Raw genomic sequence first — 57,671 nt, 5'->3', positions numbered from 1 at the left:
CCTGTCGCTAGACTGCCGATCAGAGAAATGCGCGGCTCGACGACGCCGCGCGCAGTCACCAGACAGCCGGTATCGAAGTCGAGCGCGACGCCGCCCGCTGCATCTTCCCGCGCGAGCCCGCGCTGCACGAGCATGCGGATCAATGGATCGCTCGTGTCGCGAGTCGATGTGCTAAAGCTCGTCGCATTGATGACCCAGTCGCATTCGATCGAGTCGAAGCCGCCATCCTTGCATGCGCGCCGCATATGGAGCGGGCCGTCGTTGCGCGGACGATGAAGTCCCGCGAATCCATCGAAGATCGACAGTTGTCCTGACGCGAGCCGCTCGACGATCTGCTCGGCGTTGCGCAGCGGAAAGGTCGCGCGGCGCGCCATCCATAGCGAGCGAAAGTCGCGCAGAAAACGCTGTCGTTCTGTGTCGCCGAGCGCGCGCCACAGGTTCTCGATGCACTCGTTGGTCGACGCCGCCACCGCTTGCCAGAGCCGCGGGCCCGAGCGTGCGCGCACGAGCTCGTCGGAGAGCGCGGCGAGCGCATCGGCGTCGCGCGGACCGAGGATGTCGGCGGGATCGTACGCGCCGCCTGCCGCGACAAGCGCACTGTGCAGCATCGCGCCGACATCTTCGAGCGTGGCGCCGCTGCGGCCTTCCAGCACGCGATCGAGCGCCGCGGGGCACAACGCGGCGAGCGACAACGAAGGATTGTGCGGGCTTTTCACCGAAGGCAGGCGTCCATTGCGCGACACGCCGACGATGCGTCCGCGATGACCGCCGCGGGCGAGCGCGACGATCGCATCCACGGCGCTCAGGCTCGTGCCGACGATGCAGACGCTGTCATAGCAGCCGATCCTCGATGTGAGTTCGCTGACGGGATAGGGCGAGTTGAAATAGCGCGCGTCGCCGTGCAGATCGGCGAATGCAACCGACGGCAGATTGCCGTTGCACAAGACCGCGCGCTGAGCGACATAGCCGTTGCCCGAATCCGTGACAATACGCACGGCCGTTCCGTGCGCCGGCGCTTCGACATCGTAGACGCGTGCGCGCACATGTTCGAGCGCCACACCGAGCGCGCGCGCTTTGCGCTGGCAGCGTCGATAGACATCGCGCAGATAAGCGCCGAACAGCGGGCGTGGATAAACGTCCTTGGGATCGATCTCGCTCACGCCGAAGCTGGCGAGATAGCGCACCGAGCGCGAGCGCAGCCAGCGCACGAAGTCATCCCGCTCGTTCGCGATGGCCGACATCGCACTGGCCGGGATGTTGAGCAGATTGCTGTTCGCATCGGCCTGATAAGCCTGGCCGGGGCCGATGCTTTCGGCGGGCTCGAAGATCAGTACGCGCAGCTTGAGCGTCGGATTCGGCTCCAGCGCATGCAGCAACTGATACAGAAACGACGTGGCGACCGAGCCGCCGCCGACGACGGCGACCGTCGAAATGGATGCATTCATCACGGGCTCCACGCAGCGCGGCATCGCGCCGCGCCATAAAGTGCATCAGATTTGCGTGACGAACTTGATGTTCAGGTATCCGTCGAAGGTTTCCGCGCCGCCTTCGCTGCCGAAGCCGCTGTCCTTGATGCCGCCGAACGGCGTTTCCGGCAGCGCCATGCCCGAATGATTGATATTGACCATGCCCGCTTCGAGCTCGGTCGCGAGCCGATGCGCTGCTTTGGCGTTTTCCGTGAACGCGTACGACGCAAGTCCGAAGGGCAGGCTATTCGCACGACGGATGGCTTCGTCGAGCGTCTTGAAGCGCGCGAGCGGCGCGATGGGACCGAAGGGTTCGTGCGTCATCAGCTTCGCGTCGTCCTCCAGTCCTGTGATGAGCGTCGGCGCAAAGAAGCTGCCGCCCAGATCGGGCGCGTAGCCGCCGGTCAGCACGCTGCCACCGCGCGCTTTGGCATCCGCGACGAAGCTCTCCATTTCTGTCACGCGCCGGTCGTGCGCGAGCGGTCCCATCACGGTATCCGTTTCTATGCCGGCGCCGACCTTGACTCTTTCGAAGGCGGCGACCATGCGATCGCGGAAAGCATCGAAGATCGCGTCGTGCACGAACAGGCGAGTCGGCGCGACGCAGACCTGCCCGGCATTGCGCAACTTCGCCTTCATGGTGACGAGCACGGCCGCATCGAGATCTGCGTCCTCGCACACGATGACGGGCGCGTGGCCGCCCAGTTCCATTGTCATGCGCTTCATGTGCGCGCTCGCTGTGGCCGCGAGCTTCTTGCCTACCTCGACCGATCCTGTGAAGGAAATCTTGCGTACCACCGGGCTCGCGATCAGATGGCTGGACACTTCATGCGGCACGCCCCAGACGATGTTGAGCACGCCGGGCGGTAGGCCCGCGTCGTGGAACAGATGTGCAAGCGCGACGACGGCGCTCGGCGCATCTTCCGGCCCCTTGAGGATGATCGTGCAGCCCGCGCCGATCGCGGCGACGATCTTGCGGATGGCCTGATTGAACGGGAAATTCCACGGCGTAAAGGCGGCGCACACGCCGATCGGTTCGCGCAACACCATCTGCCGCACCGCGGGATCGCGCGAAGGAATCACGCGCCCGTAAATGCGGCGGCATTCTTCCGCGTGCCAGTCGGCATGGTCCGCGCAGCCGACCACTTCCATCTTCGCTTCCGCCAGCGGCTTGCCCTGATCGAGCGTGAGCGCGCGAGCAATGTCGTCGGCGCGTTCGCGAGCCAGCGCACCCACACGACGCAGAATCTCCGAGCGCAGCATCGGCGAACTCTTCTTCCACGATTCGAAGGCCTTTTGCGCCGATGCCACCGCGTGATCGAGGTCTTGTACGCTCGCGTGCGGCAGGCGTCCCAGGACTTGTCTCGTCGCGGGATTCACAACCTCCTCGAAACGGCGCGCGTCGCTCGGGCCGATGAACTCGCCATTGATGTAAAGGGACAGTTCGGGATACATGCGCGGCTCCTGATGTTGGGAAAGCTTTATGGTTTCGAGTCTCGTCCTTAAATATAGGATGACACTCCCAATAATCGACATGATCGCGCGCCTTTCGACGCACTGTCAAGGCAGGAGCATCGTCTGGAAGAAGCGTCCGGTCCTCGGGATTTCCCGCAAAGCCGGCAATTTCGCTTGCGGATTCAGAGACGAGGTGCCAGCATTCTCTCAAGGATATTTGCGACAAGTGTCCTAAATAATAAGACGGCAGCCTGGATCATTTCTGGAACGTTTGGAGACAACGATGAAATCCGCCATGCCCTTATCACCCGACGACGCGCTGTTCCGAAAGATCACGCGGCGCATCGTCCCGTTTCTCTTCGTGTGCTACGTGATCAATTTCATCGATCGTGTGAACATTGGTTTCGCGAAGTTGCAGTTCCTGCAGGACCTGAAGCTCAACGACGCGGTGTATGGCATGGCCGCAGGCATCTTCTTCGTGAGCTACATGGCTTTCGAGGTGCCGAGCAATCTGATGCTGGCGCGTATCGGCGTGCGCAAGACGCTCATGCGCATTATGTTTCTGTGGGGTTTGTTCACCGTCCTGCTGATGTTCACGAAGAACGCGACGATGCTCTACGTTCTGCGCTTCCTGCTCGGCGCGGCGGAGGCGGGGTTCTTCCCCGGCATCATTCTGTATTTGACGTACTGGTTTCCGGACGCGAGGCGCGGGCGAGTGACGAGTCTCTTCGTGATCGCCATTCCGCTTGCGGGCGTGATCGGCGGGCCGCTGTCGGGCGGCATCATGAGCCACTTCGATACTGTCATGGGATTGCGCGGCTGGCAGTGGCTCTTTCTGATCGAAGGCGTGCCCGCGATGGCACTGGGGATCATGGCACTGTTTTTCCTCGACGATCGTCCGAAAGATGCAAAGTGGCTCGCGCCTGCCGAGCAATCGCGCGTGATGGCCGAACTCGCGGCGGACAGCGCCAACGGCGCGAAGGAAGGCGCGCACGGCAGCATGCGCGACGCGCTGCGCAACCCGCGCATTTATCTGCTCGCGTTCATCTACTTCACGATCTTCATGGGGCTGAACGCCGTCAGCTTCTGGATTCCGAGCATCATCCGGCAAGTGGGTGTGCAGAACATCGGAACCATCGGGCTCATCAGCGGGGGCATCTCCGTGTGCACCGCGATCGGCACGCTGCTCGCCGGCTATAGCTCGGACCGGCATGGCGAACGCCGCTGGCACGTCGCGGGTTCCGGTTTCGCGGTGGCCGCTGCGTTTCTGCTGCTTCCGCTTGCTTCCGGCAGCGTGCCATTGACGGTGTGCTGCCTTGCCGTGGCGTCGGTCGGCCTGTATGCCAATCTCGCGACGTTCTGGACGATTCCGCCTGCCTATCTGCGCGGCGGCTCGGCTGCGGGGGGCATCGCGATGATCACCGCGCTCGGTGCGATCGGCGGCGTGCTGAGCCCGAACATCGTCGGCACGCTCAAGGAGGTCACGGGCAGTCTGTATAGCGGACTTGCCGTGATCGCGTCGATCCTCATCATCGGCATGTTTACGCTGCTGTGCGCTCTGCCTTCGCCACGTCGCGAAGCGGATCGCGCCGCGCGTCTTTCGGCAATGAAATAGTGCGATGAACATCCTGGATTCGATGATCTGGATCGACGGCGGCATCTTTAGGATGGGCAGCGACGCGCATCATCCCGAAGAAGCGCCGGTGCGACGCGTGCGCGTCGACGGATTCTGGATCGATCCGACGCCCGTGACCAATGCCGCGTTCGCCGCTTTCGTCGACGCGACCGGCTATGTCACCGTGGCCGAACGCCATCCCGATCCCGCGCTTTATCCGGGTGCCGACACCGGCGCGTTGATGCCCGGCTCGCTCACCTTCGAGCCGCCGCCCGGTCCGGTCGACCGCTCCGATCCATACGTCTGGTGGCGCTATACGCAAGGTGCGTCGTGGCGCAGCCCCTATGGCGGCGCGAGCGGCATTGACGGACTGAACGATCATCCCGTCGTCCATGTCTCTTTCGCAGACGCGGCCGCCTATGCGCAATGGGCCGGCAAGGCGTTGCCGACCGAAGCCGAGTGGGAATACGCAGCGCGCGGCGGACTGGATCAGGCGGCCTTCGCATGGGGCGATGACTTCACGCCCGACGGCCTGATCATGGCCAATACGTGGCAAGGCGAATTCCCGTGGCAGAACGTCGCGCTCGACGGCTATGAGCGCACCTCGCCGGTCGGCGCTTTCCCGCCCAACGGCTATGGACTGTTCGACATGGCGGGCAATGTCTGGGAGTGGACCCAGGACTGGTATGTCGATCAGCCGCGCGCGTCGTCGAAGCCTTGTTGTGTCGTCGGCAATCCTCGCGGGCCAGCCGCTGATTCGAGCTTCGATCCGACGCAACCCGATATCCCCATTCCTCGGAAGGTCGTGAAGGGCGGCTCGTTCCTGTGCGCGCCGTCGTACTGCGACCGTTACCGTCCGTCCGCGCGTCAGCCACAAATGATCGATACCGCGTCGTGCCACATCGGCTTTCGCTGTGTCGTGCGCGGCGCCGCGCCCCAGCAACTCAAGGAGAAATAGATGGCAGAACGCAAAGCCAAAGACCGCACGTCGCTTCCGTTGCCCGAGGATCCGTTCGACGGCGAGGTCGGCAAGACCTGGAAGGATTCGCAACAAAGCTTTCCGCAGCCGATCAAGCCGCCAGCCGGCGCGCCGAACGTGGTGTTGATCCTGCTCGACGACGTCGGCTTCGGACATCCCAGTACTTTCGGCGGCCCAGTCGCGATGCCCACGCTCGATCGCCTCGCCACACGCGGCCTTCGCTACAACCGTTTCCACACGACGGCGATGTGCACGCCTACGCGCGCCGCGCTCCTGACTGGGCGCAATCATCACAGCGTTGCGAATGGGGCGATCACCAATCTCGCGACGGGCTTCCCCGGCTACAACTCGATGTGGCCGCGCGATTCCGCATGCATCGCGGAAACGTTGCGCGCCAACGGCTACGCGACCGCCGCGCTCGGCAAGTGGCACAACACGCCCGAATGGGAGACCAGCCCCGTCGGACCGTTCGACCGCTGGCCGACGGGCCTCGGCTTCGAGTACTTCTACGGCTTTCTTGGCGCGGACGCGAACCAGTGGGATCCAGTGCTCGTGGAGAACACGCGCCCCGTCGTTCGGCGCGACAGCAAGAAGGACCTTCACCTGGACGAAGATCTAGCCGACCACGCGATCTCATGGATCAGGCTGCAACGCTCGGTGAATTCGGATCGACCGTTCTTTCTTTATCTTGCGCCCGGCACCGCGCATTCGCCGCTTCATGCGCCGAAGGAATGGATCGAGCGCTATCGCGGCGCGTTCGATCACGGCTGGGACGAGCAGCGCAAGCGCACCTTCGAACGGCAGCGCGCACTCGGCATCATTCCGGCCGACGCGCAACTCACGCCGCGCCCTGCCGAGATTCCCGCGTGGGACGAATCGAGCGACGACGAGAAGCGTCTCGGCGCGCGGCTCATGGAAGCGTTCGCGGGCGCGCTGTCGCACTGCGATCACCAGATCGGCCGAGTGATGGACGAACTGGCCGCGCAGGGCATCGACGACGACACGATGGTGATCTTCATCGCGGGCGATAACGGCCCGAGCGCGGAAGGCACGCTTAAAGGGCAGGTCAACAAGTGGGGCAATCTCAACGGCATGCCACAAACGCCCGCCGAACAGCTGGCGCGCATCGACGATATCGGCGGGCCGATGAGCTACCCGAACTATCCCGTCGGCTGGGCGTGGGCTGGTTCTGCGCCGATGCAATGGGTCAAGCAGATCGCCTCGCATTTCGGCGGTACTCGCAATGGCATGGTGATGTCATGGCCGAAGCGGATCACGGATCCCGGGAGCTTGCGCGAGCAGTTTCATCATTGCATCGATATCGTGCCGACGATTCTCGAAGCCGCCGGCATTCCGATGCCCGAATCGGTGAACGGCGTCGCGCAGAAACCGGCGGAAGGCGTGTCGATGTCGTACAGCTTCAAGGAGCGCGACGCGGCTTCAAGGCGCCGCACGCAGTACTTCGAACTGCTCGGCCATCGCGCGATCTATCACGAGGGCTGGGTCGCGGGTGCGCGTCATCGCGGACGTTTGCCGTGGCAAATCGGTGGCGGCAACGCGACCGGCGATTTCGATTCCGATCCGTGGGAGCTGTATCACGTCGATGTCGATTTCTCGCAGGCGCGCGACCTCGCGGCCGAGCATCCGGAAAAGCTGCACGAGTTGCGACAGCTCTGGTGGGCCGAAGCGGAGCAACATAACGTGTTGCCGCTCGATGACCGCTACGGCGAGCGGTATCACCAGGGGCCGGCGCTCGCGCGCGGGCGCACGCACTTCGTGTATCATCAAGGCGTGTACGGCATCCCCGAAGGCAGCGCGCCGAATCTGAAGGGACGCTCGCATCGCATCGAGGTCGATCTGACGATGCCGGAAGTGGGCGCTTCGGGCATGCTTGTGACGGCGGGCGGACGCTTCGGCGGATACGGGTTTTACGTGAAGGACGGGCGCCTTCACTACGTGCACAACGTATCGGGTCTGGAGCGGCATACGGTCGTCTCCGGTCGGCCTCTCAAGCCCGGACGACAGCGCGTTCGCATGACGTTCGGCATCGAACAGCCGAAGCTCGGCGCGGGAGGCGAGGTGCGTTTTTCGATCGACGGCGAAGACGCTGGCCACGGCGCGATCGCGCGCACGGTACCGATCCAATACTCGTACACCGAGACCTTCGATATCGGGCTGGATACCGGTACGCCTGTCGATGAAACCTATGCCTGTCCGTTCGAGTTTCTCGGCGAAATCCATAGCGTGACGATCGATGTTCTGAGCGATCTCGACGAGCATGATCGCAAGCAGGAAGCGCTGGCCGTGGAGAAAGCCCGGCACGAGAACGAATAACTTAGGTCATCGCAATGAAAGAGGGGGAACCGCGCGGTTCCCCCTCTTTTTTATTGTGCGCCCAGCATGGGCGTACTCCTGCGGGTGCAAGTCCCGTCATAAGCTGGTCACAGCAAATGAAGTGAAGCGCAACTGCATGAGGGCGACCGAGTGTGGGGAGGAAGCGTGGAGCGTAAATCGCGAGCCGATGGACAAGAACTGCATAGAAGGCGCTGCCGAGCAGGGCGAGCGGGCAATAAACCGCGAAGCTCTCGTGACCAAGGCGAAGTGGCGTAAATGCAGCGGTTGTGCGATGAAGGAGTGCGTTCTTACCTGGGGACGCCTCGCCTCATGCCTGAAAGGGTGACGGTGTCGAACCGGAGCGAGGTCTCAGCAGAGGTCATAGTAGCCACAGGACAGAAGCGCGGCACGACCATGTATCGGGAGCTGCGCGCCCTCGGCGCGGCCCATGATGTTGCGCGACAGGTGGCGGCCAACAGCCATCGCTGGTGGCGCAACAGCGGCAAGCTGCTCAACGGGGTGCTGACCATCGCATGGTTCGACCGTCTTGGCTTACCCCGCCTCTCATAACCTCAACCTCCCGAACCGCCCGGTGCGGACCCGCATGCCGGGTGGTGTGGCAGGGGCGTAGCCCGGTGGCTACCCCCTATGCCGATTCGCCTTGACCGGCTTCAGTTCGTCGCCCGCTTCTCTTCGTAATAGCCATCGGCGAGACGCGCCGCGAGCGTTTTGCGATCGACTTTGCCCACCGCCGTTTCCGGCAGGGATTCAACGAACACCACGTCGTGCGGCACATAGATGCGCGAAAGCCGCTTCCTAACGGCATCCTGCACATGCTCGGCGTTTGCAGTACCCGCGTCTTTCGGCACGACGAATGCAACCGGCACTTCGCCGAGATCCTTGTCCGCGCGTCCGACCACGCAGCAAGAGACGACATCGCCGTCCGCGACGATCACGCTTTCGATCAGCAACGGCGACAGATTCTCGCCGCCGCGAATGATGACGTCCTTGATGCGGCCAGTCACGTAGAGATAACCATCGTCGTCGAAGCGACCGAGGTCGCCCGTGCGCAGCCATCCATCGGTGACAGTGCGGGCGGTGGCATCGTTCGCGCCGAGATAGCCGGTCATCAGGTTCGGGCCCGCGATGCAGATTTCACCTTCGACGTTGGCCGCGCGGCTCATCGAGCCGTCGGCGGCGCGCAAGCCGACGGTCTGTCCGGGCAGTACCTTGCCGACCGAGCCGATGCGCCTTGCCGTCGGCGGATTCAGCGTGCTCGTGCACGTCGCTTCCGACAGGCCGTACGAGATAACCAGCGGGCAGCCGAGCTTCTCTTCCACCTCCCGATGCAGCGCTTCGGTGATCGGCGCCGAGCCGCAGCGCGCCATGCGCAGAGTCGCGAGCACGTTCGGATCGAAGTGCTGTGCGAGCATGCGCGAGTACATCGTCGGCACGCCGGTGATGATGGTCGGCTTGAAGCGCGTCATCAGTTCCGGCATGTCCTCCGCGCGAAAGCGCGGGCAGAACGCGATCATCGAACCTGCGAGCAACGGCGCGAACAACTGATTGTTGACGCCGTTGGTGTGATAGATCGGCATCACATGCAGCAGGCAGTCGTCGCTCGACAGCGCGCTTTGTTCGAGCACGCCGAGCGCGTTGTTCAGGAGCGCCGCCTGCGTGAGTTGCACGACTTTGGGCCGGCCCGTGCTGCCCGATGTGAAGAGCAGCAGCGCGGGACAATCGGGCGCGACATCGACGGGCGGAAAAGACGACGCCTCCGTCAGACGCACGAAGTCGAGCGTCGCCGTGTGTTCGGAAATAGAGAGCGATTCGATGAACGCAGCATGCTCCGGGTCATGCACGAGGAAACGCGCGCGCGTTTCGATCAGCCGTGCGCTGACTTCTTCGGGCGCCAGTTTGGGTTCGAACACGCAAGGACACAATCCGGCGCGGATTGCCGCAAGCAGCAGCACGACGGCATCGAGCGAGCGGGACATGATGATTGCGACGACATCGCCGGGGCGCGCATCGCGGCCCGACAGACTGGCCGCGACGGCGCCCGTCTCGTGTGCGAGTTCGGCGTACGTGAGCGTCTTTGCGCCGTCGGTCAGCGCGGGAAGGTCCTGCAGACCGCGCGCATGCCAGTACTGATCGAAGGCTTGCGCCAGGCTCGCCGGCCGGACGTCGAGATTCAATGCGGTGGATATCTTCACGGTCGTTACCTGAGCCGGATGGCTGCGTCGCGTTCGAATGTCCCTTGCGGGTCCAGCGCGGCGAGTGCCTCACGTTCGCGCGCGGTGGGCAGCGCGGTCGGGGTGGCATCGGTGGCCTCGAACGAAAATCCGGTCCGCTCGCGCACTTCATCGAGGCTCGATTCCGGATGCCACGATTGCAACGCGAGCCTGCCGTCGCGCTTCACGAACACCGCGATCGGCGTGACGACGCCATGCATGCCGCCCCACGATGTGACGAAATCGAGCTTTTCGACGAGCGTTCGCTTCGAATGCTCCGTGCGCCATGTGCAGGCGCGTTTGGCTGTCGGCAGCATCACCGCGCCGCCGCCGCCACCAGGCAGACGCACTTTCGGATGCGACCAGTCACCGATGCACGAGTTGTTCGCGTTGCCTTCGCCGTCGAGCTGTGCCGCGCCGAGAAAGGTAAGGTCCATGCGCCCGCGTGTGCAGAGATCGTAGAAATCTTCGTTGGCGAAGATCGATGCCGAACCTTCGGCTAGCAGCGGATCGGAACTCGAAATCGGAATCGATGAGGGCGACGGATCGACGCCGCCCGCGACGTTGATATAGACGAAGTCCCAGTCATATGCGCGCTTGGCGAGCAGACATGCGAGCATCGGCGGTGTCGAATTCACGCCGCTGAACGTGATCTCGTCCGGGCGGATGAAACGCGCGAGATTGGTGACGATGTATGAGAAGCCGCTCCAGTTTTCAGCCATGCTTATGTGCCTCCGCCGCTTTTGCTTCCGGCGCCGCATCGATATGACGGGCGAGTGCGTCCGCGCCGTCTTCCAGATACGCTTCGACCGCGGGATAGTCGATCGCATACGACGGCCAGCACGAGCCCGGCCATGCGCCGTTCTGCACAATCGCGTAGTTCTGCACCATGAAATACGGCACGACGGTGAGTTCGGGCTGATCGGCGAAGTTCTCGTCGGACTCTTCCTCGGCGACGACGAGCACGCTTTTCGATGCGCGGCTCATGATGCGGTCCCAGTGATACGTGCCCGCAATGCGCACGTTGCCGAGCCGGTCCACGCTCGATGCGTGAATCACGGCAAAGTCCGGCGCTATCGCAGGAATGACGTAGGTTTGCTGGCCGCTGCCGTAGGGATCGTCGATGCACTTCCAGTCGTTGACGCGCACCAGTTCGCTGCCGTGCACGCCGCCGCACGGCATGAAGGGCACGCCGAACGCGGCCGCGCGCAAACCGGCGGTGAGCGTTGCGCATGCATGCTCTTCGAGCTTCAAGTGGCCTTTTTCGATCGCGCGCCGGTACCACGGCGCGAGCCCGAAATTCCCTTCCATCGCGACGATGCCGCAGCGCGCCCGCGACGCGACGCCTGCGCGGCACAGAATATCGATGTCGTAACCGGGCGACTGCTTGACGATCTCGATGTCGCGTTTTTCCTGACGGATCAGTTCGCGCACGAACGCGAACGGCCCGCGATGCAGGAAACTGCCGCCCAGCCCGAGCGACGCGCCGTTCGGCACGAGCGCCACCAGTTCGGCGAGCGAGAGTTCCTTGTCCTTGCTGGCAAATCCCGAACTCATGTCGATGTCTCCTACGCCCTCTTCGACGAGGCGAGATACGCCTCGATGCGCTTGTGAATGCCGAGCACGGCAGCCGAGCGCACGAGCGCGGCGAGGTCCGTGTCGGCCTGCTCGGTGTCCAGCGCGCGGCGCAGCAGGGCGCGGCTTTCCGCGGGCAGGGCGTTCACGCGCGCTAACGCTTCCTCGATCACCGTGACGTGCTCTTCCGGACCCGCGATGCGTTCGATGAAACCGTTCGCGTTCGCGCGCTCGATATCGAAGGTCGCGGCCGTTTCGAGTATGCGCCGCGCTTCGAGCGTGCCGACGATGCGCGCAAAACGCGCCGAACCGAGCACCAGACCGAACTTCAGCCCGGGCATGCGGAAGGTCGAACCAGGCGCTGCGACGCGCAGGTTGCATGCCGCGATCAGATCGACGCCCGCGCCGAAATTGCGGCCATGCGCGAGCGCCACCGTGAAGCACGATGAACTCGCGATCTTGTTGAGCAAGATCTCGATGCGGATGAAGCGCAGCACGAGATCGCCTTCGCTCTGCGCTTCCACGCCGCTCATGTCGAATCCCGCGCTGAAGCAGCGGCCTTCGCCCTGAAGCGTGACGAGCGGCGTATGCGCGGCTTCGGCTTCGTCGAATGCCTGAATCAGTTCTTCGACGATACTCGCGGACAGCGCATTCAACTTGTCAGGGCGATTGAGCGTGATCGCCCAATGCGTCGATTGCTTGTCGATGACGATATCGCTCACGCCTCGACCTCCGACTTCTTCAGCAATTCGGCGTTGTGCTCGCCGAGACCCGGTGGCCGCATGCGGATTTCAGGCGTCTGTCCCGAGAATTTGACCGGCGATGCGAACGTCCTCGTCCGCACGCCGTTGGGCAATTCGAGCGGCTGCACCCATTCCATATGCTCGACTTGCGTGTCCACCAGCACTTGCGAATACGTGTTGATCGGCGCGCACGGCACACCGGCTTCCCGGAAGCACGCGATCCAGTGCTCCGCGTCATGGTTCGCGAAGATCGCTTCGAGCGTGTCGCGCAGTTCGACCTGATGTTGCGCGCGCAGCGTGGTGGTCGTATAACGCGCGTCGCCTTCGAGCTCGGGACGACCGACGACGCTGCACACCGATTTCCACAGCGCATTGTTGCCCGCCGCCATGCCGAAGTAGGTGTCGCGCGCCTTGAACGCCTGATAAGGCGCGTTGCGCGGATGCGCCGAGCCGAGCTTCTGCGGATCGCGTCCCGTGCCGAAATATTCGGAGGTCTGCAGCGCCGCGATGGCGAGCGTGGCGCCGAGCATCGGCACATCGATATGCGTGCCTTCGCCCGTTTGCGCGACGCCGCGCAGTGCGGACACCACCGAAAACGCCGCATAGAGGCCCGCCGAGAAATCCGCGAGCGGCACGCCGCACTTGACCGGCGCCCCGTCGGGTTCGCCCGTGATGCTCATGATGCCGCTCATGGCCTGAACGGTCAGATCGAAGCCGCCTTCCTGCGAGCGCGGACCCGTTTGCCCGTACGCGGAAATCGAGCAATAGACGATGCCCAGCTTCATCGCGCGGACGGCTTCGTAGCCGAGACCGAGACGATTCATCACGCCAGGACGATTGTTCTCGATGACCACGTCGGCGGTATTGATGAGCGCCTTGGCCTGCTCGATGTCATCGGGATTTTTCAGATCCAGCGTGACCGAGCGCTTGTTGCGATTGAGCGAAGCAAAGTTCTCGCTAAAGCCGTCGGTAATCGGAGGCCACGCGCGCAGCGTATCGCCGCCCTGGGGATGCTCGACCTTGATGACGTCCGCGCCCATGTCCGCGAGCAGCATGCCGCAATACGGCCCCGCAGCGACATTGCAGAACTCGATGACCCTGATTCCCTGAAGCGGCTGATTCATTCAATTCCTCCGGCAGTCTATTGGTACGCGGCGGCGCGTTGTGCGTCCGTCTGGTCCGGCGCGTTCGCCCGAACTCGCTTGCGACCATTGTGACGCGCTGCCACACGCATGTAAACCAAAAGTTGAAACTAACATCCTATAAAATAGGATATGAAGATCGGTGAAAACACCCATTCCGCGATTGATGCGCAGCGCGTCGCGCGGGCAGCCGAAGCCCTCAAAGCCCGGATTTACAGGCTTTTTGCCGATTGGGCCCAGTGTAAAATGAGCTTTTAATCCTAATTTTTAGGACCATGGACAAGACGTTGCTCAAAGGCCTGATGTTGCTGGAGGCGCTCGCTGACCAGAACGGCAAGCCGGTCACAATTCCGGTGCTGGCGGAACAAGTCGGGCTCACGAAAAGCAATACACATCGCACCTTACAGACGCTCGCGCATGCGGGTTACGCGACCCGGGACGAGGCCACCGGCAACTACCGCAGCACCTTCAAGCTGTTCGAGCTGGGCGCCAAGCAGATGGCGACAGTCGATGTGCGGCAGTTCGCGGCGAGCCACATGCGCGCGCTGGTCGATCTGACGCAGGAGACGGTGCATCTGTCCATTCTCGATGGCGCCTCGGTCGTGTACGTCGACAAGATCGAGAGCGCGCAGCCCGTGCGCGCATATTCCGTGCTCGGCGGTCATGCGCCCGCGTATTGCGTCGCGACCGGCAAGATTCTTCTGGCGCATCAGAGCCAGGAATATCTGACGCGCAATCTGACTCACCTCGAGGCGCATACGAAGGCGACCATCACGGCGCTGCCGGCGCTGAAGGCCGAACTCGCGCGCGCGGCGGCCAACGGCTACGCAATGAATCGCGGGGAATGGCGCGAGAGCGTGGGCGGCGTCGCGGCGCCCATCTTCGATGCGTTCGGTGCGGTTGTTGCCGCCATCGGCATATCGGGGCCGCTGGAGCGGCTAAGCCTCAAGCGCATGAAGGAACTCGCGCCGGCCGTGCAGGAAGCGGCATCGAACATTTCGCGCGCGATGGGTTATCGGAAGTAATCGCCGCCACCGCTTACGTTCACGAGACGGCCGGCGCGGACGCTTCACCCGCCGGCTGTTTGTCGGAACGCACGATCACCAGCGTCGCGAGCAGCGCGAACAATGCGCCCGTCACGAGCCACGCGCCGGGCATCGCCTTGTTCGACGTCGTGTGGATCAGCATCGTGCAGATGGCCGGCGTGAAGCCGCCGAACACGGCTTGTGACAGGCTATATGCGAGCGAGAAGCCGGTGCCGCGCACGTTGGCCGGAATGATTTCGGTCAGTGTCACGACGAGCGCCGCCTGATACGACGCGTACATAAACGCGAATCCCACTTCCACGAGCAGAAGGCTCATGAACGATGGCGCCGCGACGAGCCAGGTCATCGCGGGCCACGCGACGATCGCGATCGTCAGCGATGCGCCGACGAGTAGCGGCTTGCGTCCGATGCGATCGGACAGCGCCGCCATCACGGGAATCATCACGAAGGTCGTGAGCGCGACGCACGTCGTCACATAGAACGTGTCGATCGGTTTCAGGCCGAGCTCCGCGCGGCCGAAGGTTGGCGTGTACGCGGTGATCAGGTAAAACATGATGCTGGTCAGGCTGACGAGCATCGTCGACCAAAGAATGATGCGCCAGTTGAGCGCGAGCGACCTGAAGATCTCGCCGACGCTTTGCGGCTTCTGCGCCTTGAAGACGTGTGATTCCGTGACCGAGCGGCGAATCCAGAACAGCACCGGCACGATCGAGCAGCCGAGCAGAAACGGAATGCGCCAGCCCCAAGCGTCCATCTGCTCGTTGGTCAGCGTAAAGCGCAGCGCGACGCCGAGCACGGCGGCGAGCAGTACCGAAACCTGCTGACTCGCCGACTGCCACGACACGAAAAAACCGCGTCGGCCCGGCGGCGCGACTTCAGACAAATATACCGAGACGCCGCCCGATTCCGCGCCCGCGGAGAACCCTTGCAGCAATCGTCCGACGATGACCAGCACAGGCGCGAGCGCGCCGATGCTCGCGTAGGTTGGCGTGACCGCGATCATCAAGATGCCGATGGACATGAGCGTCAGCGTGAGGATGAGGCCCGCGCGCCGTCCGTGACGATCCATGTACGAACCGAGCACGATGGCGCCCAGCGGGCGCGCCAGGAAGCCCATGCCGAACGTGGCGAGCGAGAGCATCAGGGAGATGAACTCGTTGTCACTCGGAAACATGGCCTTCGCGATCGACGACGCATAAAAGCCGTAGACCATGAAGTCGTACATTTCGAGGAAGTTGCCGCTCACGACGCGCACGACGTTCGTTGCGCTCGCCTGTCCCTTTGCCTCGCTGCTCATTGCGCCTCCGGGCTTTCGCCATCGGTTTCCTTGAATCCTATAAAATAGGACGAAACATTCAAAATATGGTTTAACGGATGCTCGCATCGCGTGAAAATCCGGTCAAGAAACTTCGAAAGAATCGAGGGAATTCCCTGAGGAGGCCGGAACGCATCGTCGAGCCACATGCGCGTACTTGCGGATCTCACGAAGGAGACGGTGCATCTATCAGATCTGGATGCCGCGCATGTGGTCTATGTCAACCAGATCGAGAGCTTGCAACCGGTGCGCGTGCATTCGATTCTCGGCACGCACGTGCCCGCGTACTGCATGGCGACGGGCAAGATTCTGCTCGCGTATCAAAGCGAGGATTACCTCGAACGGCATCTGACGAATCTCGTCGCGTATACGCGATCCACCATCACGGATTTCGCTGAGCTGAAAGCGCAACTCGCGCGCGCGGCGCTCAACGGCTATGCGATCAATCGCGGCGAATGGGAAGAGGGGGGCGGCATCGCGGCGCCCATCTTCGACGCGTTCAGGTCGCCAGTTGCGGCAATCGGCATTTCGGGGCCGCTCGAGCGTCTGACGGTGAAGCGCATGAAAGAACTCACGTCGAGGGTGCTCGACGAGACAAAAGGCATTTTGCGTGTGCTGTGCGCGCGTTAAGTCTTCACACGAGCGCGTGAACTGACGCACGCGCGCTTCCACTTCACTCACTTCGCTGTCCACTTCCCGTTGTCGATGTTCCCGGCACATCGCCGGCGCTTTCGCGCGTCCAAGAATTCCCCTCGCAGACGACAAATCCGCTTGACGGTTCTCGTCGAGCGATGTCACGATTTACGCAGCTATTTGAGATGAATGTCCTGTAACGCAGGACGATATTTCTTAGTCGTACGTGACACCCCCAAATCCAACATCAGCGGGAGACAACTGCATGGACCTGAATACAGGCGGGTTGGTCGAAGCATCGGACGCGGGCTCGCGTGAGCTCGTTGCGGATCCGGCCGACACGAAAGGGTTCGAGAGACTGGCCATTCGCATCTCGAACTGGATGGAGCGCTGGTTTCCGGATTCGTTCGTCATCGCCATGCTCGCGGTGCTCGCCGTAGCCGTCGGCGCGTTGCTGATCGGTGCGCCGACGATAGCGGTGGTCAAATCATTCGGCGACGGCCTGTGGAAGCTCTTGCCGTTTTCGATGCAGATGGCGCTTGTGGTCGTCACGGGCTACACGCTCGCGGTGTCGCCGCCGATGCGCAAACTCATCACATGGGTGGCGGCAGTGCCTCGCAACGGTAAATCGGCAGTCGCGTATATCGTATTGATCGCGAACCTGACGGCGTTGCTCAACTGGGGCTTCGGCCTGATCTTCGCCGGGCTTCTTGTAAGGGCGCTCGCACGCCGGCGCGAGCTGAAGATGGACTATCGTGCCGCCAGCGCCGCGGCCTTCATGGGCATCGGCGCGGTCGATCACCTCGGGCTGTCGTCGTCGGCCGCGCTGCTGCACGCCACGCCTGCCAGCCTTCCCAAGGAACTCTTTGCGATCTCGGGCCTCATTCCGTTTGGCGAAACCATCTTCACGTGGCAGAACCTCGTGACCATCAGCGTGATGACGGCTGTCGCCATGCTGGTCGCTTACGTCACCGCACCGACGGGCAAGTATTGTCGCACGGCCGCCGATCTGAAAATTTCCGTCGGCGACGAAGTGAAGACGCGCCTCAGCACGCGTCCGGGCGACTGGCTGGAGAACAGTCCGCTGCTCGTCATTGTCGTGGGCGGCATGTTGCTCGGATGGCTTGCGGTGCAGGGCATGAGCAAGGGCTGGATGGCCATGACGTCCGATCTCAATTCATACCTGATTCTGGTGCTCGCGCTGTCACTGCTGGCGCAGTGGCGCCCGGCGCGCTTCCTCAAGGCGGTCAGCGATTCCGTGCCGTCCGTGGGCGGCGTGATTGTGCAATTCCCGATCTATGCGGGCGTCGCGGCTATTCTCACTACAGCGATGAATGCGTCGGGACATCCGCTTTCGCACTATATTTCCGAGTTCTTCATCGGCCTGAGCGGGGAGCACGGCTTGCCGGTGATCGTCTCCATGTATTCGATCTTCATGGGTTTCGTCGTGCCGTCCGCCGGCGCGAAGTGGGTGCTGGAAGCGCCATATATCCTCAGCGCCGGCACCGCGGTGCACAGCAATCTGGCGTGGCTCGTCATGACGTACAACGGGTCGGAGGCGCTGGCGAATCTGATCAATCCGTTCTGGATGGTGCCGCTCCTGGGCATCGTCGGCCTCAAGGCGCGCAACATCATCACGTTCACGTTTCTTCAGTTCGTATTCCTGGCGCCGGTGACGGTCCTGACCTTCTGGCTTCTTTCTTTTACGATGCAGTGGCATCTGCCCGTCTTTCCGTGACGTGCGACGGCGACTCGACTTGAGGAGAAGCGCGCGGTTGATGCATCACGCAACCGCGCTTCGCCTTTCGTCGTCGGTGAGCATCCACAAGTTCGGTATGACGGTCGACGAGAACCCGGACACGAACGCCTTAACGCTGCCCGTCGCCTCGTCATACACATGACGCTGCACGCGTCCGATATTCGCGCCGTAGACATGGATGCTGATCGACACGCGATCGTCATACAGGTTACGCACCCGATGCACGTCGCCGGCCGTCGGTGAGACGCAATCGATATCGCCGACGTCGAGCACGCACGATTCACCGGCGAGCATTGGCATGACAGCCCCGCGCGTTTTGAAGCGAGTCGATTCCTCGCCTCCGCGCAGCATGCCGATCATGCCCCACACGGTGTGATCGTGAATCGGCGTCTTTTGCCCCGGACCCCACACGAAGCTCACGACGGAAAAGCGCTGCTTCGGATCACAATGCAGCAGGTACTGCTGATAGTGCTCGGGATGTGGCGCGGCGAATGCGTCCGGCAGCCAGTCATCGTGCGCGAGCAGGCGCGACATCGGCGCGCGCAGGTCGTCGAGGATGACGGTTTCACGTGCGCCGTCACGCACGATATCCGTGAGCTCGCCGACGAAATCGCGCAAGCGCGCAATGCTCATGATGTTCTCCCGCGGATTTAATCCTAATTTATAGGATGCAAAAATCATAATTTGGTTTACACGATGATCGCATCGTCGCAGAATGCGGTCAAGCGTAAGTGCGCTCGCACCCGTAGCGAACCTGGAGCTCGCGAAAGAGGCCGGGCATGAACTGCATCCGATGGAGACGAATCATGCAATCTGGCACATCCGGCAAGACGCGAGAGTCATCGGCGCGCACGATCCTGCGCGTGACGAGCGGCAACTTCCTCGAGATGTATGACTTCTCGGTCTACGGCTTCTACGCGTTGTCGATCTCACACGCACTGTTTCCGCGCGGCAACGAGTTCGTCTCACTGATGCTGTCGTTCGCGACGTTTGGCGTGGGCTTTCTGATGCGGCCGATCGGCGCGCTCGTGCTCGGCTCGTACATCGACCGGCGCGGCCGCCGCGCGGGCCTGCTGCTCACTCTCGCGCTCATGGCTGCCGGCATGCTCATGATTACGTTCGTGCCGGGTTACGACACGATCGGCATCGCGGCGCCAGTCATCGTCGTGATCGGGCGTTTGTTGCAGGGCTTTTCCGCCGGCGCGGAACTGGGCGGCGTGTCAGTCTATCTCGCGGAAATCGCGCCACCGGGACGACGTGGCTTCTTCGTGAGCTGGCAATCGGCAAGTCAGCAGGCCGCCGTCGTGTTCGCAGCGCTGCTCGGTGTGGGCCTGCGATTCGCGCTCACGCCCGAGCAGATGAACAGCTGGGGCTGGCGCATTCCGTTTCTGATCGGCTGTCTCATCATTCCGGTGCTCTTCGTGATTCGCAAGCGCCTGCGCGAAACGAAGGAGTTCGAATCGCGCACGCGGCATCCGTCGAGCAAGGAGATATTTGCATCGCTCAGGGACAATGCGCGCATCATCGGCGGCGCGATCATGCTCGTGACGCTCACCGCCGTTATGTTCAACCTGATCACCGCCTATACGCCGACGTTCGGCTCGCGCGTGCTGAAGCTGCCCGCGATCGATTCGTTCATCGTGACGATGGCCGTGGGCATCGTCAACTTCACGATGCTGCCGATAGTCGGCGCGATATCCGACAAGGTGGGGCGGCGCGCGGTGCTCACGGTATGCGCGGTGCTCGTAATTCTCACCGCTTATCCGGCAATGCTCTGGCTCGTTCAGACGCCGAGCTTCACGCGTCTGCTCGTGGTCGAAGTGTGGTACGCGATGATCTACGGCTCGTATCAGGCCGGCATGGTGGTGGCGCTCACCGAGATCATGCCCGCGAATATCCGCGGCACGGGCTTTTCGCTCGTATGGAGCTTGGCGCAAGCTATCTTTGGCGGTTTCACGCCATTTATTTGCACGGCGCTTATTCAGGTCACGCAGAACCGCGCGGTGCCCGCGTTGTGGCTGTCGTTCGCGGCGCTCATTGCTTTGCTCGCGACATTCCGCATGTTCGCGAGGCCGGCGCCAGAGACGCGCGCCGCCTACTAAGCGTCAGACGTCGGGCCGCGCTCGAACTCGCTCGTTTCCATCGCGAGCGACGCCACTGCTTCCACGACCGGATCGGTCGCCGTATGCCGATGCAGCGCGACGAATTCCACCGGCCCGAGTTGTGGGGCGGTATCGATCACGCGAAGCCTTCCCGCTGCGATTTCCGCGTGATACGACATGCGCGGCAGCAGGCTCACACCGAGTCCTGTCACGGTCAGGTCGGCGAGCACGCGCACGTTGTTGCACGAGATGACCGGGCGATAGTCGGCGTGTGCATCGCGAAACCAGCGCTCGATCACCGGATAGTGATGCGATTGCGACGACAGCCCGAGCACCGGCCACGCCGCGAGTTCGGCGGGCGTAAGCTTGCGCGAGGGAACGTCGAGCTCGGGTGCGCACATCCACACGAACTGATCGAAGCCGAGCGATATGGCTTGCAGTCCGCTCTCCACGACAGGACCCGTCACGAGCGCGAGATCGAGATCGCCGGTTCGCAGCTTGTCGACGAGCTGCGCTGTGAGGCCCATGTCCAGCACGACGGCGAGATTCGGATAACGCTCGCGCAACGTGCTCATCAACTTCGGCAGCCAGGTGATCGCAACAAGATTAACGACGCCGAGCCGTACCGTGCCTGTCAGCGCATCCTTGTCGCCGATTCGGTGCCGCACATTCGAAGCCAGCCTGACGATTTCGCGCGCCGCTGCAACGAGGTCTTGTCCTTTGGCGGTGAGACGCGCGCGGTGCTGACTGCGGTCGAATAGCTCGACGCCCAGCGACCGTTCCAGCTCGCGAATGCGCGCGGACACGGTCGATTGCGTGGCATTGAGCGTTTGCGCGGCGGCGCCGAAACTTCCCGTGTCGACGATGCGAAGAAAGGTTTCAAGCTGCCGGATATCCATTGCTCGTTGTCGTGTGAGGGATGCGCCGCTTCATCGACTATTTCGATGAGTGACGATCGGAATGTCTCGCTATCTTGCGGCAGGGGTACGTCGTAGACTGGTTTCACGACGACGCACCCTCACGAGAACAAGGAGATGAGATGGAAGATCAAGCAATCATACTGGAAGAAGCCACGCGCGAACCAAATGAGCCGGTGCGCATGACGCCGTTCAGCGGACCGATCGCTTGGACGCGTGCTTCTCTGGCGCCGGACGATGGCATGGTGAAGATCAGCGAGGCCTGTCGGCGCGAACTCGACGAAGTCGTTGCAATGTTGCGCGCGAATCCGCTGCCGACCGCGCTGTTGCGTCCCGACGATTTCTCGCTCAAACGCTGCTGCGCGATGATGCGCGAAGCATCGCAACTGCTGATCGAAGGGCCGGGCTTTGTGATCGTCGACCGCCTGCCGATGGAACTATGGAGCAAGCAGGAAGCGACCGCGGTCTACTGGCTGCTCGCGCAAATGGTCTCGCGTCCGGTCGCGCAGAGCTGGGACGGCAAGATGATTTACGACGTGCGCGATCTCGGCAAGCCGCCGGGCAACGGCGTGCGTCCCGACATCACCAGCGCGGAACAGAATTTTCATACGGACAACAGCTATAACATCTGCCCGCCGGACTATGTGGCGCTTCTCTGCCTGCGGCCCGCGAAGCAGGGTGGCGTGAGCAGCATCGTGAGCTTCTACACGGTGTACAACCAGATGATCGAGCGTTATCCGCAACTACTGCCGCGCCTTTTCAGGCCATATATCTTCGACCGCCAGCGCGAGCACGCACCCGGCGACGCGACCCTCATCAGCCATCCGCTTTTTCAGAACGAAGGCGGACGCATGGTGTGCAGGCTGTCGCATCGCCATGTAATTGCGGGCTATGAGATGGCCCAACGGGAAATGGACACTGAGACCCTCGACGCGCTGCAAACGCTCGAAGCCGTGATGCGCGAACCGCAATGGGCGCGCGAGTTTTTCTTCGAGCCGGGACAGATTCAGATCGTCGATAACCTGCGCTGCGGGCATCGACGCACGCAGTTCGTCGACTTCGATGAGGAGGAACGGAAGCGCCATCTGGTGCGATTGTGGCTTCGCGATGCGCGCCGGCGCTTTTATAACGGGTGATGCGTCCGATTTAATCCATCAGGTCGCTCAACCGCGAGTACACGAAGGCCTCGAGCGCGAGCCAGATCGCGGCCATGTCGTTGGTGACGGTCGATGGTACGACGGGTACAGCCGTATCCTCGGTGAAGGCTTCGCGCACGCCTTCCAGATAGCCCTCCGAATGGCCCGACCTCTCCCGCCAGAAAAACTGCCTCCGGGTCCGCTACGGCGGCGACAGCGCGTAACGCGAGACCGAGATGCCGGCCGGCGTCGCGCAGCACTTCAGCGCTTTCGCATCATGCGATGCGGTTTCCGCCACCATGTTTTCGAGCACGCGCGCATGGGCGATCTCGTGCTTCGGCGTACGCTCGTCGACGGGCACGAGCTTCAGTTACTTGAGAATTGCGTGCCCCGACGCGAGAGTATGGAGGCAGCCCACGAGTCCGGACCTTCAGCTGTCGGGTGTGGGCCCGGGCGCGCTGCTGCGGCGAGCCGGCGTGCCCGGGCTGCATTAGCTCAAAACGTGGATCGGCCTGCAATATGCACTGAGCCGCTCCGGGCCGCTCACGCTCTCGCGGCCAGTCCGGTCGCGATCTTCACACGTTCAAGCGAACAGCTCACGCGCCCGGATATCGATCCACGTGCAGCCACTGAGCGCGGACAAGCCGGGAGAGGGCGCGCATCCGTTCTCGGCATTCACGTCGTCGGTGTGTCAGTTGAGGCCATATGCCCTGTGACGACCTGGCGTATCACGGAAGCGGAGGACCGCTCGGACTCGCCGGCACTACCGAAGTATTTGTTGCCTTTTGAGCGTAACCCCGCGATGGCGCAGCGTCGGGGACGCCCCTGAACGAATCTGAGGAGCGCGCGTTGTTGACCGTTAGATGATGATTCAGAGGTTGGCGGCAGGGCCGACGACGATCCCATCAGCGATAAGCGCCTGGAGCGACTCATAGACGGCCTGAAGGCTCGTGTACCGAGGTTGATACCCGAGGCGTTGGCGGCTTTTTTCGACCGAGTGCGAAGAACTGCGGATCACGTGACCGCGAGTGTTCTCCGCGTATTCGCCGAGACAGAGAATCCACTCGTCGAAGGGCTTGTAAGCAATGCGGGGTTCCTTCCCGAACCAACGGTAAACCGCTTCGGCAAAGCCTCGCAGGGTAACCGCTTGTTCAGAAACAGTATTGAATACCTCCCCGACTGATGCAGCCCGATTCTCTATCGCCCGAATGATCCATTGCGCGACATCATCGGCATGAACGTGATGCACTGTCTCAAGTCCGAGATTCGGAAGAACCAGTTCGTCACTGCGCACAATCAACGAATAGACGTCTGGGTCCGCATTGCCTGTCGGATTGATAGGTACCCAACCTTCACCTACGATATGGCCAGGCCGGAAGCAAGTGGCGGGGAAGCCGTTTAATCGTGCCTCGCGCATGAGCCACGACTCAATCTCGGCTTTGCCCTTGCCGTAACTGTCTATAGGATTCGGCGCGTCTGCCTCAGTCGATGGAACGGTGACATAGCGCCCGTAGACCCAGATCGAGCTGCAGAAAAGATAATGCTCAACCTTTCCCCGTAGCGCTTCAACTATGTGCTGCGTGCTGGAGAGATCGAATGCGATCATATCGACAACGATATCCGGAGCAAGATCCGCGATTTTCGCGCCGAATTGACCAGATCTTTCTGCTGCTGCTCGATCAATCGTTACGTTTTCGATCTGGCTCCACGCGTAGTGTGGTCGGTAAGGTTTGGCGGAACCACGGCTCACGTTTACTACCTCGTGCCCTAGGTCGACAAGTCTGGGTACCAAGTAGCTCCCGATGTGTCCGCTCCCACCGATGATGACAATGCGTGACATAGTTTTATTCCTCAGCTTGCAGAATCAGCTGCTAAAAAACCTCTTGTCTCTACGCAGAAGGCATGATGATGGTCGAGTTTCGATGCCATATCGAGTTCGAGTTCATGCACACACCATAGAGTGCTGAACAGACATGTGAACTGTCTATCATCCCCGTCTCCGAGGGTAAGACCGCGTATTTTATCCGCTACCGGTCGGTCAGATCCATGTTAATACACGCATAGAACTATAGCCTGATCGAAGATATCTTCTGTGTTGAGATGAGAGATTGACTCAGAACATCGTGCCTCTGCTTCTTCAACGGTCGGCATGCTCAAGGCAGAAGCAAGCCGTGCTTGCTGGCTAGATCGGTGGTGATGTGCCACAGACGAGTGGCATCGTGCCGGTTCAGCTCAAGCATTCGCGGGCCGAAGCGCTTGGGCTGACGTAGCACCAGCCGCTTAAGTCCCTGTGTCGCCCTTCTCGATCCGTTCGAGCCGATACCCATAGCCGTAGATCGGCATCAGGCGATAGCCGTTTTCGGGACGCAAGCCGAGCTTCGCGCGCAGCATCGACACGTGTGTGTCGATCGTGCGCGATGGAATGGCCGCCGCCTGCTTCCAGATCGCTTCGAGAATATGCAAGCGCGACAGCGGCCTGCTCAGATGCTTGAAGAGCAGCAACGCGAGTTCGAATTCCTTGTGTGTGAGCGTGACGGCATGGCCGCGCACACGGACGCGCTTCGAGCCCGGTTCGAATTCGTATGCGCCGAACACTTCCTTCTCGGCCACCGGCTCCTGGCCAGGGTTGCGCAGCAGCATGCCGACGCGCGCGAGCAGCGTCGCCGCGCTGATGGGTTTGACGAGACAATCGTCGACGTCCGTGATCTGGCCGGACGTATCGTCTGTCTTCGTCGTCAGGAGGACGGGCAGACACTCGTTAAAATTCTCACGGACCCAGTGCACCACCTCGTCAGCCGACAGGCCCGGCGCATCACGATCGAGCACGAGCAGATCGAACGGCTGGCTACGCAGTTGCGCGACCAGCGCGTGTCCATCCGCGAACGCATGGCTGGTGTGCCCCGTCGCCGACAGCGTCCGGCACACGAAAACGGCTTGCGCCTGCGTCTCCTCCAGAACTGCAATTCTCATAAAACCCGCCACGCTCACTCGTTGGTTCCGTCCCCACCGGGCAATCGTTGACGAAAGACAACGACCCGGCCTGAAGTGATCAAACTGCAGGAAGCAATAAAGGGATTTGTATTGCTGCCCCGGCGGTGGGTGGTCGAGCGCAGCTTTGGATGGCTTGACCGCTTCGGCCTCGGACGGGACTGTGAGCGGCTACCCGAAAACCCTTGCTGGGCTTCATTGTTTGGTCTTCGCCATGCTCATGCTCGTTCATGCAGGGCCAGTACTTCAAGGTTCCTGACACGCTCTAATAATGCAACGAACTTCTAACTCGCCACACTAGAGGGCCATCACCATTTCGTTCCACGTCATACCGCCATGATCAGAGTCGGAAGGTTTGACGTATTGGTACCCGAACTTTTTATATAGCTCGACGTGGCGATCTTTGCACATCAGGTGAATGGTGGATTTGCCCATTGCTCGCATCTTGTCAATGAAGGTCTGCATCAGCACGCTTGAGTAGCCGTTTCCCTGCTCGGCGGGGTCGACAACGACAGACATGATGACAACATTGTGAGCTTGAGCGTCGTGCCCGATGAGTTCCTTGAAAGCCTCGTCGGACATAACCACGTCGTAAGCGCAACCCGAGTTGATGAAGGCAATCACGCAACCGTCACGCTCCATGACGAGGAATCCCTCAGGATACTGCTCGATGCGCGTCGCGATCTTTTCGCGTGTTGCGGCTTCGTCGCCTTCATATGCAGAGATCTCGATCTCGTAGCAGCGGTCAACATCGATGGGCCGGGCCTGGCGAAACTGAATGTCGTTGGTCATGGATGTCACCTAACATGCGAAATTGTAACCTCGGGGATGTTATGTTTTTAGACTGGCTCGTGTACTGAATGATCTTCAGCTCATGCTGCAAGACGTGCAGTATCTGCCGACCTGCAGAGCTTGGCGTTCATCTCCCTCACTTTCCTTTGCTCCTGGCGTGCTGCGTCACGTTTGGCGTATCGTCAAGTGCTCGAAGCAGTTGCTCCCGCATCCAGGCGTGGGCTGGTGTGCCAGCATACCGAACATGGAAGTACACCTTGAGCGTGTACGGGGGAGTATCGAAGGGAGTTGGAAAAATCTCGAGATGAGAGGTTGAGCGCAACTGCTCTGCCACTCGTCGAGGCAACGTGAGCAGCAACTCGGTGTTGGCAACAATGAAAGGAGCGGCCATGAGGCTCGGCAGCTGAATTGCGACGCGACGCCGATGCCCGCTCTTCTTCAACGCCTCGTCAATTACACTGCCGGAACTCGTCCAGGGCAGCACGGCGACATGCTTCTCGTGCAGATATTGCTCGATAGACAGGGTGTCCGAGATGCGTGGGTGAAGCTTTCGCACTGCGACGACATAGTCGTCAGTGAAGCCCTCAAAGGACTCCACCCCCTCGCTGAGCGCGCTGTCCGCATCCGCAAAGCTGAGCGCGAAATGAGCGCGCCCTGCCGCGAGATCTTCCAGCGAGTCGCGATGACTGGAGTACACCACCTTGACACGTAAATCAGGGGCAAGCGCCTGCAGCCGGGCCATGAAGCTCGGTAACAGTGCGAATGCAGTGAAGTCCGTGGCCGCTAGGGTAAAGGTCTGCGTGCTAGTCGCCGGAACAAAGGGACCGGCGGAACTCAGATTGTCAGAGAGCAGGCCGAGCGCATCGGAGACAGCCCGCGACATCTGGTCCGCCAGGGCCGTGGGCTGCATTGCACTTCCATAACGCACAAAGAGGTCGTCGGCAAAGGTGTTGCGCAATCGTGACAGCGCGTGGCTGCATGCAGAAGAGCTGAGGGCCAATTCGTCGGCCGCAGCCACGACGCTGCGGTGCCGATAGAGCGCGTCGAACACAAGCAGCAGATTCAGATCCAGGCGGCGCAATGGGTCGTGCATAGAATGCATTTTCTCATGACAAAAATGCAGTATGCACATCTTTTTCTTTTCTTACCATACTTCGACCTGTTCAAGATTAGAGGGCGGGAAGCGCGGCGTGTCCATCTCGCTTCGCGCATCTCTGGCGCATGACACCCTGCGTTCAAAAAAAAGGAGCCACCTGCATGTCAACGATCAAGACTCCTACGCTCGCACGCAGCGAGCCGCTGCTGGAGATTCCCTTTACGGGTTACGACTTCGGATGGATCGTCCTCTGTATCGGGATGGCCATCGGGTCGGGCATTGTCTTCATGCCCGTGCAGGTGGGACTCAAGGGGGGGTGGGTGTTCCTTACCGCTATCGCGCTGTCCTATCCCGCGGTGTATCACCTGCAAAACCTGTTCTTGCGCACCTTGATGCAGTCCGAGGTAAGGGAGGACTACGCCGGAGCCATTTCCCACTACTTAGGCAAGAACTGGGGCATCGCGCTCGCGTTTGTATATTTCGTCATGCTATTCGGCGCCATTGTCACATACGCGACGTCGATCACGTATGACAGCGCCTCCTACCTGCAAACATTCCATATCACCGACCACGCACTGTCCGACAACGGTTGGTACAGCCTTGCCCTGATCGCAGTGTTGGTTGTCATCTCCGCCCAGGGGGAACGGCTCTTGTTCAAGGTGGCGGGCCCCATGGTGGCTGTGAAGTTCACGATTATCGTCGCGATGGCCGTTGTGATGGTGCCCCACTGGAACGTCCAGAATATCCTCCGCCCGTTGGACGTCGGCAACTTCGTGCGAGATGTCCTGACGACGCTGCCCTTTGCGCTGTTCTCGATCCTGTACGTGCAGATCCTGAATCCCATGAACATCGCCTACCGCAAGCTCGAATCGGATCCCCGCGTCGCGGCGTATCGCATCGTTCGCGCAAACCGCATCGCGTATGCCGTTCTCGTCGTGTCGGTTTTGTTTTTTGCGTTCTCGTTTGCTTTCACAATCAGCCAGGCCGACGCGGCGTATGCGTTGGAGCACAACATTTCGGCACTCGCAATTGTCGCCAAGGTGATGCCAGGAGCGTGGGTCAAGGCCATGTCCGTGATGCTTGATATCTTCGCGATCGTGAGCGCATTCTTTGGCATCTACCTGGGCTTCAACGAAGCGGTGCGGGGCATCGTGCTCAACATGTCGGCACGCTTCGTTCGCACGGAATACCTGAATAAGTCAGCCGTCGATGTCGGCGTTACATGCGCGATCGTGTTGATGCTGTGGGTATGGGTATCGGCAAATTTCTCCACCATGTTGATCCTTCAATTGACAGGACCGACATACGGGATCACTACCTGCCTGGTGCCGTCTTATTTGGCCTGGCGCGTGCCTTCGCTGCGAAATCTCAGGGGAGGGGCTGTTTACTTTGTGTTTCTCTACGGGTTGCTGTTGATGGTGTCGCCGCTATTCAGGCTCTTTGAGTAGTGATTGCAGGTACGTGTGTCAGCGGAATGTGGATGCAACTTTGATTGAGCATTGGAGTTTGTGATGAAGCGCGACGCCGAACAGTTCGGAATGGAAACACAACTGACCCGTTTGGGTAGAGATCCGCAGGACCAGTATGGATTTGTGAATACACCGGTGTATCGAGGTTCCACGGTTATTTTCAAGACTGTGGACGACTTGGAGAACTCCCGCGCCAGGTTTGCCTATGGGACGCTCGGCACGCCGACCATCGAAAGCCTGGAGTCGGCATGGAGCGCAATCGCAGGCGCCGCAGGGACCGTCATTTCGCCGTCGGGTCTGGGCGCGGTTGGTCTGGCGCTGTTGACGACACTTAAGAGCGGCGATCACTTGCTGATGCCAGATAGCGTGTACCGACCAACCCGTGTATTCTGCGCCGACCTTCTGGCCAAGTTCGGCGTAGAAATCGAGTATTACAATCCGGAAATCGCGGCGGGCATTGAGCAATTGATCAGAGCTAACACGTCGACCATTTTCCTGGAGTCCCCGGGCTCGCAAAGTTTTGAGATTCAGGACGTGCCTGCGATCACTCGTATTGCGAAGGCGCGCGGCCTCAAGACCATCATCGACAATACGTGGGCGACTCCGATTTTCTTCCGTGCGCACGATCACGGATGCGATCTCTCGATCGAGGCAGGCACCAAGTATCTAGGTGGGCATTCAGACTTACTGATGGGGCTGGTAAGCGCGAACACCGAAACGTGGCCCGAGCTTAGGAAAACCTACGACAGCCTTGCAATGCTACCGGGCGCGGAGGACTGTTTTTTGGCGTTGCGTGGACTGCGCACCATGCACCTACGACTCGAGGCCGCGCAACATCGAGGAATCGAGATCGCGTCGTGGTTGGCCCAGCAACCCGAAGTGATGCAAGTACTGCATCCCGCCTTGCCGTCTTGTCCGGGACATGAACTCTGGAAGCGCGACTTCAACGGATCAACGGGCTTATTCTCCATGATTCTGAAGCCGCAGTTCGACAAGCCGGCAGTCGCGGCCATGTTGGACAACATGGCTATCTTCGGTATGGGGTATTCGTGGGGTGGTTTCGAAAGCCTGATCATCCCTTTCGACTGCAGCGAATATCGCACGGTTACCCGATGGGAACCTGGCGGATTGGCCTTGCGTCTTCAGATTGGCTTAGAGGACACGGAAGACCTCAAGCGAGATTTGCGAGCCGGACTGGATCGATTAGTGAACGATGTTCGCGCGCGACACCCCGAGTTCGCACCTGTGTCGTGCGGTCAAGTGGTCTACTGAGCGTCTCGCGGCACACCATTGATCCGGCGCTTCCCCCATCACAATCCATTCCGATACGCCTGCGCCATGTACCGACGTATTCGCATTGGGGAACAGGCGGCGAATCAACGGCACACGGCAAGGCCAATCCAAAAAAAGGCGGATCATTCATCGAAAAAGCCGATGAATTAGGTCGAAAAAGAGCATTTGATCGAAGGAGCGTTAGATCCCACACTTCTCATCGATCCATGCACCGAAAGGTCGTGAGTGAAAAATAAATAAGGTCACTTGATCAGGAGACAAGCATGAAGCAAGACTGGCTGGGTAATCCCGTGACCGTCGATTCGGATGCGACGCTCGCCGGCGTGAACGACTTTATCGAAGGCTTTCTCGCTTACGACAACAAGGCCGCGAACATTCTGCAGGCGGCTGACGAGGCGCCGGACAACTGCATCGCGAACGCGTACGCGGCACTGTTCTACATGTTTCTTGAGAGCACCGATGCGCCGGGCCTCGCCCGCCCGTATCTCGAGAAGGCTGAAGCGGCTGCGGCGGGCGCGGCACGTCGCGAGCAGATGACGGCAGCTGTCGTGCGCGGCTGGGTCGACGGCAACATTGGACGTGTGCTGGAGCTTTCGCACGAGGTGGCCAAGGAATTCCCGCGCGATCTCGCGGTCGTCAAGCAGGCCCAGTACCACTACTTCAACCTTGGCAACTGCGCGGGCATGCTGTCGGTGGCCGATCAGGTAATGGACCGGAATCAGGACGTTCCCTACATGCACGGCCTGGCCGCATTCGGTTACGAGCAATGTCATTTGATTGACGAAGCTGAGGCGTCAGCGCGCAAGGCGATCTCGATGAAGCGCAAGGAGCCGTGGGCCCATCACGCGATGGCGCATGTCATGCTTACGCGCGGGCGCACACAGGACGGGCTGGACTTCATGACTGACGTGAGCGAGACGTGGGTCGACCTGAACTCGTTCATGTATACGCACAACTGGTGGCATCTTTCGCTATTCCTGATCGGCCAGGGACGCTACGAGGACGTACTCAAAATCTATGACAAACACATCTGGGGCATCTGGAAAGAGTACTCGCAGGATCAGATCGGAGCGGTGTCGTTGCTGATGCGACTAGAGCTGGTGGGTGTCGATGTTGGCAATCGCTGGGCCGATCTCGGGCAGTACATCAAGGTGCGAATAAGCGACTTCGTGCAACCGTTCCTGACGATGCAGTATTTGTATGGCCTGGCTAAGGCGAAATTGCCGGAGACCGATCAGTTGATAGATCACCTCCGTACTTTCGTTGCTCATGCTCCCGCGCTGACACGTGCTGCCTGGGGAGAAGTTTGCCTGACTGCATGCGAGGGTCTGTTGGCTCACGCGCGTGGCGATTATGAGCTGGCGTTTCGAAAAATGAGCGCCGCTGTTCCGCGCCTGCTCGAAATTGGCGGCAGCCACGCGCAACGCGGACTGTTCGATCAGATCCTGCTGGACAGCATGATGAAGACGGGGCGCTATGCGTCGGCGCAGCAGATACTTGAGTTGAGCCGGGCATACGATCCTACGTCTGTGCCGATCAACCTTGCACTGACCTACGTCTATGAGCGCTTGAACCTGCGTCGCGAAGCCGCCAGAGCGCGAGCTCGGACCGCCATGTCCGCCTAGCATGATCCCGCGGAAGCCGGCAGCGCGTGTGATCGCTACATATCTGATGAAGGGTTTGCCGGTTCTATTCGGTTTTGTTCGTCCTTCGCTGAATAGGTGAAGACGGGGAGCGCTGTTGTCTCGTGAAACGCGACAACGCAAAATTTATGAAATGTAGGAGTGCTAGATGAAATTGACGCTTCAACCGATGACGCAGATGTTTAGCACACTCGATCTGTCTCCCGTCGAGGTCTGCATCGATGTTCTGGACCGCATCGACAGGCACAACGGCAAGATCAACGCATTTACCGAGACGCTGCGCGAAGGCGCGCTCGCCGCGGCCAATGCGTCCGAAGCACGCTGGAAGGCTGGTCTGCCGCTATCTCGCATTGACGGGGTACCGTGCACGGTGAAGGATCTGCTCCTGTCAACCAGGTGGGCGGCAAAATACGGCAGCCTCATGTTCGGAAGCGAGTCCGTCGCCGCCTTTGACGCGCCGGTCGTAGCGCGGCTGAAGGAAGCGGGGGCGGTGATCGTCGGAGTGACGACCTCTCCAGAGATGGGCTGGAAGGCGGTTACAGATTCACCGCGTTTCGGTGTCACACGCAATCCGTGGGACTTGAGTAGAACACCGGGCGGAAGCAGCGGTGGCGCGTCTGCAGCGGCAGCAACTGACCTCGGCGTGCTTCATGTCGGCACCGATGGCGGCGGCTCCATCCGCATTCCCGCGAGCTTCTGCGGCATCGTCGGACATAAGCCCAGCTTCGGACGGGTGCCTGCCTACCCGATCAGCCCGTTTGGAACCGTGGCCCATGTCGGTCCGATGGCCCGTTCGGTATACGACGCCGCGGCGATGTTGAGCGTGATAGCCAGACCGGACAGTCGGGATTGGTATTCGCTGCAGTACGACGGCGCCCCTTATGAAGAACGGCTGTCAGTTGAATTGAAAGGCCGACGAATCGCCTATAGCGCGACGCTCGGTCGAATCGACGTGGATCCGGAGGTCCGCAAAGCCTTCTTTGTAGCCGTCAACGCATTCAAGGATCTCGGTGCCGATCTGATCGAGATCGATCCGCCGATCGGCGACTGCCAAACGATCTTTCACGCGCACTGGTTTGCGGGCGCGGCGTTTCGACTGCGTGACCTTGCGCCAGACCAGCGCGGCAAGGTCGACCCCGGGCTGTTGCAGGTGGCGGAACAGGGCGGTCGCTACAGCCTGAAGGATTTCCAGGCGGCCGCACAGGCGCGGGCGGAACTGGGCGCGCGAATGCGTGTATTCCATGAGCAGTATGACCTCCTGCTGACGCCTACGACGGCGATGCCGGCGTTTGCGGCTGGGCAGGAGGTTCCGAATCCGGAGAAGGGCGGAAGGTGGACTGACTGGGCCGGATTCAGCTACCCGTTCAACCTGACGCAGCAGCCGGCGTGCTCGGTCCCGTGCGGATTCACAAAGGCGGGGCTGCCCATTGGCCTGCAGATCGTCGGGTCGAACTTCGCGGATCTGGCCGTGCTGCAGGCGGCCCATGCTTATGAACAGACGCAACAGTGGTCTGCGGCTCGGCCTTTGAGCTTCGAGTGATCCAGAAACCCGATATTGAAAGGACTTCAGCAAAATGACTCAAAAGCACGTGAAGGTCAAGAATCACATCAACGGTGAATGGCTAGACGAAAGCAATGGGCACTATGTCCCGCTGTGTAACCCATCGACGGGCGCGGTGATCGGCGAAGTGCCGATCTCGTCGGCTGACACCGCTCGACAGGCAGTCGCCGCCGCTGCGGTCGCGTTTCCGGCATGGAGCGCCACCCCGCTTCCAAAGCGCATGAACTATCTGTTCGCACTGCACCAGGCGATGAAGGACAATCTGGAAGATTTGGCGCAGTCGATCGCGGTCGACCAGGCCAAACATATTTCCGAGGCGCGCGGCGAGGTCGGCCGGGTGATCGAGATCGTTCAGATGGCATGCAGCATTCCCGCGCTGATTCAGGGCGAAACGCTGCAGGGCATTGCGTCGAACATCAACGGACGGGTCATCAAGGCGCCGCTCGGGGTGTTCTGTGGCGTCGCGCCGTTCAACTTCCCGGCGCTGGTGTTCGGCTGGTTCATTCCGTTCGCGATCGGCACCGGCAACACGTTCGTCTACAAGCCGTCGACCGAGTCGCCATTGTTCATGCAGAAGATGATGGCGATCCTCGTCGACATCGGTCTGCCCAAGGGCGTCGTCAACGTGATTCACGGAGAGAAGGAGACCGTCGAAGGGTGGTATGACGATCCGAACGTCGCCGGTGTGTGCCTTGTGGGCTCGTCGCCGACTGCGCGCGCGATCGCGGAAGGATGCGGCCGCCATGGCAAGAAGACGATGCTGCTGGGAGGTGCGAAGAACTTCCTGCTGGCGATGGAAGATGCGCCGATGGATCTGCTGATCGAGAACGTGATCGCGTCCGGTTACGGCTCCGCGGGCCAGCGATGCCTCGCGGTGTCGAATATCGCGGTGGTGCCGGAGATCCATGACGAGTTCGTCGAACGTCTGATCGACGCGGCGCGCGCGGTGAAGGTCGGCGATGCGATGAACCCGGACGTGTTCATGGGGCCCGTCATCTCGGCCAAGGCGCGCGATCGGATTTCGAACTACATCGAGATCGGCGTCGACGAAGGCGCTAACCTCGTGCTCGACGGCCGCAACCCGGCGATGCCGAAAGCTAATGCGGATGGCTTCTTCGTTGCGCCGACGGTCTTTACCGGCGTCACGCCGGACATGCGGATCGCGAAGGAGGAGATCTTCGGGCCGGTGCTCAGCGTGTTGAAGGTTGGTTGCATCAATACGGGTCTGGCCACACTCAACGCGCATGAACTGGGCAACGGCGCGTGCATCTTCACGCAGAACGCGTACTACATCGAGAAATTCATCGCGGAAGCCAACGTGGGGATGGTGGGCGTGAACGTCGGCATCTGCGCGCCGCATCCGTATCTGCCGTTCGGTGGGATTAAGGGCTCGCTCGTCGGGAACAATAAGGTGCAAGGCAAGGACGGCGTCGACTTCTTCACACAGAACAAGGTCGCGACGATTCGCACCGTCGATCCGGCTGGCCAGGTCCCGACCGCCGGTGTGGCCAACGGCGCCGTTCGAAGCTGCGTGGCGAGCTGAGGTGGACGCCGACCCATTCCATTTCCCGGAGAGACTGATGAATTCCGCAGAAATTGCAGATCGCATTGAAGACGCCGTCGCCAGCGACAGACGACATGTCTGGCATCACCTCACCCAGCACAAGGCTCTCGAGACCGCCGATCCGCTGATGATCGTCAACGGTCAAGGGTGCCGGGTCTGGGACGCCAAAGGCAACGAGTACATCGATGCGCTGTCCGGCGGTGTCTGGACTGTGAACATCGGCTACGGCCGGACCGAGGTTGCGGACGCCGTTCGGGATCAACTGGTCCGGATGAACTACTTTGCGCACTCGGCGGCCAATGTGCCGGCCGCGCAGTTCGCTGAAAGCCTGATCGGCAAGATGCCGGGGATGAGCCGGGTCTACTTCTCCAATTCCGGCTCGGAGGCCAATGAGAAGGCGTTCAAGATCGTCCGCCAGATTTCGCAGACGCGTCACGGTGGAAAGAAGTCGAAGATTCTCTATCGCGAGCGCGATTACCACGGCACGACGATTGCCGCGCTGAGCGCGACCGGGCAAGCAGAACGGCGCGACTACTATGGCCCGTTCGTTCCCGGGTTCATCGAGGTGCCGCATTGCTGCGAGTACCGGCGGCAACCGGAGTCGGGCACGCAGGACTATGGTGTCTGGGCCGCGGATCAGATCGAAGCGGTGATCCTTCGCGAGGGGCCGGGTGAGGTCGGCGCCTTGTGTCTCGAACCGATCACGGCGGGCGGCGGCATCATCGAGCCGCCGGCCGGCTACTGGGCACGCGTGCAGGAAATCTGCCGGAAGTACGGCGTGCTGCTCATCATCGACGAAGTGGTGTGCGGGATCGGCCGCACCGGCAAGTGGTTCGGGTACCAGCACTACGGAATCGAGCCGGACATCGTCACGATGGCCAAGGGGCTCGCGTCGGGTTATGCGGCGATCTCCTGCACAGTGACGACGGAGGCGGTCTTCAACGCGTTCAAGGAAGACAATTCGCGCCTCGGGTATTTCCGCGATATCTCGACGTTCGGCGGTTGCACAGCGGGCCCAGCGGCAGCGCTAGTCAATATGGACATTGTCGAGCGTGAGGGGCTACTCGAGAACTGCGTCGCGATGGGTGACTACCTCAAGAACTCGTTGCTTGAACTTCAGATGCGCCACGAGATCATCGGCGATGTGCGCGGCAAGGGTTTATTCGTCGGTTTCGAGCTGGTGAAAGACCGCCAGACCAAGGAGCCCGTCGCCGAGAGCGTGGCGGTGGCGATTGTCGCGAACTGTTCGAGGAAAGGGGTAATCGTCGGCCGCACCAACCGGTCGTTCTCTGATCTGAACAACAACATTTGCCTCGCACCGGCTCTTGTGGTGACGAAGTCTGAAATCGACGCTATCGTGGCAGCGCTGGATGCTGCCCTGACCGAGGTGGGGAAGGGCTAACCAGCCGGGGCGCTTCCTAATCGGCGCCCCAGGCCAGGCACCTTTGCGTGTCTGGTATGTGCGGCGTCAATCGGAATCGCGAGGAGGCGGGATGAAATTCACTCTCAGGCAGCTGGCATACATCGAGTCCGCGGCAAAACACCAGTCGATCGCGATGGCGGCTAAGGAATCCAGAATTTCCCAGTCCTCCATTTCCGGCGCGATCGACGATTTCGAATCGACGTATTCGGTGCAGTTGTTCGTGCGGCATCCGAGCAAGGGGCTCAACCTCACTTCATCTGGTCGCGCCCTGGTCGACAAGATCTCACACCTACTGCGGCAGGTTGAGACCGTCGACGCCGAACTGCTTGGCCTCCACGAGCATGTGACCGGAGAGCTGAATCTCGGATGCTTTGCGCCGCTCGCGCCGCTGGTGCTTCCTTCCATCCTGCGGGCGCTGACCGTTCGATACCCGGAGCTTTCCATTCGAGTGCATGAAGGCGATTTGCGGCACGTCAACGGTCTTCTGGACAAGGGCGAGGCGGACGTGATTCTCAGCTATGACCTAGGGCTGTCTGAAGGTGTGTCCTTCGAGAAACTCGGTGAGGCACGACCGCATGCAATTTTCAACGAGGCGCACCCAATGGCGAAGTCAGAACGGGTGTCGATTCATGATCTGGTTTCCGAACCGATGATTCTCCTCGATTTGCCTGAATCGAGGACGTACTTCGACATCCTTTTCAAGTCGGCCGATGCGCTGCCTAAGGTGGTTTATCGAACCGAAACCTACGAAACGGTGCGCAGTTTCGTGTCGGCCGGGCTGGGCTATTCGATTCTTAATGTCAGGCCTGCGATCGATCATGCCTATACGGGCAATCGGATCGTATGTGTGCCATTGGACGGTCAGCTTCCGGTTCCGGCGGTGGGTATCGGCGTGCGTCCCAACGATTGTCTGACTCGGGCGACGCGGGAGTTTGTCGAAGAGTGCAGAACGTTTTTTTCCCTCCTGCACCGCGATCTTCTGTTTGTCAGTTGAGTCGCGTCTGCGCTATATATGGTCCGCTTTAATGGGTTTGTGCATGCCGGAATTCTCTGCAAAGGGGCGAGAAGAATATTTTTCGGTGCGTGATGGCTGGTGATTAGGAATTGAGATTTTTATAAAGAAGACTTCGATGTTGACGGCATAGCAATTAGCAATGCGAATTAATGTAGACACTAGAATCACGGTTATTTTTAAGGAGACAGATGATGGATTTCAAAATGAAGCAGCTACTTCGTATGGCGATCGTGGCGGCGCCGTTCACGATGATGATCACCCATGCGTCGGCTGAACAGGTCATTAAGATCGGTCACGTGGCGCCGGTGACAGGCGGGCAGGCGCAGTATGGAAAGGACAGTGAAAACGGCGCGCGACTTGCGATCGAGGAGATCAACAAGGACGGGCTCGTGATCGGTAGCGAGAAGATCACGCTGCAACTCGACTCGCAGGACGATGCAGGCGATCCGCGCCAGGCGACGCAGGTCGCGCAGCTACTGGTCGACGATCATGTCGTGGCGGTCGTCGGCCATTTGAACTCCGGTACGTCGATTCCGGCGTCGAAGATTTATCGCGACGCGGGCATCGTGCAGATCTCGCCGGCGGCGACCAACCCGACCTACACGCATCAGGGATTCAAGACAACATACCGGGTCGTCGCGACCGACGCGCAGCAGGGCCCGGCACTGGCGAGTTACGCGCAATCGAAGGGAATCAAGTCGGTTGCGGTGGTTGACGATTCGACCGCCTATGGCCAGGGCCTCGCGAGCGAATTCGAGAAGAGCGCCAAGGCAATCGGCCTCAAGGTGATGTCACATGATGCGACGAACGACAAGGCAGTCGACTTCCGCGCGATTCTGACCAAGATCAAGGGTGAGAATCCGGAGGCGATCATGTACGGCGGGACGGCAGCGACGGGCGGCCCGTTTGCGAAGCAGGCGATGCAACTCGGGATACGCGCGAAGATTCTGGCGGGCGATGGGGTGTGCGCCGATCAACTCGCGGACCTGGCTGGCGCGGCTGCTGCAAACGTTGTGTGCTCCGAAGCGGGCGCACCGCTCGACAAGATGCCGGGCGGTGCGACGTTCAAGTCAAAATACGCGAAGCGATTTAATCAGCCGATTCAGCTTTATGCGCCGTATTCGTACGATGCCATTTACATCATCGTGGATGCGATGAAGCGTGCGAATTCCACGGATCCGGCGAAGCTCCTCGCAGCGATGCCGAAGACGAACTATGCGGGAGTGCTGGGCAACGTGTCGTTCGATGCAAATGGCGATCTGCAGCACGGCGTCATCTCGCTATACACCTATCCAGGTGGCAAGAAGGCGCTGATCGATGAAGTCAAGATGTGATTGAACGGCATGCGAGTTGGCCGGACGTCCGCGTGCTTCCAGCCAAGCGAGTTCCGGTCGACCACGGCTTCTGTTTATTTACTAAATCATCGTGCATGCGCTGCACGATATCTCGATAGGGGTAGTTTTAATGAAAAACTGGAACGAATACCGTCATGACCTGAGCGAGCGTGTGAGGGAGTTGTCGAAGCTCACACCGGACACGGTGACGGGTATCATGGCGTTGGGCCAGGCCGGCAGCAAGACCAATCACCTGGACGTAAAGACGCGAGAGTTGATTGCGCTTGCGGTCGCGGTGACCACACGTTGTGATGGCTGCATTGCCTTCCATGCGGCCGAAGCGAAGAATGCTGGGGCGACGAAGGAGGAGTTGGCAGAAGCGCTTGGCGTTGCGATTAATTTGAATGCCGGCGCGGCGCTTGTCTATACTGCGCGGACCTTGGATGCGTTCGACAAAGCCTGAATACCGACCACTTCTCCCGCGCGGCGGCCGCGTAGCCTTCCTGTCAGTTGGCCGTCGTGACCTCATCCTAAAGTGACCGGAATCATGTTGGCATGGTACTCATGGTGATCGCCATGCTATGCCTGTCGCTGGCCGGTTTCGCGCGAGATGCACGGTGCGTGAGTCAGACAATGCTGCCCGTGTGATCGGGCGGCTTTGTTTGGCTTACTTCGCACCGTGGTTGGTCTTTGGCTTGATCCTGCACGCTCCGGGCTACTGTATTAGCCTCGCCGCACGAAAGACGGACTGAAGCGCACCGGGAATCGTGGAGGCTGGTTGGTTTCAGTTGATCCGGGAACATCAGCGGCATTTCTGAGTTGCCGGAAACAATTTGCCTCAGCCTCGGGGGATAGAGCCGCCGATGATGGTTGTACCAGACCGCCCACTTCAGCGTTACCGGGTTCGACGGATTCCCTCACACCGCGCGAAATTCTGGTCAAGAAACTTTGAAAGGATCGAGGGAGTTCCCTGAGGAGGGCCGGATCCACGGCAATGCGTCGGGCATCGAGGTGTGACGAGAGAAGGAGCGTCGGTTATCCGACGTGCCTGCGGCGGCGGTAAAGGCGCGCGCAAGAGCCGATTGTTGAAGTGAAACTAGAGTCCCGAAAAATAGGATAAACTGACCTTACGAAACGGGCGCTTCGCCCGCCGCGTCAGCGATGAATCGCGAGATAGGTCCGACCTTCAATCCTGACCTTAGGACCATGGATAAAACGTTATTGAAGGGCCTTGCTCTCCTGGAAACACTTGCCGCACATGGCGGCAAACCGGTTCCCATTCCCACACTGGCGCAGCAACTCGGGTTGACCAAGAGCAACGCACACCGCACGCTGCAGACGCTCGCGCACGCGGGCTATGCGACGCTCGACGAGGCGACGGGAAGCTATCGCAGCACCTTCAAACTCTTCGAGCTCGGAGCCAGGCAGATGTCGCAGATCGACGTGCGGCAGTTCGCGTCGAGCCACATGCGCGTGCTCGCCGAGCTCACGAAGGAAACGGTGCATCTGTCCATTCTGGATGGTGGTCATGTAGTCTATGTCGATCAGATCGAGAGCTTGCAGCCGGTGCGCGCCCATTCCATTCTCGGCACGCATGTACCCGCGTACTGCATGGCGACGGGCAAGATTCTGCTCGCGTATCAAAGCGAGGATTACCTCGAGCGGCATCTGACGAATCTCGTCGCGCATACCCGATCCACCATTACGGATTTCGCTACGCTGAAAGCGCAGCTTGCGCGCGCTGCGCACAACGGCTATGCCATCAATCGCGGCGAATGGGAGGACGGCGTGGGCGGCATTGCCGCGCCTATATTCGACGCGTTCAGGTCGCCTGTCGCGGCAATCGGCATATCGGGGCCGCTTGAGCGTCTGTCGGTGAAGCGCATGAAAGAACTCACGTCGATGGTGCTCGATGCGGCCAACGGCATTTCGCACGTGCTGGGCATGCGTTGAGTTTCCAGACATGCAAATGAACTGACGAACGGGCCGCGTTACGTCGCACGTGCGCGTCCGCATCGCCTCAGCGCGATGTCTCCCATGGCCCGTTCTCATCCCCGGTCGGGCCGTCCACGACGTTGTCGACTCGCCCGCATTCCGCCGGGGAAGAGGGGGCGCGACACTCGTGTCGGGCCCTCCAGATAGCAGCTAATTGTGGCGATTTGGGAAGCGGACTGCGTCTTTCTGAGCTGGTCACTATTCAGACAGGCGACACCGGTATTTACTAGCAAGCTGTTCGTCGTGTTTGTCGTACGCCGCGCGACGATTAATGACGAATGCACACATTGAAGAAACCAAGCCAGAACCTGCAACGTACGCACATACCAGCCACGGGCTCCCGCCTGCCAGTGTAACAAGCACTGTTGCGATGATGGGAGTGAGGCCGCCCGCTGTGACACTGGAAAACTGATAAACGAACGAAATTCCCGTGTAGCGGACCCGTGCGTCGAAGAGTTCACAAAGGAAGACGGCCACCGTTCCATAAACTGCCGCGTAGAAAATCCCGTACGGAACCGCAATCGCAGCCCAGATGAGAGCAGTGTTCCCGTTTGCGTGGGTAAAGATCCAGAAAGCGGGGTAGATGGAAGCTGCAATCAGCAAGGAGGCGAACGCGTAGAGTCGTGGGCGTCCCACGCTGTCCGACACTCGGCCGAAAATCGGAATGAAGATGGTGAGGACGACGGCGCCAATCATCACGCCGATGAGTGCTTCGCCGCGACTGATACCAATGTTGCTGGTCAGATAGCTGATTGTGAAAACGCTGAAGATGTTGAAAAACACGCCATCGATGTGTCGTGCGCCGAGACCGAGCAACATGTTGCCTGGGAATCGCTTGCACATGTCGAGAAACGGGACCTTCGCCTCACCGTGCGCGTGCTTCATTTTCGCGAATTCCGGCGTTTCCATCACCTTGAGCCGAATCCACAAACCAAAGAGCACGAACAGGAAAGACAGGCCGAAGGCGAGACGCCAGCCCCAGGCCATGAACTGTGCATCGCTCAGCGTTGCTGAAAGCCCTGCGATAATTGCGGCCGACAGCAGAACGCCGACCGACAGGCCGATTTGAGGAAGGCTTGCATAAAAGCCTTTCCTGTTTGCAGGCGCGTACTCGTATGCCATGAGGATAGCGCCGCCCCATTCGCCACCGAGCCCGATACCCTGTACGACGCGCGCGAACAGCAGAAGGCCCGGCGCCCAATAGCCGATCTGCGCGTACGTCGGGATCAGGCCAATCGCTACCGTGGAGGTACCCATAATCATCAACGTGATGACCAGCATGCTCTTGCGTCCGACCTTGTCACCAAAGTGGCCGAAGATCACACCACCGAGGGGGCGGGCCATGAAACCGATCGCGAACGTCGCATAAGCGAGCATCGTCGAGGTTGCCGCATCGCCGGCAGGGAAGTAAAGCTTGTTAATGACGAGACTGGCTACGACCCCGTAGAGGAAAAAGTCGTACCACTCAATGATGGCGCCAATAACGCTCGCGGCTGCTACCCGCCGTAGGGCCTTCTTGCTTGTGTTCATGATGTCTCCAACCTGGTCGACACAGATCAGTTGTCCGCGTCTTGTCTCGATTAGGCGTCGACTGTGCCGACGCAACTGTCTTGTCGTGTGTCAGTCAGCTGTTAGTAACCTCCTGCTGGCGGGACGCGCGCACCTGGCTGGTGTTCACGACATAGGTTGGCTCGGCTCCTTGTCGCTCGGAGTTCAAAATCATGTCTGCCGCCTTCTCGGCAATCATGACGGTGGGGATATTTGTGTTGCCGGAGATAAGCGTTGGCATGATTGAGCAGTCAACGACACGCAGACCCTCGACACCACGTACACGAAGCTGGGCATCGACTACCGCGCCAGGGTCGTGTGCAGGTCCCATTTTCGTCGTCCCGGACGGATGGAAGATAGTCGTCGCATATTCGCGGCAAAACTGCAGAATCTCCTCATCGGTGCGGATATCAGGACCTGGTCGATACTCGCGCTTCATATAACCAGCCATCGGCTCGGTGGCAGCCACACGTCGCGCGAATTTCACGCCCGCGACTGTCGTGCGTCGGTCGGTTTCTGTAGAGAGATAATTCGCCTGGATGCGCGGGGCCTCTGACGGTTCAAGGGAACGCAGCCGCACGAACCCACGCGATTCCGGACGCAACTGGCAAATCGAATACGTGCACCCCGGAAAGTCATGCACCGCGCCGGCTGTACTGTCGGCCGACAGCGCTGCAAAGTGAAACTGGATGTCAGGTGTTGCGTTTTCCTCGGGCAGCGCGCGACAGAACATTCCCCCGTGGTTTATACCAACGGCGAGCGGCCCACTGCGCCGAAGCAGCCACTGGAGCCCCATGGCGGCCTTGCCGGTGAGGCTACGTACCGCATCGTTGGTGGTAATCGGCTTCGTGACCTCATACATCAGACGCACCTGAAGGTGGTCCTGAAGATTCTCGCCTACGCCTTCAGAGACGTGAACCGGGGTGATGCCGAATTCAGACAGGACTTTGGCCGGGCCAACGCCGGAGATCTGGAGCAGTTGTGGCGACTGGATTGCGCCGGCGCAAAGCAGGACTTCGCGCTTCGCGTGCACCTCAAAGGACTGCCCTTGGCGGGTGTAACGCACCCCCGTCGCCCGCTTGCCATGAAAGAGAATCTTCGTCGCGTAGGCAAGCGTTTCAATGTGCAAATTGGTGCGGTGTTTTGCAGGCTTGAGGTAGGCCACAGCGGTTGAACAGCGGAAGCCATTCTTCGTGCTCACCTGAAAGTAGCCAACACCTTCCTGACGGCCATCGTTGAAGTCGTTGACCCGAGGAACACCAACGCGCTCAGAAGCCGCGATGAATGCATCGACCAGTTCGTGCTCAGGCGGGACGCTCGTTGCATGCATCGGTCCGCTGTCCCCGCGAGTCGCGGAGGCACCTAGGTCATTCGTTTCAAGCTTGCGAAAGTACGGCAGACATTCATCCCACCCCCAACCCGGGTTTCCCAAGTCGCGCCACTCGTCATAATCGCGCCTCTGACCCCGAATATAGATCAGCCCGTTGATCGAACTCGATCCGCCCAGTGTGCGTCCACGCGGTTGATAGATTTTGCGTCCCGCGAGTTCAGGCTCGGGTTCCGTGTAAAACCGCCAGTTGTATTCGGGGTGGGTCATCGTCTTTGCGTACCCGATTGGAATGTGAATCCAGGGGTACCGGTCTCTCGGACCTGCTTCGAGCAGGCACACCTTGAATTTGCCGTTTTGGCTCAACCGGTTTGCGAGGACGCATCCTGCCGATCCTGCTCCGACGATCACGTAGTCGAAAGTTTGCATGCTGCCATGTCTCCATTGATCGCCCACGCTCAGTGGTAACGTGGGCTGATTGCAACTTGTATCTAGATGTCTTAGTATCTTGATACAACAGCGAAATCGCCGTCGCAAGGAAAAGCGCGCAGGAAACTGGAATCTGAGCCTGAAGATGCTTTTTTGAATTGAAAATGAGCGAGGCAACCGGTTATTTCTGGATGGAACCAATGGAAAGCACCACGCAAAAACGTACCTCGTCACGTCGGCCTGCGACTTCTCGTCCGCCTGCCGGGCCGGCAACCGAAAACGAGATTTTGGCGACCGCTGAACCTCGGGTCGATGCAGGTAAGGGCGAGTCGTTGCTGAATCGGGAAAGCGCCACGGCGCTCTATATGCAGATCGCCGATCTTTTGCGTAGCGACATCGATTCAGGTGCGTTTGCAACTGACAGCAAGCTGCCCGGCGAAAATGAATTGACGCGACGATTCGGTGTCAGCCGGGTCACGGTGCGGCAAGCCATTGCCCAGTTGCTGACCGACGGCTATGTGGTCAGCAAGCAAGGCAAGGGCACGTTCGTCTCGCGGCAGAAATTCCTGCACGACCTGAAGCCGATGCGCGGCTTCTATGATGCCCTCGTCGCGCAAGGTGTTGAGCCGAAGACCAAGCTTCTGGAATTCGGACCGGCGTCTGCGCCGGATAACGTCAGGGAAGCGTTTGGCTCACCGGAGAGCGATTGTTTCCAGTTAAGGCGCCTTTACCTCGTCGACGATGAGCCTATTGCGCTTGTCGTTTCGTATCTGCCGCCTGAGGCAAGCGGGTTGACCTGGGAGCAGGTCAACCGGAATCCGATTTACGTGCTGCTGGAAAGCCTGCTGGAGATGCCAGTGGCAAAGGCGGAAATCCGGATTCGTGCGCGCACTGCGGGTACGTCGGTCGGTCAGGCCCTCGGGCTTACGTCACGCGCAGCGCTACTAGTCATGGAGCGTGAATCGTTCGGCAGCAACGGGAAGCTTCGCGAACACACGACGTTCTACATTCGCCCCGAGAACTATGAATTCACACTCAGTGTGCAAGGGCCGCTGCCTGTCGGGTCGTCCATCAAGAATATCAACGGGAGTAGCGCCCTGGATCGTACGAAATGAACATGCACGGAGGGACGACGTTCACGCCGGTCTCCGCGAGAACGTCGTCCCTCCCTCGGCATTTCCCCCATCTGCCCACCCACCCCAGACGGCGTATCGGAAGGTGAAGCCGATGGTGGATAACTTCAGACCAGCTGCCTCCTGATGCGCCGCAGTTCATCGCCCATGCGCGTGAACCGGGCGTCGGTCATCTCGACGGATGGGCGGTCAGCACCCAGAACGGGCGGCTCTTTTTTTACAACCAGCTCGACGAACGTCGGTGACGGCCCGTTGATAATGCTGAGGATCTGGCTCTGCAAGCTTCCGGCATTGTCAATGCGATAGGTGGCCTTGTAGCCTGCCGAACGAGCCAGGCCGACAAAGTCCACCGTGTCGGCTCCGGGTGTCTTCAGGTTGCCGAGCCCCGCGAACTGCGTGCTGTTGTTCATGAGAAAGTGGATATATTTGCCCGGCGCGGCCTGAGCCACTGACACTAGACCACCCAGTTCCATCAACAGGCTGGCGTCACCGTCGAGAACGAATACCGGCCGTTCGGGGCGGGCCAGAGCCAGACCAAGACCCAGCGACGCAGCGCCGCCCATGAGGGGAACGCAGGCAACGTTGAGCTCATCGGACGAAAGCTTGTCCAGAGCATTCATGGCTCCCATGGTGCTTACGATAATCGCGTCTCCGCGGGCTTGCTGAATGGTTTCGCAAGCTTCTACAGTCGTCATTGTCATCATGAACTCCTTCACGCAGCCTGGTGCCTCTTAGCAGGATCCCGGAATTGCGGGAATCCGATGAAGTGACCCGCGATTAACACGACAGGCCCCTGGCGTTCTCGCGACGCCTGCCAGGCGGCAAAGATGTTCTTCTCGTCTCCGGGACCTTCGAGGCGCCAGTACGGAATATCAAGCGTTTCGAGGAGGGGCTCCAGCATTCTCACCATCAGCCGGCGCGACTCACGGGGTGACTTCCCCAGATTGGCGAATTCACGGCCAAACTGTCCCACGATGAAGAGCATGGGAATCTTCGAGTCGAGGCACAGCGCACGGACGCTGTTGATGGCAGCGTAGAACCCCTGGTTCTGGACCAGAATCGCGACGTTCTTGCCGCCGGCATGAAGCCCGGCGGCAACCTCGACAGCCTGGTCTTCAGTGGTCGTGGGGACGACGCGGATTCCGGTTGACTGGTCTTCGAGCGCTTGATGCAGGGCAATCTGCAACATGTCCGGAACCGTTGTGACGTAATCGATTCCACAGTTGCGGAATTCGTCGATGACCCTGGAAGCGGAAACCGAATATTGGGAGGGGGCAATGTCCATAAAATACCTCGTGGCGCTGGTGGGCATTACGTGCCCGTGGTGATGTCGGGAGCGGCCCGGTTCTGTCTCCATCGTCGAAGAACAACACCGGGTTGTCCCGCCGATGCTTCATTTAGCTGCGTGACGCTTGGCTGAATCCCGGAACGCAAGCGTCGGTAGAACGCCGCGGTGCGCAGGTGACGGATCCGCCATCTGGACGGACGATGAGATAGGCAACTGTTTCCATACATCGATGTCTCCGTTGATCGCGCGTGTCCGCGCACTGCGAGAGCTATTTGCGACTTGTATCTAGATGTCTTACTATATAGATACAACAGCGGACAAGCTGTCGCAAGTGAAAAGGCATTTCGTGCTGGAATCTGAGCCTGAAATTGATTCCCTGAACTGAAAAGCAGATCAGGTCCCGAGGAGACACATGACTACTCCCGATACTTCTCAGGAGCACAAGCTGCTTCGTCTGCTTCGTCTGCTCGAGCGTGTTTCGGCTTCCAGCGAGCCTGTCACCATTGCGCAGATAGCGATGCGTCTCGAAATCCCCAAGGCCAGCGCCGCCCGGCTGGTCGACATGCTAGTCTCCGACCGGTACCTGAGCCGGATGCCGGATGCACGCGGTCTCGTGCCGGGACCGAGGTCAGTGCAGCTTGCCTCCACGACGCTCAGCAATAGCTCATTCCGGAGAACGTGTCGGGCCATTCTCCGAGGGGTGGTCGAGAAGCTCGGAGAAACCTGCAACCTGTCCGCGCTAGACGGCGACCGCGTTCTCTATCTCGAGCGGGTGGAAACGCCAGAACCCTTGCGGATGCACTTGGATCTCGGCTCGCGCCACCCACTGCATTGCACGGCGGGCGGGAAGCTGTTCCTGTCCCAGATGCCGCTCGTAGAGCGCTCTGCGCTGCTTGACCGGATGATCTTCACGAAACGTACTCCGCACACCATTACGTCTCGCGCGTCACTTGATGACGAACTCCTGCGCCTCGCGGAAAAAGGCATCGGTATCGAGCGCGAAGAATTCGTCGTGGGAATGGTTGGACTCGCGGTGCCGGTCGTCACAGGTGGCGCTGGCAATGCGATCGCGCTGGTGTGTCATGCTGCATCGGCCAGAAGCAGTCTTGAACACCTGCTTACCAAACTGCCAATCCTGAAGGAAGCATCCGTCCAGTTCAGGGAGCTGTTCGAGGCAGAGACCTGATTCGAACCTGTCGAGGCAGCTTCAGGCTTCGACAGAACGGGGTGATGCTGATGTGGGGGAGAGCCGAACGTAGGCATCGAGCAGGGCGGTTTTATAAACCACCCCGAGAATCGGCGGCGATTGTGATTCCGGGTCGATCACGGGGAGGCGCTCACCCCGGAAATCAAGAAATAGCTGCAAAGCCTGGCTCAGTGACATGTCCGGAGTCAGCACATGGAATTCTGGCCGCAAGTAATCGGCCGCGGTTCTCCTGCCTGCCCCGGTAGGCGTCAAGAGTTCAGATGTCAGGTCCTGGAGCGCAACGACACCGCAGAAACCTTCCTGTTCATCCACCACGTACAGATACTTCACCGGATGCTCCAGGAACATGCGAGTCATATCTGCAACGGTCGCGGAAAGTGGCACGATGGTCGCGGCAGGTTTGACCAGTTCGCACATCCGGGTAGTAGCGAGACGAAGGCGGTCCTTCTCCTGACGGTTCCGACGCACCGTGACTTCATACATCGAGGTATGTTCCGCGTTACGCGCGACGAAATACGCGATCACACACGAAAGCATGAGCGGAAGCACGACTTGATACGACAGGGTCATCTCGAAAATCATCAGGATCGCCATCAAAGGCGCGTTTGTCGCGGCTGCCAGGAACGCCCCCATTCCTACCATCGCGAAGGCGAATGGTTCTGAACCCTCATGCGGCCACATTGCGTGGACGGCCATGCCGAACAGGCATCCGAGGACAGCGCCCACAAATAGTGTTGGGGTGAATACACCTCCGACCGACCCTGTACCCGCCGTCGCGACGGTAGCAATGACCTTGAAAACGAGCACAACAAAGAGAGTCGTCCATGTCCACGGCTGGTGGAGAAGCGAGTTCACCACTTCGTACCCGTTGCCCCACACTTCCGGAACCCATACCGAGATGACACCGACAATGAGTCCACCAAAGCCAAGCTTCAGCGGCAGAGGCACCTTGATCTTTGAGATGTGCCTTTTCGAGGTGGCGAGCAGTCTCAGAAATTGCGGAGCGAGTACACCACAGAGCAATCCGAGCACGACAAATGGAAGAACCTCGACACCTGTGACCACTGGAAAGACGCGCATTTCATACGGCGGTCGGTATCCTGCAAACTCGCGCATGGTGATGTTCGCCACCACCGACGACACGACTATCGGTCCGAATGACTCCATCGCCATTGATCCGAGGACGAGTTCTGTAACAAAGAAAGCACCCGCGATCGGTGCGTTGTATGCCGATGTTATCCCTGCAGCTGCACCACATGCGACAAGCAGGCGGAGGCGAGCCGGGTCGAAGCGTACCCATCGTCCCATGACCGATGCACAAAGCGCTGCCAGTTGAACCATCGAACCTTCACGTCCGATCGAACCGCCGCTGGCTATCGTGAAGAGGGAGGAGATACTCCGCCAGACGCTCTGCCATACAGGTACGACGCCGTCACCGACGGTGACGGCCTCCATATAGTCCGCACTGGATTGCTTCGATGCTCGCCATTGTGCGATCACGAGACAAGCGCCGGCGACGATACCGCCCGCTGCCGGCAATGCAATACGGAGTGGCCAGGGCAGGTGCCTGGCCATCTCGACGAAATTTCTCGGCTGGGCACCTGATAGCCGCTGGAGAAGATCAATTCCTTCGCGAAATGCCGCAGTTGCAAACGCTCCCGCCACACCGACGACGACGGCCCATAGCAACATCACGCGTGAGCCGGGAAGCACGACGGCTCTTCTGATGATTTTTCGCAACCGCAGGTGAAGGTCGTACATGATTGTGCAGCACATCGCGGAATTCATGACGACAGGAACGCCGACAGACCCGTCAGCGTTCCTGTCCGGCGGATGCTCAGCGGCGCGGTGGTACCAGGTGGACTGGCGAAATGTCAGGCTGCCCATGTGCGAAGGTCGCCGCGGTGGTGTCGCCAACGGACATGCGCAGGACCCTCAGGGTCTTCGCTTCCGGGTCGATTTCAACAAACGACCCGTGCGGTACGACCTCGGTGACGTCCTGGTCGAAACCCGCCAGCATCGAGATGTCACCCAACGCCGCACCTTGCGCAAGAATCGGGTTCACCGTGTTGAAGACGATGGCGACAGGGGCCATGTTTCGGGATTGCATTTCATGCAGCATCCAGGCACTCGCGACGCCACCTTTCGCCGTATCCAGCACGAGAATGCGGCCGATGTAAGACTGTCCGACCAGCTTGTGGGTGGGACGCGAGAAAACACCCTGCAGACGGTTGAGGTCATAGCGCGCCGAAAGTCCGTCTTTGGCTACCAGTGCCTCTGCCGATACTTTCTTCCCAAGCGCGTGGCGCGCCGTCAAAACCAGTTCGTTCATGCCAGTTCTCCCTTTTCTGCAGCTTTGACGCACTCTTCCATCGATGCCAGCATCGGCGTGTAACCGTAACCGCCCAGAATATTCACCAGCTTTGCGCTGTTGGTAGCCAGCGTCTTCCAGCCCTTGGCTTCCGCCATTTCCCGCGCATACGACTGATAGAAGCACATGCCGGCGAGGACAGTACCGCCTGCGCTCTCGATGCGCCGCGTGTAGCCGAAACGCTCAGAGTCCGGTGCCACCTGCGGACTGGTTACCGCGAGTAACGGAACCTTGAACTTGCGGCCATCGCAGATCCCGGCAAGCGAGCGCAGTTCGTACAGACTCAATTGCGGAGCGGAGAAGACGACAACGTCTACTTTTTTCGTCACCGCGTAGCTGGCCGCAAGGGCTTCGATCTGCTGACGGTCAATAAGGTGATGAACGGGCAGCTTGTCGCCGCCAACGTCTTCGATCCGTACGGCTTCCGGCGTAATGCCAACCATGTGGAAGAGTGCAATGGAGCCGAAGCTTGCCATCGCGGCACCGAAGTGCTTGAGATCATCCGACGTCGGTGCGCCTTCGATGCCCTCGATGACCGGCACCTGCCAGTAGTTGCCTGCGAGACGGCCAATCACGCCACCGAGCGCGCCCCATTCGTTGAGCGTTCGCGGGGTGAAATCGACACGGAAGCGCACCGTCGCCTGGCGATTTTCGTCGAGGTGATAGCCGTAGCGCGGCGTGCGACCGGTGAGTCCGGCAGACAGCGCAGACGGTCCGCCTTCAAAATTCGAACGCGCCCCATTCACAGAATTCGAATAGATGACAACACCGGTGTCACCGAAAGCGACGTGTTCCCCACGCGTCGCGGCGAGCACGGTCTGGTAGTTGATACAGGTGTCCGTCATGCTGACGCCGAGCCGCTCGAACGCCTGAATCGCGCGGCGTTCGAGTTCAACCATCCAGTCGCGCTGCCCAAGGTCGTTCGCTTTGCTGAAATCGGTACCGCGCGGGTCCGTGATGGTCGGAATGCAGACGACATGCCGGCCATCATTTGCCTCAGACAATTGTTCGAGCCAGACGACACCTGCCTGACCGAGACTTTCTGTGTCGGCCATGACATGGGCCTGCGTCACCGGTACGAAATCACGCGCGCCAAAGAATTCGCCGACCTGCACCTGATGGCGCATCGCCATCTGCAGGACCTTGCCGCGCTCGCCGTTGAGCATTGCGGTCTCTTCATCGTTGAGCAACATTCGCAGTCTCCAGAGTCATTCGTAAAGTGGGGCAATGCGCGAAGGCAATAGCCGCCCTTTCGCAGCAGATGCGTGGCCCAGCATGTGGAGGACAGCCCAACACCCTCAACAGGTCGACGCGCATCTCGAGAACAACATCGCCACCGGTAAGCAAGGCAATGTTTGTCACCGATTCTTACTTGTCTTAGCTTGTATTAAGACAACATGGGCGAATCCTAGCCAGACCTGGCGACGTTGTCAACACCAAAATAAGGTGAAGCAGTGCGTGAGTTGAGGCCGGACATGACTGGAGAAACGGTCGAAATCCGGCGCAACGCGCGGAACCTCGGCCCGTACGCGCAGAGAAACAACGCAATGAAGTGTCTCGCGGAATACGGTTCGGAAATTCTCCCTGATAAGGCAGACTGCTAGCGATTCCACCTAGTTGACAGAAAGAGAGCTGCACGAATAGCATGACTTGCGATGTATTGATACACGTTAATACAACTGCCAGGCATGTATGGCCGGCAAGGAGACAGGAACGTGGCTATTCGTCGGTGGAAGCCCACTGCGGCAGACTGGGTGTTACTGCTCATTTGCCTGTTGTATCTGATTCAGTATTCGGACCGCGTGAATATCGCAACGGCCGCCGGAGCAATCCGGCACGATTTGCATCTGTCGAACACGGAACTCGGTTTCGCCTTCTCGGCGTTTGCTTATCCCTATGCGGTCGTACAACTTTTTGGGGGCTGGCTCGGGGACAAGATTGGGCCGCGACGCATTCTGGCCTGGTTTGGCCTGACCGTCGCGGTGGCATCCGTGCTCACTGCGTTTGCTGGCGGCCTCTGGTCGCTGGCTGCCTGCAGATTTCTCCTCGGTGTCGGTGAGGCTCCGTCGCTTTCCACTGCAACATCGGCTATGTCACGCTGGTTGCCGGTAGAGCGGCGCGGGTTTGCGCAAGGTGTTACCCATGCATGTTCCCGGGTAGGCAGTGCGCTGACCCCGCCGATCATCGCATTGCTCATGACCCTGTGGAACTGGCGTGTCGCATTCGTCATTGCTGGCCTCGTTGGCGTGCTTTGGGTGGCGATCTGGTTCTGGTATTTCCGTGACGAGCCGGCGCTCCACAAAGGCGTAACGAAGGCTCAACTTAAGGCCCTGCCTGTGCCCCGTGACCGGACCAGCAAGGTGAAGGTGCCTGTTCGCCGGTTGTTGAGGAGAATGCTGCCGGTGACTATCGTCGACTTCTGCTATGCGTGGACGCTGTGGGTGTTTCTCACATGGCTTCCGTCTTTTTTCCTGCACAGCTATCACCTCAACCTGAAGAGTTCTGCGCTTTTTACGTCCGGGGTCTTTGTAGCGGGGATCCTCGGCGACACGCTTGGTGGCGCAATAAGCGACAGGATGTACAGAAAGAGCGGGAGTCTGAAAAAGGCACGACGCAACGTCATCATTGCGGGCATGGTCGGTGCACTCGTGTTTCTGACGCCGGTCCTCCTGGTTAAGGACCTGACGCTCGTGGCAGGGAGTTTGTGTTGTGCCTTTTTCTGCATGGAGCTTGTGATCGCGCCACTCTGGTCGGTGCCAATGGATATCGCGCCTCGCTTCGCAGGCACCGCCAGCAGTTTCATGAATGTCGGTTTCGGTATCGCGGGCGTTTTGTCACCTCTCGCATTCGGGTTCATCATCGATCACACGGGCAACTGGACTTTGCCGTTTGGACTGTCGATCGCCATGCTCTTGATTGGCATTGTCTGTACGTTCTGGATGCGGCCCGAGGAACCCCTCATGGAAGAGGAGTCAACCGGTTCGCAGCAAGTGTCTCCTGCAGGAGCAGAGCGAATCACTTAAGGATCTGCGTGACTGGGAACGCGGTGACTGCGGGATTTCGCGCCGGCAAGGAATCGTCGAATGCACGCACGATTCTGACGCCCGCATTCAGGTCGAGCCAGCTTTTAGCTACGTTCGTCGTCAAACGCAATATGTCCCGCTGATACACATCTGCATTGGCGTACCCTGAAACAAACTGTTTTGTTTGACCGGTTGCTTCGCTATAGACGCACCTTTCGATTCGCCCAATATTTCCGCCATAAACGTGGATACTTACCGAAACCTGATCGCGTACGGCATTTGCCACGCGATGAATGTCGCCGGTCCATGGTGAGACAATTTCCACCTGTCCTTCATGCAGCGTCCCGGGACCAATCCGAGGTTTTGATAATCATATAGCCAGCCTCCCCGCCGTTCGACTCGAACGGCGGGCGTAGAGTCGGGGGTGCGAACACCGACGTGACGCACAGGAGGCCAGCATGAACAAGTTTAGTGGAATCGACCTGCACTCGAACAACAGTGTGGTCGTCGTCAGCGATGACGCTGACCGGGTTGTCTACCAGCGACGGTTACCAAACGATCCGGTCCAGATCCGGGCGGCGCTGGCGCCGCACCGCGAAGATCTGGTGGGAGTGGTCATTGAAGCAACATACAACTGGTACTGGCTTGTGGATCAGCTGATGAACGATGGCTATCGTGTGCATCTGGCCAACCCCGCGGCAATCAGGCAGTACGAGGGACTGAAATACAGTGGCGACTTCACCGATGCCGCCCATCTCGCCCAACTGCTTCGTCTGGGACTATTGCCTGAAGGCTACATATATCCGGCAGAAGAACGTCCGGTGCGGGACCTCTCGCGCAAGCGGATCCAACTGGTGCAGTGTCGTACGGCCCAGATCCTCGCCATCGAGAATCTGTTCTCACGCCATTCTGGTGGGCAGATGCAGGGTGAGCGGGTTAAGCGCCTGGATGAGACGCAGGTGAACCAATTCGGTTTTGCACCTGATGTAACGCTCGCGATGCAAGCCAATCTCGCGGTCATGCAAACCTTGCAGGAGGAAATCGAGATCATCGAGAAGCGTCTCATGGAGCGGGTGAAACTGCGCCCAGATTACGCGTTGCTGAACTCCGTGCCGGGCATTGGTCCGGTTCTCGCAACCACGATCATGCTGGAAACCGGGACCATTTCGCGTTTCACCAAGGTTGGCAATTTCAGCTCGTACTGCCGTTGCGTGGACAGCCGGCGTGAAAGCAACAGCAGGAAGAAAGGCGAAGGCAATACGAAGAACGGCAACAAGTATCTGGCGTGGGCATTTGTCGAAGCGGCCAACTTCGCCATCCGCTCGTGCCCGGAAGCCAGGCGCTTTTACGAGCGCAAGAAACGCGCGCGAAACGGGATTGTCGCGATCAAGGCACTGGCCCACAAGCTCGCGCGTGCCTGCTATCACATGCTTCGGGAGCACAAGCCATTTGATATAACCCGATGCTTTGGCTAAAAGGTGGTGCAAGGGGAACGAGCCCAGTATCGCGACTGGTGAAAAGCCATGGTTTTGATTGGGTCTTCCCTTTGCCCCACCCGCTGTTTGCAGATGACCGGGTCGCCCAGGCAATGAGCCATCCTTGACTGGCGTTGCGCAGGCAACAGCCACGGTTTTGCGAAACCCCCTGGACCTTGTCTGGCACCAACGTTTCTCTGGGGCGCCAACAACCGCCAGGGCAGACGTGAGTTCCATCACGGTATGCTTGAACCCGATGGGTGTCTGGTGCGATCCGGTTCGCAACCGGTTCGAGAAAACGGATGCGATACCGCCCCCCTGCAGGCAAGCCGTGACAGCATAACGGAACGAATTTCGCAGGATTTCAATGACGNNCGTCATTGAAATCCTGCGATGGATAGATTTGCACCTTGACTTCGGCTGGCTAATGGGTGTCGCGATAACGATCGCAAGTTGAGCAAAGCATGATATGACTAGGACTACTTATTCCGCCAACGAATAGAACTGGTCAGCGAAAGTTTGTCGGGCGCCGTTGGCTTTCATCTGCCCCTTGGTGATCATGTGAGCCACCTCGATGCCACCCAGCAGGATGCGTGCGGACCGGAAATTCTTGAACCCGAGCATGGGACGGGTACGCCGCTTGATCGCGCGGTGGTCCTGTTCGATGATATTGTTCAAGTACTTCGTCTGCCGGATCTTGATGGGCGTTTCGCGCTCGGCGTTGATGGCTTCCAGCGCAGCCATATTGGCACCGCTCTTGTCGATCGTCACCGTCTCGGGCTCGCCATTCAGGGCGATCGATTTTTCGAAATACCGCCGCGCCGCAGTCTTATCCCGATGGGCCCGCAACAGAAAGTCGATGGTGTTGCCGGCCTTGTCGACGGCGCGATACAGGTATTTCCAGTGGCCATTGACCTTGATGTAGGTCTCATCGACGCGCCAGCTCTTGCCGACGGGGCGTTTGTGGCGGCGAAACGCTTTTTCCAGCACCGGCAGCAGCTTGAGGGCCCAACGATGCACGGTTGAATGATCGACCGAGATGCCTCGCTCCGCCATCATTTCTTCCAGGTTTCGCAAGCTGAGCGGATAGGCCACATACCAGCGCACGCAAGTCAGGATGACATCAAGCGGGTAATGCAGGCGTTTGAGCACGCGGGCCACGGTCGGATTCAGCGTCTTCATCAAGCTTTCAGTCGTTCATCTCGTTCCGCACATCATAGCCGACCGCCTTATTGCAACAGAACCCCTGCGCGGGGTAGCGCGCTCGTGGCACTCTTCCGGTCGATCTTCCTGATCGATTACTTCACGGTCCCAGCGTTTCGCAGTGAACTGCAGCGCGCGCTCAATCGTGGCGAGGCGGTTCACAACGTACAGCGCGCCATCCATCCGGGCAAGATTCCCATTGAGCTTACGCGACATCGCCATTCGATGATCGCTGTGTCCTTGGCGCTGATGCTGCTCACCAACGCCGTGATGGCGTGGAACACGCACATGCAGCGCGCGCTCGACACGATCGAGCGTCTCGGCGGCCAATCGGAGCTGCCGCAGCTTGTCCGTCACATTGCCCCGACTTCGCTGGAAGGTACGAGCCAAAGACACTGGACTCTCTACAGTGCAATGATCGCCTGACTCGATGGATCCCCGGCATGTTCTCCGAGCATCTCTTTCAGATCGCGCTCGATGATGCTGCATAACGTTGAAATGGGAACATCATTTGGGCTACCTTCAAATGGATTCTCCGTGCTTTCCCCAACCTGCTCGAGCGACGTATACATCCACGATACTGCGACACTGCACGGCACCACTAGCCACACCATGTTGCCGTGCATGAAGCCACTCACGGCATCATTCAAATTATCGAATTCGTGAAGCAGCCCGAACGGGAAAAGCAAACAAAAAAACCTCACGAATAGCAAACTGACCGTTGCATATTGACGTGGATAGGGGAAATTCTTGAAACCTTCCGATCTTGACTGGAGATCGATGAAGTCCCCAATCGCCCTTTGGAGTTCCATATAGAAGCTTGAATTTAGATGTCCCGCCATGTGGAGCATCTTGAGCGAAGTGCCTTGTAGGCTCAGTATGAATGTTGCGATAGAAGTGGAAGAAAGCGCTTGCGCTGTTTCCGATGGGGACAAATATTCTGGCAGCAATTCGTTAATGTCTCTTTCCCACTCCGGCACACGGTAAAACCGAAGATATTCAGCATTGTGATGCTTGCCTGTGCTTTCCCAGATACGGGGGCGGCGTAGCTCATATCGCAGCGCGGTCAGCCAGGCAAGGTGCCGATACACCAGTTTTCGGGAAACCTCTTTGTCTTCGACAAAATCGCGTGCGATTTGGCCCCAGCGACGGCTCTTGCTAAGTATGTCAATCCAGACGTCCAAGGCATCTGTTGCCCGGTTGTAGGTTTGAACGTTTTTGAAGCCGACGATAAACGACGTCGCGGTTCCGAGCAAAACCACGATAGTCAGAGGTACTGATAACCATGTAACAGCGAAGAACTTGTAAAGAATAACGGGTACAGAACCGCAAATCAGAAGCCCGTAGATTTGCCGGCGAGTCCAAATCAAAAACTCCGATACCTTATACGATTTTCCAAGGTGCATTTTGTGTGTCTCAGACTAACGCAGGTGAGTAAAAGGGCGTGGACAACGTGCTCACCCAGCGCTACCTTCCGCGCTCGATTGAACTGGCCGGACTGCTTCGTCCCCTAGGCGCCGCACGTTCGGCTTTTGTGACATATCTCAGAAAATTTTACATCACACCTCGTGCCTAGCGAGTGAGCCAAGCATGCTGTGATTGTTGTTCTCTCAGCAACACGGACGTGCCCGTTCTTGGTCTTCTATCGAGGACTAGGCGCGCATATGATGGCGACCCGTTCGATTCCGGCGCGGCACTATGTTCGGACCATCCGGGCAACGTCCAGCCCATCCAACTATCGGAAAGTCGATCGACTGGCGCTCAAGTTTTCACCCGGCTGGAGAGATCTGTTCATGGACGACGACGCGCGTGCCTTCAATGGGCATCGCCCTCGGCTGCAGAAGATGGCGTATCGGATGCTGGGGTCGATTGCGGAGGCCCGAAGATATCGTGCAGGACGTCTGGCTGCGCTGGCATGCGGCCCCCTGCCAGTCCATCGAAGACGTTGAAGCGTGGTTCGTTACAGTTGCAACGTAAGCGCCCGGCCATGGCACCCCGGGGAGTGCACGCCGGCGATCAGGCGGTGATCGGCGCCCAGCGATGAGG

General features: G+C 59.8%; 47 protein-coding genes and 7 pseudogenes (1 of these 54 running past the window's edge). 28 read left to right on the top strand and 26 right to left on the bottom strand.

Annotation, left to right across the window (positions count from 1 at the left end):
• Both BN2476_RS09530 and BN2476_RS09525 read right to left on the bottom strand, forming a co-directional pair.
• On the bottom strand, window positions 1-1,445 hold the 5' portion of the coding sequence (locus BN2476_RS09530; RefSeq protein WP_160111689.1) for an FAD/NAD(P)-binding protein. It extends 109 nt beyond the left edge of the window; 1,445 of the gene's 1,554 nt are visible here — the first part of the coding sequence; the start codon lies at window positions 1,443-1,445; its stop codon lies beyond the left edge, outside the window.
• Between the two features lie 45 nt (window positions 1,446-1,490).
• Window positions 1,491-2,921, bottom strand: coding sequence for an NAD-dependent succinate-semialdehyde dehydrogenase (locus BN2476_RS09525; RefSeq protein ID WP_087733895.1), 1,431 nt, complete (start codon window positions 2,919-2,921; stop codon window positions 1,491-1,493).
• 283 nt (window positions 2,922-3,204) lie between these two features.
• Between BN2476_RS09525 and BN2476_RS09520 the strand changes: the two genes are divergently transcribed.
• From BN2476_RS09520 to BN2476_RS09500, 4 genes and pseudogenes are all read left to right on the top strand, one after another.
• Window positions 3,205-4,536 carry an MFS transporter gene (locus BN2476_RS09520; protein ID WP_087733894.1) on the top strand — a complete coding sequence of 444 codons (1,332 nt, stop codon included), beginning with the start codon at window positions 3,205-3,207 and terminating at the stop codon, window positions 4,534-4,536.
• Window positions 4,537-4,540: 4 nt separating this feature from the next.
• Window positions 4,541-5,494 (top strand): formylglycine-generating enzyme family protein, encoded by a 954-nt coding sequence (locus tag BN2476_RS09515; RefSeq protein WP_087733893.1) that lies wholly within the window; start codon window positions 4,541-4,543, stop codon window positions 5,492-5,494.
• Window positions 5,495-7,849, top strand: a complete 2,355-nt coding sequence (locus BN2476_RS09510) for an arylsulfatase (protein ID WP_087733892.1) — start codon at window positions 5,495-5,497, stop codon at window positions 7,847-7,849. It abuts the gene before it with no gap.
• Window positions 7,850-8,248: 399 nt separating this feature from the next.
• A pseudogene (locus tag BN2476_RS09500) lies at window positions 8,249-8,419 on the top strand (group II intron reverse transcriptase/maturase); the annotation flags it as partial.
• Between the two features lie 101 nt (window positions 8,420-8,520).
• Here BN2476_RS09500 and BN2476_RS09495 read toward each other — a convergent pair.
• From BN2476_RS09495 to BN2476_RS09475, 5 genes are read right to left on the bottom strand one after another with little or no spacing between them, the layout of a single operon-like run.
• Complete coding sequence (locus tag BN2476_RS09495) at window positions 8,521-10,062, bottom strand: class I adenylate-forming enzyme family protein (RefSeq protein ID WP_235850773.1); 1,542 nt, start codon at window positions 10,060-10,062, stop codon at window positions 8,521-8,523.
• A gap of 5 nt (window positions 10,063-10,067) precedes the next feature.
• Window positions 10,068-10,802: a CoA-transferase subunit beta gene (locus BN2476_RS09490; protein WP_087733891.1), complete on the bottom strand. Its 735-nt coding sequence runs from the start codon at window positions 10,800-10,802 to the stop codon at window positions 10,068-10,070.
• Complete coding sequence (locus BN2476_RS09485) at window positions 10,795-11,637, bottom strand: CoA transferase subunit A (RefSeq protein ID WP_087733890.1); 843 nt, start codon at window positions 11,635-11,637, stop codon at window positions 10,795-10,797. The genes BN2476_RS09490 and BN2476_RS09485 overlap by 8 nt, the downstream gene beginning before the upstream one ends.
• 11 nt (window positions 11,638-11,648) lie before the next feature.
• Window positions 11,649-12,377 carry an enoyl-CoA hydratase/isomerase family protein gene (locus BN2476_RS09480; RefSeq protein ID WP_087733889.1) on the bottom strand — a complete coding sequence of 243 codons (729 nt, stop codon included), beginning with the start codon at window positions 12,375-12,377 and terminating at the stop codon, window positions 11,649-11,651.
• Window positions 12,374-13,522: a CaiB/BaiF CoA transferase family protein gene (locus BN2476_RS09475; protein ID WP_087733888.1), complete on the bottom strand. Its 1,149-nt coding sequence runs from the start codon at window positions 13,520-13,522 to the stop codon at window positions 12,374-12,376. Before BN2476_RS09475 ends, BN2476_RS09480 begins: the two co-directional genes overlap by 4 nt.
• Window positions 13,523-13,672: 150 nt before the next feature.
• Between BN2476_RS09475 and BN2476_RS49300 the strand changes: the two genes are divergently transcribed.
• Both BN2476_RS49300 and BN2476_RS09470 read left to right on the top strand, forming a co-directional pair.
• A complete protein-coding gene (locus BN2476_RS49300; protein WP_268957878.1) occupies window positions 13,673-13,798 on the top strand; it encodes a hypothetical protein in 126 nt (41 codons plus the stop codon).
• A gap of 17 nt (window positions 13,799-13,815) precedes the next feature.
• Complete coding sequence (locus BN2476_RS09470; RefSeq protein WP_087733887.1) at window positions 13,816-14,565, top strand: IclR family transcriptional regulator; 750 nt, start codon at window positions 13,816-13,818, stop codon at window positions 14,563-14,565.
• Between the two features lie 19 nt (window positions 14,566-14,584).
• Here BN2476_RS09470 and BN2476_RS09465 read toward each other — a convergent pair whose 3' ends face one another.
• Window positions 14,585-15,883 (bottom strand): MFS transporter, encoded by a 1,299-nt coding sequence (locus BN2476_RS09465; protein ID WP_087733886.1) that lies wholly within the window; start codon window positions 15,881-15,883, stop codon window positions 14,585-14,587.
• 162 nt (window positions 15,884-16,045) lie between these two features.
• Between BN2476_RS09465 and BN2476_RS09460 the strand changes: the two are divergent.
• A pseudogene (locus BN2476_RS09460) lies at window positions 16,046-16,531 on the top strand (IclR family transcriptional regulator); the annotation flags it as partial.
• Window positions 16,532-16,799: 268 nt separating this feature from the next.
• Window positions 16,800-18,272, top strand: coding sequence for a short-chain fatty acid transporter (locus BN2476_RS09455; RefSeq protein ID WP_087733884.1), 1,473 nt, complete (start codon window positions 16,800-16,802; stop codon window positions 18,270-18,272).
• Between the two features lie 45 nt (window positions 18,273-18,317).
• Here the strand turns inward: BN2476_RS09455 and BN2476_RS09450 are convergent, their stop codons facing one another.
• Window positions 18,318-18,926 carry a cysteine dioxygenase family protein gene (locus BN2476_RS09450; protein WP_087733883.1) on the bottom strand — a complete coding sequence of 203 codons (609 nt, stop codon included), beginning with the start codon at window positions 18,924-18,926 and terminating at the stop codon, window positions 18,318-18,320.
• A 173-nt stretch (window positions 18,927-19,099) separates the two neighbouring features.
• Between BN2476_RS09450 and BN2476_RS09445 the strand changes: the two genes are divergently transcribed.
• The gene (locus tag BN2476_RS09445) at window positions 19,100-20,395 is read left to right on the top strand and encodes an MFS transporter (RefSeq protein ID WP_087733882.1); all 1,296 of its coding nucleotides are present in this window, start codon (window positions 19,100-19,102) and stop codon (window positions 20,393-20,395) included.
• Here the strand turns inward: BN2476_RS09445 and BN2476_RS09440 are convergent.
• Window positions 20,392-21,294 carry a LysR family transcriptional regulator gene (locus BN2476_RS09440; RefSeq protein ID WP_087733881.1) on the bottom strand — a complete coding sequence of 301 codons (903 nt, stop codon included), beginning with the start codon at window positions 21,292-21,294 and terminating at the stop codon, window positions 20,392-20,394. The two genes, BN2476_RS09445 and BN2476_RS09440, sit on opposite strands and share 4 nt — an antisense overlap.
• 140 nt (window positions 21,295-21,434) lie before the next feature.
• On the opposite strand from BN2476_RS09440, the gene BN2476_RS09435 reads away from it, so the two are divergent.
• Window positions 21,435-22,448, top strand: coding sequence for a TauD/TfdA family dioxygenase (locus BN2476_RS09435; RefSeq protein WP_087733880.1), 1,014 nt, complete (start codon window positions 21,435-21,437; stop codon window positions 22,446-22,448).
• A gap of 10 nt (window positions 22,449-22,458) precedes the next feature.
• On the opposite strand, the gene BN2476_RS49295 is transcribed toward BN2476_RS09435, so the two are convergent.
• Together BN2476_RS49295 and BN2476_RS46995 are read right to left on the bottom strand one after the other, a co-directional pair.
• Window positions 22,459-22,587: a hypothetical protein gene (locus tag BN2476_RS49295; RefSeq protein ID WP_268957876.1), complete on the bottom strand. Its 129-nt coding sequence runs from the start codon at window positions 22,585-22,587 to the stop codon at window positions 22,459-22,461.
• A gap of 63 nt (window positions 22,588-22,650) precedes the next feature.
• Window positions 22,651-22,809, bottom strand: a complete 159-nt coding sequence (locus tag BN2476_RS46995) for a hypothetical protein (protein WP_162497865.1) — start codon at window positions 22,807-22,809, stop codon at window positions 22,651-22,653.
• Window positions 22,810-22,945: 136 nt separating this feature from the next.
• Here BN2476_RS46995 and BN2476_RS49910 point away from each other — a divergent pair.
• Window positions 22,946-23,158, top strand: a pseudogene (locus BN2476_RS49910) (choline dehydrogenase); the annotation flags it as partial.
• A 161-nt stretch (window positions 23,159-23,319) separates the two neighbouring features.
• Here the strand turns inward: BN2476_RS49910 and BN2476_RS09425 are convergent.
• A complete protein-coding gene (locus BN2476_RS09425) occupies window positions 23,320-24,288 on the bottom strand; it encodes an NAD-dependent epimerase/dehydratase family protein (RefSeq protein ID WP_087733879.1) in 969 nt (322 codons plus the stop codon).
• Between the two features lie 440 nt (window positions 24,289-24,728).
• A complete protein-coding gene (locus tag BN2476_RS09420) occupies window positions 24,729-25,418 on the bottom strand; it encodes a response regulator transcription factor (RefSeq protein ID WP_087733965.1) in 690 nt (229 codons plus the stop codon).
• Window positions 25,419-25,490: 72 nt separating this feature from the next.
• Here BN2476_RS09420 and BN2476_RS09415 point away from each other — a divergent pair.
• Window positions 25,491-25,695: pseudogene (locus BN2476_RS09415) on the top strand (transposase); the annotation flags it as partial.
• Window positions 25,696-25,733: 38 nt separating this feature from the next.
• Here the strand turns inward: BN2476_RS09415 and BN2476_RS09410 are convergent.
• Window positions 25,734-26,228, bottom strand: a complete 495-nt coding sequence (locus BN2476_RS09410) for a GNAT family N-acetyltransferase (RefSeq protein WP_087733878.1) — start codon at window positions 26,226-26,228, stop codon at window positions 25,734-25,736.
• A 136-nt stretch (window positions 26,229-26,364) separates the two neighbouring features.
• The gene (locus BN2476_RS09405) at window positions 26,365-27,321 is read right to left on the bottom strand and encodes a LysR family transcriptional regulator (RefSeq protein ID WP_235850772.1); all 957 of its coding nucleotides are present in this window, start codon (window positions 27,319-27,321) and stop codon (window positions 26,365-26,367) included.
• Window positions 27,322-27,485: 164 nt separating this feature from the next.
• Between BN2476_RS09405 and BN2476_RS09400 the strand changes: the two genes are divergently transcribed.
• The 10 genes from BN2476_RS09400 (at window position 27,486) to BN2476_RS09355 (ending at window position 40,579) form a co-directional block, all read left to right on the top strand.
• Window positions 27,486-28,772 carry an amino acid permease gene (locus tag BN2476_RS09400; protein ID WP_087733876.1) on the top strand — a complete coding sequence of 429 codons (1,287 nt, stop codon included), beginning with the start codon at window positions 27,486-27,488 and terminating at the stop codon, window positions 28,770-28,772.
• Window positions 28,773-28,835: 63 nt separating this feature from the next.
• Complete coding sequence (metC, locus tag BN2476_RS09395) at window positions 28,836-30,065, top strand: cystathionine beta-lyase (RefSeq protein WP_087733875.1); 1,230 nt, start codon at window positions 28,836-28,838, stop codon at window positions 30,063-30,065.
• Window positions 30,066-30,409: 344 nt separating this feature from the next.
• On the top strand, window positions 30,410-31,711 hold the full coding sequence (locus BN2476_RS09390) for a tetratricopeptide repeat protein (protein ID WP_235850771.1): 1,302 nt from the start codon (window positions 30,410-30,412) through the stop codon (window positions 31,709-31,711).
• Window positions 31,712-31,877: 166 nt separating this feature from the next.
• The gene (locus BN2476_RS09385) at window positions 31,878-33,269 is read left to right on the top strand and encodes an amidase (protein ID WP_218274507.1); all 1,392 of its coding nucleotides are present in this window, start codon (window positions 31,878-31,880) and stop codon (window positions 33,267-33,269) included.
• Window positions 33,270-33,303: 34 nt separating this feature from the next.
• Complete coding sequence (mmsA, locus tag BN2476_RS09380; protein WP_087733872.1) at window positions 33,304-34,833, top strand: CoA-acylating methylmalonate-semialdehyde dehydrogenase; 1,530 nt, start codon at window positions 33,304-33,306, stop codon at window positions 34,831-34,833.
• Between the two features lie 37 nt (window positions 34,834-34,870).
• Window positions 34,871-36,256, top strand: a complete 1,386-nt coding sequence (locus tag BN2476_RS09375; RefSeq protein ID WP_087733963.1) for an aminotransferase family protein — start codon at window positions 34,871-34,873, stop codon at window positions 36,254-36,256.
• Window positions 36,257-36,347: 91 nt separating this feature from the next.
• Window positions 36,348-37,271 carry a LysR family transcriptional regulator gene (locus BN2476_RS09370; RefSeq protein WP_087733871.1) on the top strand — a complete coding sequence of 308 codons (924 nt, stop codon included), beginning with the start codon at window positions 36,348-36,350 and terminating at the stop codon, window positions 37,269-37,271.
• A gap of 212 nt (window positions 37,272-37,483) precedes the next feature.
• Entirely contained in the window at window positions 37,484-38,626 is a 1,143-nt protein-coding gene (locus BN2476_RS09365; protein ID WP_087733870.1) for a branched-chain amino acid ABC transporter substrate-binding protein, read from the top strand.
• A 130-nt stretch (window positions 38,627-38,756) separates the two neighbouring features.
• A complete protein-coding gene (locus tag BN2476_RS09360) occupies window positions 38,757-39,089 on the top strand; it encodes a carboxymuconolactone decarboxylase family protein (RefSeq protein ID WP_087733961.1) in 333 nt (110 codons plus the stop codon).
• 743 nt (window positions 39,090-39,832) lie between these two features.
• Window positions 39,833-40,579, top strand: coding sequence for an IclR family transcriptional regulator (locus tag BN2476_RS09355; RefSeq protein WP_087733869.1), 747 nt, complete (start codon window positions 39,833-39,835; stop codon window positions 40,577-40,579).
• Window positions 40,580-40,819: 240 nt separating this feature from the next.
• On the opposite strand, the gene BN2476_RS09350 is transcribed toward BN2476_RS09355, so the two are convergent.
• The gene (locus tag BN2476_RS09350) at window positions 40,820-42,154 is read right to left on the bottom strand and encodes an MFS transporter (RefSeq protein ID WP_438942870.1); all 1,335 of its coding nucleotides are present in this window, start codon (window positions 42,152-42,154) and stop codon (window positions 40,820-40,822) included.
• 91 nt (window positions 42,155-42,245) lie between these two features.
• Entirely contained in the window at window positions 42,246-43,925 is a 1,680-nt protein-coding gene (locus BN2476_RS09345; RefSeq protein WP_087733867.1) for a GMC family oxidoreductase, read from the bottom strand.
• Between the two features lie 164 nt (window positions 43,926-44,089).
• On the opposite strand from BN2476_RS09345, the gene BN2476_RS09340 reads away from it, so the two are divergent.
• On the top strand, window positions 44,090-45,040 hold the full coding sequence (locus BN2476_RS09340) for a GntR family transcriptional regulator (protein WP_087733866.1): 951 nt from the start codon (window positions 44,090-44,092) through the stop codon (window positions 45,038-45,040).
• A 125-nt stretch (window positions 45,041-45,165) separates the two neighbouring features.
• Here the strand turns inward: BN2476_RS09340 and BN2476_RS09335 are convergent, their stop codons facing one another.
• Window positions 45,166-45,759, bottom strand: a complete 594-nt coding sequence (locus BN2476_RS09335; protein WP_087733960.1) for a thiamine pyrophosphate-dependent enzyme — start codon at window positions 45,757-45,759, stop codon at window positions 45,166-45,168.
• Between the two features lie 11 nt (window positions 45,760-45,770).
• Window positions 45,771-46,343: a thiamine pyrophosphate-binding protein gene (locus BN2476_RS09330; protein WP_087733958.1), complete on the bottom strand. Its 573-nt coding sequence runs from the start codon at window positions 46,341-46,343 to the stop codon at window positions 45,771-45,773.
• A gap of 415 nt (window positions 46,344-46,758) precedes the next feature.
• Here BN2476_RS09330 and BN2476_RS09325 point away from each other — a divergent pair, with 415 nt between their 5' ends.
• Entirely contained in the window at window positions 46,759-47,532 is a 774-nt protein-coding gene (locus BN2476_RS09325) for an IclR family transcriptional regulator (RefSeq protein ID WP_087733865.1), read from the top strand.
• 21 nt (window positions 47,533-47,553) lie between these two features.
• On the opposite strand, the gene BN2476_RS09320 is transcribed toward BN2476_RS09325, so the two are convergent.
• From BN2476_RS09320 to BN2476_RS09310, 3 genes are all read right to left on the bottom strand, one after another.
• Window positions 47,554-49,314, bottom strand: coding sequence for a ClcB-like voltage-gated chloride channel protein (locus BN2476_RS09320; RefSeq protein WP_087733957.1), 1,761 nt, complete (start codon window positions 49,312-49,314; stop codon window positions 47,554-47,556).
• Window positions 49,315-49,390: 76 nt separating this feature from the next.
• Window positions 49,391-49,885 carry an aconitase X swivel domain-containing protein gene (locus BN2476_RS09315; RefSeq protein WP_087733864.1) on the bottom strand — a complete coding sequence of 165 codons (495 nt, stop codon included), beginning with the start codon at window positions 49,883-49,885 and terminating at the stop codon, window positions 49,391-49,393.
• On the bottom strand, window positions 49,882-51,117 hold the full coding sequence (locus tag BN2476_RS09310; RefSeq protein ID WP_087733863.1) for an aconitase X: 1,236 nt from the start codon (window positions 51,115-51,117) through the stop codon (window positions 49,882-49,884). The genes BN2476_RS09315 and BN2476_RS09310 overlap by 4 nt, the downstream gene beginning before the upstream one ends.
• Before the next feature lie 522 nt (window positions 51,118-51,639).
• On the opposite strand from BN2476_RS09310, the gene BN2476_RS09305 reads away from it, so the two are divergent.
• Entirely contained in the window at window positions 51,640-52,947 is a 1,308-nt protein-coding gene (locus BN2476_RS09305) for an MFS transporter (protein WP_235850769.1), read from the top strand.
• A 151-nt stretch (window positions 52,948-53,098) separates the two neighbouring features.
• Here the strand turns inward: BN2476_RS09305 and BN2476_RS48075 are convergent.
• Window positions 53,099-53,299 (bottom strand): annotated as a pseudogene (locus BN2476_RS48075) (cysteine dioxygenase family protein); the annotation flags it as partial.
• Between the two features lie 106 nt (window positions 53,300-53,405).
• On the opposite strand from BN2476_RS48075, the gene BN2476_RS09300 reads away from it, so the two are divergent.
• Window positions 53,406-54,422 carry an IS110 family RNA-guided transposase gene (locus BN2476_RS09300; protein ID WP_087733861.1) on the top strand — a complete coding sequence of 339 codons (1,017 nt, stop codon included), beginning with the start codon at window positions 53,406-53,408 and terminating at the stop codon, window positions 54,420-54,422.
• Window positions 54,423-54,905: 483 nt separating this feature from the next.
• Here BN2476_RS09300 and BN2476_RS09295 read toward each other — a convergent pair whose 3' ends face one another.
• Window positions 54,906-55,604 carry an IS6 family transposase gene (locus BN2476_RS09295; RefSeq protein ID WP_087733860.1) on the bottom strand — a complete coding sequence of 233 codons (699 nt, stop codon included), beginning with the start codon at window positions 55,602-55,604 and terminating at the stop codon, window positions 54,906-54,908.
• A gap of 90 nt (window positions 55,605-55,694) precedes the next feature.
• On the opposite strand from BN2476_RS09295, the pseudogene BN2476_RS09290 reads away from it, so the two are divergent.
• Window positions 55,695-56,018 (top strand): annotated as a pseudogene (locus tag BN2476_RS09290) (Tn3 family transposase); the annotation flags it as partial.
• 11 nt (window positions 56,019-56,029) lie between these two features.
• On the opposite strand, the gene BN2476_RS09285 reads toward BN2476_RS09290, so the two are convergent.
• A complete protein-coding gene (locus BN2476_RS09285) occupies window positions 56,030-57,031 on the bottom strand; it encodes a bestrophin family protein (protein WP_087733859.1) in 1,002 nt (333 codons plus the stop codon).
• Between the two features lie 387 nt (window positions 57,032-57,418).
• Between BN2476_RS09285 and BN2476_RS48070 the strand changes: the two are divergent.
• A pseudogene (locus tag BN2476_RS48070) lies at window positions 57,419-57,599 on the top strand (sigma factor); the annotation flags it as partial.
• Between the last annotated feature and the right edge of the window lie 72 nt (window positions 57,600-57,671).

The organism is Paraburkholderia piptadeniae, assembly GCF_900007165.1.
Classification (GTDB): Bacteria; Pseudomonadota; Gammaproteobacteria; order Burkholderiales; family Burkholderiaceae; genus Paraburkholderia; species Paraburkholderia piptadeniae.
Note: the sequence above shows the minus strand (reverse complement) of the source record. Positions and strands in the feature narration are given on the sequence as shown.

What these genes read in the sequence shown, in the direction of transcription:
- BN2476_RS09525 (WP_087733895.1), bottom strand. Translation starts at nt 2,921, where the DNA reads ATGTATCCCGAACTGTCCCTTTACATCAATGGCGAGTTCATCGGCCCG.
- BN2476_RS09285 (WP_087733859.1), bottom strand. Translation starts at nt 57,031, where the DNA reads ATGCACCTTGGAAAATCGTATAAGGTATCGGAGTTTTTGATTTGGACT.
- BN2476_RS09335 (WP_087733960.1), bottom strand. Translation starts at nt 45,759, where the DNA reads ATGACAATGACGACTGTAGAAGCTTGCGAAACCATTCAGCAAGCCCGC.
- BN2476_RS09405 (WP_235850772.1), bottom strand. Translation starts at nt 27,321, where the DNA reads ATGCACGACCCATTGCGCCGCCTGGATCTGAATCTGCTGCTTGTGTTC.
- BN2476_RS09490 (WP_087733891.1), bottom strand. Translation starts at nt 10,802, where the DNA reads ATGGCTGAAAACTGGAGCGGCTTCTCATACATCGTCACCAATCTCGCG.
- BN2476_RS09475 (WP_087733888.1), bottom strand. Translation starts at nt 13,522, where the DNA reads ATGAATCAGCCGCTTCAGGGAATCAGGGTCATCGAGTTCTGCAATGTC.
- BN2476_RS09455 (WP_087733884.1), top strand. Translation starts at nt 16,800, where the DNA reads ATGGACCTGAATACAGGCGGGTTGGTCGAAGCATCGGACGCGGGCTCG.
- BN2476_RS09445 (WP_087733882.1), top strand. Translation starts at nt 19,100, where the DNA reads ATGCAATCTGGCACATCCGGCAAGACGCGAGAGTCATCGGCGCGCACG.
- BN2476_RS09310 (WP_087733863.1), bottom strand. Translation starts at nt 51,117, where the DNA reads ATGTTGCTCAACGATGAAGAGACCGCAATGCTCAACGGCGAGCGCGGC.
- BN2476_RS09465 (WP_087733886.1), bottom strand. Translation starts at nt 15,883, where the DNA reads ATGAGCAGCGAGGCAAAGGGACAGGCGAGCGCAACGAACGTCGTGCGC.
- metC (WP_087733875.1), top strand. Translation starts at nt 28,836, where the DNA reads ATGAAGCGCGACGCCGAACAGTTCGGAATGGAAACACAACTGACCCGT.
- BN2476_RS09330 (WP_087733958.1), bottom strand. Translation starts at nt 46,343, where the DNA reads ATGGACATTGCCCCCTCCCAATATTCGGTTTCCGCTTCCAGGGTCATC.
- BN2476_RS09315 (WP_087733864.1), bottom strand. Translation starts at nt 49,885, where the DNA reads ATGAACGAACTGGTTTTGACGGCGCGCCACGCGCTTGGGAAGAAAGTA.
- BN2476_RS09520 (WP_087733894.1), top strand. Translation starts at nt 3,205, where the DNA reads ATGAAATCCGCCATGCCCTTATCACCCGACGACGCGCTGTTCCGAAAG.
- BN2476_RS09295 (WP_087733860.1), bottom strand. Translation starts at nt 55,604, where the DNA reads ATGAAGACGCTGAATCCGACCGTGGCCCGCGTGCTCAAACGCCTGCAT.
- BN2476_RS09300 (WP_087733861.1), top strand. Translation starts at nt 53,406, where the DNA reads ATGAACAAGTTTAGTGGAATCGACCTGCACTCGAACAACAGTGTGGTC.
- BN2476_RS09375 (WP_087733963.1), top strand. Translation starts at nt 34,871, where the DNA reads ATGAATTCCGCAGAAATTGCAGATCGCATTGAAGACGCCGTCGCCAGC.
- BN2476_RS09420 (WP_087733965.1), bottom strand. Translation starts at nt 25,418, where the DNA reads ATGAGAATTGCAGTTCTGGAGGAGACGCAGGCGCAAGCCGTTTTCGTG.
- BN2476_RS09485 (WP_087733890.1), bottom strand. Translation starts at nt 11,637, where the DNA reads ATGAGTTCGGGATTTGCCAGCAAGGACAAGGAACTCTCGCTCGCCGAA.
- BN2476_RS09510 (WP_087733892.1), top strand. Translation starts at nt 5,495, where the DNA reads ATGGCAGAACGCAAAGCCAAAGACCGCACGTCGCTTCCGTTGCCCGAG.
- BN2476_RS09470 (WP_087733887.1), top strand. Translation starts at nt 13,816, where the DNA reads ATGGACAAGACGTTGCTCAAAGGCCTGATGTTGCTGGAGGCGCTCGCT.
- BN2476_RS09365 (WP_087733870.1), top strand. Translation starts at nt 37,484, where the DNA reads ATGGATTTCAAAATGAAGCAGCTACTTCGTATGGCGATCGTGGCGGCG.
- BN2476_RS09385 (WP_218274507.1), top strand. Translation starts at nt 31,878, where the DNA reads ATGAAATTGACGCTTCAACCGATGACGCAGATGTTTAGCACACTCGAT.
- BN2476_RS09400 (WP_087733876.1), top strand. Translation starts at nt 27,486, where the DNA reads ATGTCAACGATCAAGACTCCTACGCTCGCACGCAGCGAGCCGCTGCTG.
- BN2476_RS09320 (WP_087733957.1), bottom strand. Translation starts at nt 49,314, where the DNA reads ATGTACGACCTTCACCTGCGGTTGCGAAAAATCATCAGAAGAGCCGTC.
- BN2476_RS09370 (WP_087733871.1), top strand. Translation starts at nt 36,348, where the DNA reads ATGAAATTCACTCTCAGGCAGCTGGCATACATCGAGTCCGCGGCAAAA.
- BN2476_RS09440 (WP_087733881.1), bottom strand. Translation starts at nt 21,294, where the DNA reads ATGGATATCCGGCAGCTTGAAACCTTTCTTCGCATCGTCGACACGGGA.
- BN2476_RS09450 (WP_087733883.1), bottom strand. Translation starts at nt 18,926, where the DNA reads ATGAGCATTGCGCGCTTGCGCGATTTCGTCGGCGAGCTCACGGATATC.
- BN2476_RS49300 (WP_268957878.1), top strand. Translation starts at nt 13,673, where the DNA reads ATGAAGATCGGTGAAAACACCCATTCCGCGATTGATGCGCAGCGCGTC.
- BN2476_RS09515 (WP_087733893.1), top strand. Translation starts at nt 4,541, where the DNA reads ATGAACATCCTGGATTCGATGATCTGGATCGACGGCGGCATCTTTAGG.
- BN2476_RS09340 (WP_087733866.1), top strand. Translation starts at nt 44,090, where the DNA reads ATGAGCGAGGCAACCGGTTATTTCTGGATGGAACCAATGGAAAGCACC.
- BN2476_RS09425 (WP_087733879.1), bottom strand. Translation starts at nt 24,288, where the DNA reads ATGTCACGCATTGTCATCATCGGTGGGAGCGGACACATCGGGAGCTAC.
- BN2476_RS09325 (WP_087733865.1), top strand. Translation starts at nt 46,759, where the DNA reads ATGACTACTCCCGATACTTCTCAGGAGCACAAGCTGCTTCGTCTGCTT.
- BN2476_RS09345 (WP_087733867.1), bottom strand. Translation starts at nt 43,925, where the DNA reads ATGCAAACTTTCGACTACGTGATCGTCGGAGCAGGATCGGCAGGATGC.
- BN2476_RS09360 (WP_087733961.1), top strand. Translation starts at nt 38,757, where the DNA reads ATGAAAAACTGGAACGAATACCGTCATGACCTGAGCGAGCGTGTGAGG.
- BN2476_RS09355 (WP_087733869.1), top strand. Translation starts at nt 39,833, where the DNA reads ATGGATAAAACGTTATTGAAGGGCCTTGCTCTCCTGGAAACACTTGCC.
- BN2476_RS09410 (WP_087733878.1), bottom strand. Translation starts at nt 26,228, where the DNA reads ATGACCAACGACATTCAGTTTCGCCAGGCCCGGCCCATCGATGTTGAC.
- mmsA (WP_087733872.1), top strand. Translation starts at nt 33,304, where the DNA reads ATGACTCAAAAGCACGTGAAGGTCAAGAATCACATCAACGGTGAATGG.
- BN2476_RS09435 (WP_087733880.1), top strand. Translation starts at nt 21,435, where the DNA reads ATGGAAGATCAAGCAATCATACTGGAAGAAGCCACGCGCGAACCAAAT.